Origin of the sequence: Cupriavidus necator (assembly GCF_013141915.1) — a bacterium.
Lineage (GTDB): Bacteria > Pseudomonadota > Gammaproteobacteria > Burkholderiales > Burkholderiaceae > Cupriavidus > Cupriavidus necator_B.
The window spans coordinates 341,128-396,096 of record NZ_SROX01000004.1 but is presented as its reverse complement, the minus strand read 5'-3'; the positions used below and the strand labels follow the sequence as shown (position 1 = coordinate 396,096).

Annotated in this window: 57 protein-coding genes and 2 tRNA genes (2 of these 59 cut by a window edge); 41 read left to right on the top strand and 18 right to left on the bottom strand. The window is 66.2% G+C overall.

What is annotated here, in order from left to right:
* From E5S69_RS11600 to E5S69_RS11475, 26 genes are all read left to right on the top strand, one after another.
* Positions 1 to 485 carry the final stretch of a DUF1376 domain-containing protein gene (locus tag E5S69_RS11600; RefSeq protein ID WP_171514788.1) on the top strand. Its footprint begins 580 nt before the window's first position, so 485 of the gene's 1,065 nt are visible here — the last part of the coding sequence; the start codon falls outside the window, past its left edge; the stop codon is at positions 483 to 485.
* Between the two features lie 24 nt (positions 486 to 509).
* A complete protein-coding gene (locus tag E5S69_RS11595; RefSeq protein ID WP_171514787.1) occupies positions 510 to 1,040 on the top strand; it encodes a hypothetical protein in 531 nt (176 codons plus the stop codon).
* Positions 1,037 to 1,663: a hypothetical protein gene (locus tag E5S69_RS11590; protein WP_236901280.1), complete on the top strand. Its 627-nt coding sequence runs from the start codon at positions 1,037 to 1,039 to the stop codon at positions 1,661 to 1,663. The genes E5S69_RS11595 and E5S69_RS11590 overlap by 4 nt, the downstream gene beginning before the upstream one ends.
* 3 nt (positions 1,664 to 1,666) lie before the next feature.
* Entirely contained in the window at positions 1,667 to 2,056 is a 390-nt protein-coding gene (locus tag E5S69_RS11585; RefSeq protein ID WP_171514786.1) for a Gp49 family protein, read from the top strand.
* Positions 2,057 to 2,060: 4 nt separating this feature from the next.
* Positions 2,061 to 2,279 (top strand): helix-turn-helix domain-containing protein, encoded by a 219-nt coding sequence (locus tag E5S69_RS11580; RefSeq protein WP_171514785.1) that lies wholly within the window; start codon positions 2,061 to 2,063, stop codon positions 2,277 to 2,279.
* 155 nt (positions 2,280 to 2,434) lie between these two features.
* Complete coding sequence (locus tag E5S69_RS11575) at positions 2,435 to 2,647, top strand: hypothetical protein (RefSeq protein WP_171514784.1); 213 nt, start codon at positions 2,435 to 2,437, stop codon at positions 2,645 to 2,647.
* Between the two features lies 1 nt (position 2,648).
* Positions 2,649 to 2,987, top strand: coding sequence for a hypothetical protein (locus E5S69_RS11570; RefSeq protein WP_171514783.1), 339 nt, complete (start codon positions 2,649 to 2,651; stop codon positions 2,985 to 2,987).
* Positions 2,987 to 3,466 (top strand): terminase small subunit, encoded by a 480-nt coding sequence (locus E5S69_RS11565; protein ID WP_171514782.1) that lies wholly within the window; start codon positions 2,987 to 2,989, stop codon positions 3,464 to 3,466. The genes E5S69_RS11570 and E5S69_RS11565 overlap by 1 nt, the downstream gene beginning before the upstream one ends.
* Before the next feature lie 3 nt (positions 3,467 to 3,469).
* Positions 3,470 to 3,610, top strand: coding sequence for a hypothetical protein (locus E5S69_RS11560; protein WP_171514781.1), 141 nt, complete (start codon positions 3,470 to 3,472; stop codon positions 3,608 to 3,610).
* 3 nt (positions 3,611 to 3,613) lie between these two features.
* Positions 3,614 to 3,865: a hypothetical protein gene (locus E5S69_RS11555; protein WP_171514780.1), complete on the top strand. Its 252-nt coding sequence runs from the start codon at positions 3,614 to 3,616 to the stop codon at positions 3,863 to 3,865.
* The gene (locus E5S69_RS11550) at positions 3,862 to 5,358 is read left to right on the top strand and encodes a phage terminase large subunit (RefSeq protein WP_171514779.1); all 1,497 of its coding nucleotides are present in this window, start codon (positions 3,862 to 3,864) and stop codon (positions 5,356 to 5,358) included. The genes E5S69_RS11555 and E5S69_RS11550 overlap by 4 nt, the downstream gene beginning before the upstream one ends.
* 11 nt (positions 5,359 to 5,369) lie before the next feature.
* Positions 5,370 to 5,585, top strand: a complete 216-nt coding sequence (locus E5S69_RS11545; protein WP_171514778.1) for a hypothetical protein — start codon at positions 5,370 to 5,372, stop codon at positions 5,583 to 5,585.
* A 2-nt stretch (positions 5,586 to 5,587) separates the two neighbouring features.
* On the top strand, positions 5,588 to 5,899 hold the full coding sequence (locus E5S69_RS11540; RefSeq protein WP_171514777.1) for a hypothetical protein: 312 nt from the start codon (positions 5,588 to 5,590) through the stop codon (positions 5,897 to 5,899).
* Between the two features lie 2 nt (positions 5,900 to 5,901).
* Positions 5,902 to 7,554, top strand: a complete 1,653-nt coding sequence (locus E5S69_RS11535) for a portal protein (protein WP_171514776.1) — start codon at positions 5,902 to 5,904, stop codon at positions 7,552 to 7,554.
* A 12-nt stretch (positions 7,555 to 7,566) separates the two neighbouring features.
* Entirely contained in the window at positions 7,567 to 7,827 is a 261-nt protein-coding gene (locus E5S69_RS11530; protein WP_171514775.1) for a hypothetical protein, read from the top strand.
* On the top strand, positions 7,824 to 8,759 hold the full coding sequence (locus E5S69_RS11525) for a hypothetical protein (protein ID WP_171514470.1): 936 nt from the start codon (positions 7,824 to 7,826) through the stop codon (positions 8,757 to 8,759). The genes E5S69_RS11530 and E5S69_RS11525 overlap by 4 nt, the downstream gene beginning before the upstream one ends.
* A gap of 334 nt (positions 8,760 to 9,093) precedes the next feature.
* On the top strand, positions 9,094 to 9,984 hold the full coding sequence (locus E5S69_RS11520) for a phage capsid protein (RefSeq protein ID WP_171514774.1): 891 nt from the start codon (positions 9,094 to 9,096) through the stop codon (positions 9,982 to 9,984).
* Positions 9,985 to 10,001: 17 nt separating this feature from the next.
* Complete coding sequence (locus E5S69_RS11515; protein WP_171514773.1) at positions 10,002 to 10,469, top strand: hypothetical protein; 468 nt, start codon at positions 10,002 to 10,004, stop codon at positions 10,467 to 10,469.
* Positions 10,470 to 10,471: 2 nt separating this feature from the next.
* Positions 10,472 to 10,978: a hypothetical protein gene (locus E5S69_RS11510; protein ID WP_171514772.1), complete on the top strand. Its 507-nt coding sequence runs from the start codon at positions 10,472 to 10,474 to the stop codon at positions 10,976 to 10,978.
* An 84-nt stretch (positions 10,979 to 11,062) separates the two neighbouring features.
* On the top strand, positions 11,063 to 11,287 hold the full coding sequence (locus tag E5S69_RS11505; RefSeq protein WP_171514771.1) for a hypothetical protein: 225 nt from the start codon (positions 11,063 to 11,065) through the stop codon (positions 11,285 to 11,287).
* A 12-nt stretch (positions 11,288 to 11,299) separates the two neighbouring features.
* Positions 11,300 to 11,899, top strand: coding sequence for a hypothetical protein (locus E5S69_RS11500; RefSeq protein ID WP_171514770.1), 600 nt, complete (start codon positions 11,300 to 11,302; stop codon positions 11,897 to 11,899).
* Entirely contained in the window at positions 11,896 to 14,508 is a 2,613-nt protein-coding gene (locus E5S69_RS11495) for a hypothetical protein (protein ID WP_171514769.1), read from the top strand. The genes E5S69_RS11500 and E5S69_RS11495 overlap by 4 nt, the downstream gene beginning before the upstream one ends.
* Before the next feature lie 31 nt (positions 14,509 to 14,539).
* On the top strand, positions 14,540 to 14,938 hold the full coding sequence (locus E5S69_RS11490) for a hypothetical protein (protein ID WP_171514768.1): 399 nt from the start codon (positions 14,540 to 14,542) through the stop codon (positions 14,936 to 14,938).
* Positions 14,939 to 15,463 (top strand): hypothetical protein, encoded by a 525-nt coding sequence (locus tag E5S69_RS11485; RefSeq protein WP_171514767.1) that lies wholly within the window; start codon positions 14,939 to 14,941, stop codon positions 15,461 to 15,463. It abuts the gene before it with no gap.
* A gap of 81 nt (positions 15,464 to 15,544) precedes the next feature.
* Positions 15,545 to 17,527: a hypothetical protein gene (locus tag E5S69_RS11480; RefSeq protein ID WP_171514766.1), complete on the top strand. Its 1,983-nt coding sequence runs from the start codon at positions 15,545 to 15,547 to the stop codon at positions 17,525 to 17,527.
* Entirely contained in the window at positions 17,517 to 19,799 is a 2,283-nt protein-coding gene (locus E5S69_RS11475) for a lytic transglycosylase domain-containing protein (RefSeq protein WP_171514765.1), read from the top strand. The genes E5S69_RS11480 and E5S69_RS11475 overlap by 11 nt, the downstream gene beginning before the upstream one ends.
* Here the strand turns inward: E5S69_RS11475 and E5S69_RS11470 are convergent.
* Entirely contained in the window at positions 19,796 to 20,065 is a 270-nt protein-coding gene (locus E5S69_RS11470; RefSeq protein WP_171514764.1) for a hypothetical protein, read from the bottom strand. The two genes, E5S69_RS11475 and E5S69_RS11470, sit on opposite strands and share 4 nt — an antisense overlap.
* Before the next feature lie 162 nt (positions 20,066 to 20,227).
* Here E5S69_RS11470 and E5S69_RS11465 point away from each other — a divergent pair, with 162 nt between their 5' ends.
* The 6 genes from E5S69_RS11465 (at position 20,228) to E5S69_RS11440 (ending at position 27,917) form a co-directional block, all read left to right on the top strand.
* Positions 20,228 to 22,564 (top strand): hypothetical protein, encoded by a 2,337-nt coding sequence (locus E5S69_RS11465; protein WP_171514763.1) that lies wholly within the window; start codon positions 20,228 to 20,230, stop codon positions 22,562 to 22,564.
* Between the two features lie 128 nt (positions 22,565 to 22,692).
* Positions 22,693 to 25,332 carry a hypothetical protein gene (locus E5S69_RS11460; protein WP_171514762.1) on the top strand — a complete coding sequence of 880 codons (2,640 nt, stop codon included), beginning with the start codon at positions 22,693 to 22,695 and terminating at the stop codon, positions 25,330 to 25,332.
* Between the two features lie 15 nt (positions 25,333 to 25,347).
* Positions 25,348 to 26,661: a hypothetical protein gene (locus E5S69_RS11455; protein WP_171514761.1), complete on the top strand. Its 1,314-nt coding sequence runs from the start codon at positions 25,348 to 25,350 to the stop codon at positions 26,659 to 26,661.
* 142 nt (positions 26,662 to 26,803) lie between these two features.
* Positions 26,804 to 27,070 (top strand): hypothetical protein, encoded by a 267-nt coding sequence (locus E5S69_RS11450; protein ID WP_216621290.1) that lies wholly within the window; start codon positions 26,804 to 26,806, stop codon positions 27,068 to 27,070.
* On the top strand, positions 27,070 to 27,549 hold the full coding sequence (locus E5S69_RS11445; protein ID WP_171514759.1) for a glycoside hydrolase family 104 protein: 480 nt from the start codon (positions 27,070 to 27,072) through the stop codon (positions 27,547 to 27,549). Before E5S69_RS11450 ends, E5S69_RS11445 begins: the two co-directional genes overlap by 1 nt.
* Positions 27,546 to 27,917, top strand: a complete 372-nt coding sequence (locus E5S69_RS11440) for a hypothetical protein (protein ID WP_171514758.1) — start codon at positions 27,546 to 27,548, stop codon at positions 27,915 to 27,917. Before E5S69_RS11445 ends, E5S69_RS11440 begins: the two co-directional genes overlap by 4 nt.
* Positions 27,918 to 27,919: 2 nt before the next feature.
* Here E5S69_RS11440 and E5S69_RS11435 read toward each other — a convergent pair whose 3' ends face one another.
* Positions 27,920 to 29,113, bottom strand: a complete 1,194-nt coding sequence (locus tag E5S69_RS11435; RefSeq protein ID WP_171514757.1) for an acyltransferase family protein — start codon at positions 29,111 to 29,113, stop codon at positions 27,920 to 27,922.
* 531 nt (positions 29,114 to 29,644) lie between these two features.
* Between E5S69_RS11435 and E5S69_RS11430 the strand changes: the two genes are divergently transcribed.
* The gene (locus E5S69_RS11430; protein ID WP_171514756.1) at positions 29,645 to 29,839 is read left to right on the top strand and encodes a hypothetical protein; all 195 of its coding nucleotides are present in this window, start codon (positions 29,645 to 29,647) and stop codon (positions 29,837 to 29,839) included.
* Positions 29,840 to 29,854: 15 nt separating this feature from the next.
* Here the strand turns inward: E5S69_RS11430 and E5S69_RS11425 are convergent, their stop codons facing one another.
* The 3 genes from E5S69_RS11425 to E5S69_RS11415 all read right to left on the bottom strand — a co-directional run bounded on the left by E5S69_RS11425 (position 29,855) and on the right by E5S69_RS11415 (position 31,152).
* On the bottom strand, positions 29,855 to 30,079 hold the full coding sequence (locus tag E5S69_RS11425; RefSeq protein WP_171514755.1) for a DUF2188 domain-containing protein: 225 nt from the start codon (positions 30,077 to 30,079) through the stop codon (positions 29,855 to 29,857).
* Positions 30,080 to 30,340: 261 nt separating this feature from the next.
* On the bottom strand, positions 30,341 to 30,847 hold the full coding sequence (locus E5S69_RS11420) for a cupin domain-containing protein (protein WP_171514754.1): 507 nt from the start codon (positions 30,845 to 30,847) through the stop codon (positions 30,341 to 30,343).
* Between the two features lie 44 nt (positions 30,848 to 30,891).
* Positions 30,892 to 31,152, bottom strand: coding sequence for a hypothetical protein (locus tag E5S69_RS11415; RefSeq protein ID WP_171514753.1), 261 nt, complete (start codon positions 31,150 to 31,152; stop codon positions 30,892 to 30,894).
* Between the two features lie 182 nt (positions 31,153 to 31,334).
* On the opposite strand from E5S69_RS11415, the gene E5S69_RS11410 reads away from it, so the two are divergent.
* From E5S69_RS11410 to E5S69_RS11400, 3 genes are all read left to right on the top strand, one after another.
* The gene (locus tag E5S69_RS11410; protein ID WP_171514752.1) at positions 31,335 to 31,721 is read left to right on the top strand and encodes a hypothetical protein; all 387 of its coding nucleotides are present in this window, start codon (positions 31,335 to 31,337) and stop codon (positions 31,719 to 31,721) included.
* 157 nt (positions 31,722 to 31,878) lie between these two features.
* Complete coding sequence (locus E5S69_RS11405) at positions 31,879 to 32,211, top strand: hypothetical protein (protein WP_171514751.1); 333 nt, start codon at positions 31,879 to 31,881, stop codon at positions 32,209 to 32,211.
* A gap of 110 nt (positions 32,212 to 32,321) precedes the next feature.
* Positions 32,322 to 32,669 carry a hypothetical protein gene (locus E5S69_RS11400; protein ID WP_171514750.1) on the top strand — a complete coding sequence of 116 codons (348 nt, stop codon included), beginning with the start codon at positions 32,322 to 32,324 and terminating at the stop codon, positions 32,667 to 32,669.
* 23 nt (positions 32,670 to 32,692) lie between these two features.
* Here the strand turns inward: E5S69_RS11400 and E5S69_RS11395 are convergent, their stop codons facing one another.
* Positions 32,693 to 37,546, bottom strand: a complete 4,854-nt coding sequence (locus tag E5S69_RS11395; protein ID WP_171514749.1) for an NAD-glutamate dehydrogenase — start codon at positions 37,544 to 37,546, stop codon at positions 32,693 to 32,695.
* A gap of 166 nt (positions 37,547 to 37,712) precedes the next feature.
* Complete coding sequence (locus E5S69_RS11390) at positions 37,713 to 38,264, bottom strand: MarR family transcriptional regulator (RefSeq protein WP_171514748.1); 552 nt, start codon at positions 38,262 to 38,264, stop codon at positions 37,713 to 37,715.
* A 393-nt stretch (positions 38,265 to 38,657) separates the two neighbouring features.
* Here E5S69_RS11390 and E5S69_RS11385 point away from each other — a divergent pair, with 393 nt between their 5' ends.
* Entirely contained in the window at positions 38,658 to 40,166 is a 1,509-nt protein-coding gene (locus E5S69_RS11385) for an acetyl-CoA hydrolase/transferase family protein (protein WP_171514747.1), read from the top strand.
* A gap of 66 nt (positions 40,167 to 40,232) precedes the next feature.
* Here E5S69_RS11385 and E5S69_RS11380 read toward each other — a convergent pair whose 3' ends face one another.
* From E5S69_RS11380 to E5S69_RS11370, 3 genes are all read right to left on the bottom strand, one after another.
* A complete protein-coding gene (locus E5S69_RS11380; RefSeq protein ID WP_171514746.1) occupies positions 40,233 to 40,556 on the bottom strand; it encodes a hypothetical protein in 324 nt (107 codons plus the stop codon).
* A 318-nt stretch (positions 40,557 to 40,874) separates the two neighbouring features.
* The gene (locus tag E5S69_RS11375) at positions 40,875 to 41,855 is read right to left on the bottom strand and encodes a Bug family tripartite tricarboxylate transporter substrate binding protein (RefSeq protein ID WP_171514745.1); all 981 of its coding nucleotides are present in this window, start codon (positions 41,853 to 41,855) and stop codon (positions 40,875 to 40,877) included.
* A 357-nt stretch (positions 41,856 to 42,212) separates the two neighbouring features.
* Positions 42,213 to 42,288: transfer RNA gene (locus E5S69_RS11370), tRNA-Lys, on the bottom strand.
* A 148-nt stretch (positions 42,289 to 42,436) separates the two neighbouring features.
* On the opposite strand from E5S69_RS11370, the gene E5S69_RS11365 reads away from it, so the two are divergent.
* Both E5S69_RS11365 and E5S69_RS11360 read left to right on the top strand, forming a co-directional pair.
* On the top strand, positions 42,437 to 43,345 hold the full coding sequence (locus E5S69_RS11365) for a LysR family transcriptional regulator (protein WP_171514744.1): 909 nt from the start codon (positions 42,437 to 42,439) through the stop codon (positions 43,343 to 43,345).
* Positions 43,346 to 43,483: 138 nt separating this feature from the next.
* The gene (locus E5S69_RS11360) at positions 43,484 to 44,872 is read left to right on the top strand and encodes an 8-oxoguanine deaminase (protein ID WP_171514743.1); all 1,389 of its coding nucleotides are present in this window, start codon (positions 43,484 to 43,486) and stop codon (positions 44,870 to 44,872) included.
* 128 nt (positions 44,873 to 45,000) lie between these two features.
* On the opposite strand, the gene E5S69_RS11355 is transcribed toward E5S69_RS11360, so the two are convergent.
* A tRNA-Lys gene (locus E5S69_RS11355) sits at positions 45,001 to 45,076 on the bottom strand.
* A 226-nt stretch (positions 45,077 to 45,302) separates the two neighbouring features.
* On the opposite strand from E5S69_RS11355, the gene E5S69_RS11350 reads away from it, so the two are divergent.
* Positions 45,303 to 45,566, top strand: a complete 264-nt coding sequence (locus E5S69_RS11350) for a DUF1488 domain-containing protein (protein ID WP_018006788.1) — start codon at positions 45,303 to 45,305, stop codon at positions 45,564 to 45,566.
* Between the two features lie 131 nt (positions 45,567 to 45,697).
* On the opposite strand, the gene E5S69_RS11345 is transcribed toward E5S69_RS11350, so the two are convergent.
* The 5 genes from E5S69_RS11345 to folD form a co-directional block, all read right to left on the bottom strand.
* Complete coding sequence (locus E5S69_RS11345) at positions 45,698 to 47,512, bottom strand: SulP family inorganic anion transporter (protein ID WP_171514742.1); 1,815 nt, start codon at positions 47,510 to 47,512, stop codon at positions 45,698 to 45,700.
* Positions 47,513 to 47,531: 19 nt separating this feature from the next.
* Positions 47,532 to 48,050, bottom strand: a complete 519-nt coding sequence (gene hpaR, locus E5S69_RS11340) for a homoprotocatechuate degradation operon regulator HpaR (protein ID WP_171514741.1) — start codon at positions 48,048 to 48,050, stop codon at positions 47,532 to 47,534.
* Between the two features lie 106 nt (positions 48,051 to 48,156).
* Positions 48,157 to 48,987 carry an exodeoxyribonuclease III gene (gene xth / locus E5S69_RS11335; RefSeq protein WP_171514740.1) on the bottom strand — a complete coding sequence of 277 codons (831 nt, stop codon included), beginning with the start codon at positions 48,985 to 48,987 and terminating at the stop codon, positions 48,157 to 48,159.
* Positions 48,984 to 51,068 (bottom strand): M3 family metallopeptidase, encoded by a 2,085-nt coding sequence (locus tag E5S69_RS11330; RefSeq protein WP_171514739.1) that lies wholly within the window; start codon positions 51,066 to 51,068, stop codon positions 48,984 to 48,986. Before E5S69_RS11330 ends, xth begins: the two co-directional genes overlap by 4 nt.
* A 115-nt stretch (positions 51,069 to 51,183) precedes the next feature.
* Positions 51,184 to 52,035, bottom strand: coding sequence for a bifunctional methylenetetrahydrofolate dehydrogenase/methenyltetrahydrofolate cyclohydrolase FolD (gene folD, locus E5S69_RS11325; RefSeq protein ID WP_116387672.1), 852 nt, complete (start codon positions 52,033 to 52,035; stop codon positions 51,184 to 51,186).
* 159 nt (positions 52,036 to 52,194) lie between these two features.
* On the opposite strand from folD, the gene E5S69_RS11320 reads away from it, so the two are divergent.
* A complete protein-coding gene (locus tag E5S69_RS11320; protein WP_171514738.1) occupies positions 52,195 to 52,875 on the top strand; it encodes a hypothetical protein in 681 nt (226 codons plus the stop codon).
* An 88-nt stretch (positions 52,876 to 52,963) separates the two neighbouring features.
* Here E5S69_RS11320 and E5S69_RS11315 read toward each other — a convergent pair whose 3' ends face one another.
* Positions 52,964 to 53,596 carry a response regulator transcription factor gene (locus E5S69_RS11315; RefSeq protein WP_115662376.1) on the bottom strand — a complete coding sequence of 211 codons (633 nt, stop codon included), beginning with the start codon at positions 53,594 to 53,596 and terminating at the stop codon, positions 52,964 to 52,966.
* A 159-nt stretch (positions 53,597 to 53,755) separates the two neighbouring features.
* A protein-coding gene (locus tag E5S69_RS11310) for a PAS domain S-box protein (protein ID WP_171514737.1) crosses the window boundary here: on the bottom strand, positions 53,756 to 54,969 show its 3' end. It continues 1,399 nt past the right edge of the window; 1,214 of the gene's 2,613 nt are visible here — the last part of the coding sequence; its start codon lies off the right edge, out of view; its stop codon occupies positions 53,756 to 53,758.

The window sequence follows — 54,969 nt, the reverse complement described above, 5'->3', positions numbered from 1 at the left end:
TTAAGGGACAGGTAAGGGAAGGGACAGGTAAGGGAGAAGTAAAAAACCAAGAGCAGCAGCATAACAACGTCCCTCAGTCGCGCGCCGCTGAGCCTGAAGGCGAGGCCGAAAGGCACGTCCAGGTCGCTGTCCTGCTCCGCTCGCTGGGTGTCTCGCCCATGACCGGTGCTCACCCGATGGCCATGACCTTCGCCAACACCGGCGCCACGGACGACCAACTGCGTTCTGCGGTCGAGATCGCTCGGGACCGCAAGCCCGCGCCGCAGCCGATCAGCCCGAACTACCTGCAGCCGATTCTGGCCGAGATCCTGAACCCGCCAGCGCCGCGACCGAAACCGCAGGATGCCTGGTGGCGAACGAATGAGGCCATGTGCGCGAAAGCCCGCGAGCTTGGCATTCCCGACGCGCGCCCCGGTGAGGACACGCACGCGTTCAAGGCCCGCATCCAGCAGGCCATCGAAGCGCAATCACGCGTCGCCGCCTGACGCTGGAAAAGGCTGGAGAATCACATGACCCTCGACCGCACCCCGATGAATGCGCCAGACGTCCCGGCGCACCGCCACAAGCCCGGCCAGTGCTCCGCCTACGGCTGCCCGATGTGGGCCGGCATCAAGGTCGGCACCGACTGGGTCTGCGACTGCCACGCCTTCGCCGACATCACTCAGTGGCAGGAGGTCACCGCCAGGCTGAACCAGCGCATCAAGCTCATCCGCGCCACGCACCGGGCGATGAACACTGACCCGTTCAAGGGCTGGGCGCACGCCGCGGCGATGTACATGCCCAAGATCGGCCGGCCCGACCTGGTGCCGATGAAAGTCACGCTGGCCCACCCGTACCGGGACCGCCACACCGGCGAGATGGTCGAGCGCTTCGTCGAGCGGGATGAGGCCGAGCACCTGCCGCTGTGGGCCATGCGCCTGCGCAACACGCTGTTTCGCGAGTGTGTGAACGGCATCCCCCAGGCCCAACAACCCGAGACGCGCGCGGCGGCCACCGGCCCGCAGACTGCCGCGTCGCTGCTGCCGGAGTTCTCGCAATGACCGACCTGTTCGAGACGATCACGGCGGCGGATCGAGCTTTCTGCGAACTCTGCGCCAAGCGGGGGATCGCTGGGTGCCAGTGTGCATCCACGGTCCTTGCGAAGCTGATCGCAGAGTCCGCCGCTCCCGCACCCATCGCGCGCGCACGCGCATTTGCAGCCTGCAACCTCACCGTGCTCGCCCTGGATCTCGGCACTACCACCGGCTGGGCGCTGGCCCCGCGTGGCGGTGCTGTGCGCTCCGGCAGCTTCCGCCTCGATCCGGCCAAGCTCGGCGGCAACGGCCGGCGCTGGATCGCCTTCCGTGAGTGGCTGACCGCGACAGCACGCGAGGCTGGCGGTGTGCAGGCCGTGTACTTCGAGCGGGTGTGCAGCCACACCGGCACGACCGCAGCGCACGTCTACGGCGGCTACATGGCGATGCTCGAAGCCTGGTGCGCGGCCAACAACATCCCGATGCACGGCGTGGCTGTGGCCACCGCGAAGAAGCACTGGACCGGCAACGGCCGTGCCAAGAAGCCCGAGATGATCGCCGAGGCCGAGCGCCGCGGCATCAAGGTCATCGACGACAACCATGCCGACGCTCTGGCGATCCTGAGCTACGGCATTCAACAGGAGCAATGACCCATGAACGACCAAGCCATCGAGCAGGAAATCCAGGCGAAGGGCAAGACCGCGCCGCGCGTCACGCCGGATCGCATCGAGGCAGTCATCGCCAGCGAGCACTATTTCACTGCCAGCCAAGCGCTTGTGGGCGAGACGAGGGGGCCGGAATGGCAGGCCACGCCGAAGGAATTGGACCTGCTGACCTTCTGCGTGCTGGTGCTGCGCAACGGCTTCACGGTGACCGGCGAGTCGGCCTGCGCCAGCCCGGATAACTTCGATGCCGAGATCGGCCGCAAGATCGCGCGCCAGAACGCCGTCAACAAGGTCTGGGCGCTCGAAGGCTACCTGCTGAAGCAGATGCTGCACGAAGCCGCGATCAAGGACGCCTGCTTGATCGCCTGCGAAGGCTGACGCCATGCACGCCCACGGCAGCACCCCGTTCGGTGAACGACTCAAGCAGGCGCGGAGGGAGCGCGGCATGGACTTGGAGACGTTCGCTGACCGCGTGGGTGTTGCCGTGTGCATGGTCACCGGCTACGAGAACAGGGGCAGGGTGCCGAGGCTGGATTCCCTCATCGCCATGGCCCAGGTGTTGGACTGCAGCCTCGACTGGCTGTGTGGGTTGGAGAACTGACATGCCGCTTTTTATGCTTCCGCTGTTTTTCTGGTACGTGATCTTTCGAGGAGTCTGACCATGACCTACCGCATCGCATTCACCATCGGCCTGGTGCTCGGCGCATGCGTCGCCGGCGTAGAGCTGTTTCTCTGGTACGCCTTCTGGAGAGGACTATGACCGCCTACCTCGTCTACGTTGCCGTGGCCGGCGCCTTCGCAATCGGCGTCGGCTTCGGCGTGCTCATCATGTGCCTCATCGCCATGGGCAAGCTGGGCGATGCCCCGCTGCCCGAGGGCTATCTGAACGGCGCCCTCTACGTGGCCAATGACGGAGCTCTCGTGCCGGTCGTGCCCAATTCTGAGAGCCGTCGCCAGTACCAGGACTGACATGCAATGCCTGCTCACCTCAACTTCCCAGTCCGGCCGCACCTGGTCTGGACTGCGCTCATCCGTCGCCCTCGCCGACATGCCGGTGACGACGCGCCACCTCCAGATAGCGCTCTTTTCGGATGAGGCCATGAAAGAGCGCGTGCTGATCGGTCGAGAAGAAGCCGCTGAGTTGCTGAACCTCAGCGTCAACGGACTCATCGGTCGCACGCGCGAGAAGAACTACCGGCCGCGGCCCGTCCGTCAGGGCAGGCGCGTGCTGTACGACCTGGAAGAGGTGATGGAAGTGAAGCGGGTGATGGACTGGCTGCGCGGGCGTGACCTGCCTAGGGGGTCGTGATGCCGAAGATCAAGGACGGTCTCAACGACAAGATGAAGCGCTTCGTGGCCGAGTACCTCGTCGACCAGAACGCGCTGCAGGCCTGCATCCGCGCCGGCTACTCTGCCAACAGCGCGCGCGTGCACAGTAACCGGCTGATGCAGAACCCTCACGTGAAGGCCGCCATCGAGGCCAAGATCGGCAAGGTGCTCAACAAGCTGGAGATCACCGCCGAGCGCGTGCTGCTGGAGCGCGCGCGCCTGGCGTTCCTCGATCCACGCAAGATGTTCAAGCCCGACGGCACGCCGCTGGCGGTGCATGAGATGGACGAGGACACCGCCGCGGCTGTCGCCGGCTTCGAGACTGAGAGCGGACGCATCACGAAGATCAAGCTGGCCGACAAGGGTGCATCGCTCACCGCGCTCGAGAAGCACCTCGGCCTCTACAAGGACGGCGACGGGGATAGCTCGCCGCTGCACATTCACCTACACCTGGACTGACCCATGAAGCTTATCGAGATCGTCGCTGGCATCTACTGGAACATCCGCCAAGCGTGGCGCGAGAAGCGCGTCACCCTAGAAATAAACCTGGGCGAACTGTTGTTCTGGGTTCTGCTCGTCGTCCTGATCCTGAAGAAAGACTGACCCATGCGAATCACCGACATCTTCATCCGCAAGAGCCCCGTGCACGAACGCGCCTGGACGCTGCACGTCGAGATCAACGAATGCCAGTTCACCGGCTACTTCGATGACTTCGGCGGGTTCATCACCGCAGTGACCGAGTGCGCCAAGTTCTTCGCCGTGCGCGCCGGCAAGCTGCGCGTGCGCGACGCCAACCTGACGCGGCCTGTTGTGCCGGGCGATGGCCGCACTGTGCTGCCAGGGGACCGCGCGCAATGAGCCAGGATCTGACCGGCTCGACCGGCAACGAGATCCACTACAAGCCGCCGGGCCCGGTCGGGAAGGCGTTCATCCTGTCCGACGCCTTTGTGGCCGGCATCCGGGGCCCCGTCGGCTCGGGCAAGTCCGTGTGCTGCGTCATGAAGCTGGTGCGCAACCTGCAGAAGCAGAAGCGCCAGCGCGACGGCTGGATTCGCCGGCGCACCGCGATCATCCGCAACACCTACGCCGAGCTGCGCACCACCACGATCAAGACCTGGCACCAGTGGATTCCGCAGAGCTACGGCAACTACCGTGACACCAGCCCGCCGACGCACCACATCGTCGACGCGGCGCAGAAGATCGACTGGGAAGTGATCTTTATCGCGCTGGATCGGCCCGACGACGTGCGCAAGCTGCTGTCGCTGGAGCTGTCAGACGCGTGGGTCAACGAGGCGCGCGAGGTGCCGAAGGCGGTGCTCGACGGGCTGACCGGCCGCGTGAGCCGTTATCCGCGGCGGGAAGAGGGCGGCTGCACCGACCCCCAGATCCTGATGGACACGAACCCGCCGGACACCGATCACTGGTGGTACCGGATGGCGGAAGAGCCGTCGCAGGAGGATCTGGAGACGAATGCGGAGCTGGAGGGCAAGCTGCGCGAGCTGGGTTCGCTTCGGCAGGATCAGAGCCTGTTTGCATGGTTCGCCCAGCCTGGTGGCCGCGCGCCCAACGCCGAGAACACGCACAACCTCGATCCCGGCTACTACCTGAAGGCCTGCGCCGGCAAGAAGCCGGAGTGGATCAAGGTCTATGTCGATGGCCAGTATGGCTTCGTCATGGACGGCAAGGTGGTCTACCCGGAGTACAGCGACACGCTGCACTGCCGCCCGTTCGAGGCGAACCCGCGACTGCTGCTGCACGTCGGCATGGACTTTGGGCTGACGCCGGCTGCCGTGTTCGCCCAGCGCATGCCGAACGGCCAGTGGCGCAAGCGCAGCGAGGTCGTGACCGATCGCGCGGGCATCATCCGCTTCGCCGGCCTCATCAAGAAGCACCTGGCCGAGCAGTATCCGAACTTCAAGATCGGCAGCATCACTGGCGATCCATCCGGCAACGCGTCCCAGGGCGGCGATGAGGAAGAGCGCAATACGTTCCAGCTGCTCGAGGCCCACGGCGTGAAGGCGTTGCCCGCCTACACGAACTCGCCCACGCTGCGAATCGAGGCCGCGCGCGATCCGATGACGCGTCTGATCGACGGCGAGCCCGGTATGCTGATCCACCCGGATTGCACGGTCCTGCGCAAGGGCTACATGGGCGGCTACCACTACAAGCGCATGCAGGTCAGCGGCACCGAGCGCTACCAGGACGTGCCAAATAAAAACATGTATTCGCACGTTTGTGATGCGGACCAGTATCTTATGATCGGTGCAGGTGAAGGTAAGGCGATTGTCAAGCGAGAACCAGTGGCGAATCGCCCTTCGTTTGCGATCACCGACTATCAAACCGACTTTTGAAGGGGCAGATCATGACGGCACTGTTCAGCAAGCCGAGCGTTGCAAAGCCGGCACCACCTCCGCCGGCGCCGCCGCCGCCCACCGTCGACAACGCAGCAGTGCAGGGCGACATCGACGCAGCAGCGCTGCGACAGCGCCGCGGCATGGCCTCGACGATCCTTGCCGGCGGCGAGAAGTCCGCGGCGACCCAACCTCAAACCGGCGCAGCGCGCCTGCTCGGGAGCTGATCATGGCACGACGCGTACAACTCGCACTCGCAAGCAACGCCAGCGCAACGGGCGCCGGTGCCGATTGGCCAGGTGGCCGTGGCCTGCTGATGGTCGATGCGACTTTCGGCGGCGGTAACGTCGCGCTGGAGCAACTGTCGCCGGCTGGCAAGTGGTTGCCGCTCAACGTCGAGGGCACGGCCACGCCGATCTCGTTGACCGCGAACGGCACCGCGAACTTCGCTGCGCCGGCTGGCCAGATCCGCGCTGCCATCACCACGGCCACGGCGGTCAACGCCCACGCCGTCGGCATCCCTGCGAACGAAGGCGGCTGATCATGGACGAGCGCGCCAACGAACTCATCCGCTTGCATGAGCAGATGGCATCCCGGCGAGGCATCTGGGAGGGACACTGGCGTGAGGTCGCCGAGCGCGTGCGCCCCACGCAGAACCTGTTCCAGCAGGAGCGACCAGACGGCGACAAGCGCAACGAGCGCATCTTCGATGCCACCGCGCCTCTGGCCCTGCCGAAGTTCGCCGCCGCGGTCATCAGCTTCACGATGCCGCACACGCAGAAGTACCAGTCCCTGACGACGGGCGACGAGGAACTGGACGACAACCCCGAGGTGAAGCGATACCTGGAGGCGGTGAACGATGCCGTGTTCAAGGCCCGCTACGCTGCCCAGGCCAACTTCATCAGCCAGTCGTCCGAGGTGATCCTCGACGACGGCGCCTTCGGCACCGGCATCCTGTTCATCGACGATGCGCTGGGCAAGGGCATCCGGTACAAGTCGCTGCCGCTGGCCGAGTGCTATGTCTCCGAGGACGAGCACGGCTCGATCAACCGGCTGCACCGGAAGTTCCAGTTCACCGCAGAGCAGGCGGCCAAGAAGTTCGGTACCGACAAGCTGTCCGAGGGCATCCGGCGCGCGCTGGAGAAGGACCCGCTGTGCAAGTTCTGGTTCCTGCACTGCGTTGGTCCGAACGAGGATTACGACGCCAGCCGGCGCGATCACCGCGGCATGGACTTCTCTTCCTGCTACATCGAGTTCGAGACGCGATCGACGGTAGAAGAGGGCGGCTTCCGCCGATTCCCGTTCGCAGTACCGCGCTTCGAGACCAGCCCGCGCGAGGTCTATGGGCGTTCGCCGGCCATGGCGGTGCTGCCGGACATCAAGATGCTCAACGAAATGAGCAAGACCGTGCTGCGCGCTGGCCAGATGGTCGTTGCGCCGCCGATCATGCTCACCGAGGACGCCAGCCTGGCCGCGTTCAACGTGCGCTCCAACGCGCTGAACTATGGCTACGTCGACACGCAAGGCCGCGCCATGGCGATCCCGTTCCAGACGCAGGGCCGCGTCGACATCGGGCTGGACATGATGAACCAGCGCCGCGAGGCCATCAATGACGCCTTCTTCGTCACGCTGTTCCGCATCCTGGTGGAAGAGCCGACGATCACCGCCACCGAGGCGATGCTGCGCGCGCAGGAGAAGGGCCAGCTGCTGGGGCCTCCGATGGGGCGCATCCAGTCTGAAATGCTGGGGCCGACCACCGAGCGCGAGATCGACATCCTGGCTGCCAGCGGGGCGTTGCCGCCGATGCCGCAGGTGCTGCGCGATCGCGGCCGTAACGTCAACGTCAAGTACCAGGGGCCGCTGAACCAAGCGCAGCGCGCCGGCGTAGGCGTCGGCATCCTGAACACGATTCAGGCGGTGGCGCCTCTGGCACAGATTGACCCGGGCGTCATGCTGCGCTTCGACATCGACGGCATGGCGCAGGAGCTTGCAGAGATTAACCTTGTGCCGGCCCGGTTCATTCGCAGCGACGACGAGGTCGCAGCCTTGAAGGGGCAGCAGGAGCAGGCAGCGCAGGTGCAGCAGCTACTGGCTGCAGCGCCGGTGGCGGCGTCCGCGGCCAAGGATTTCGCGCAGGCACAGGCCACCGCAGGCACCAACCAGGTGGCGCCGGCCGTCATCCCCGAGGGAGCGTAGCCCGTGCTCAGCATGCTCGATCGCATCCTGCGGCGCCGGTCGTACTACCGCGCCACGTTCCAGACCGATGCCGGCCGCAAGGTGCTGGCAGACCTGCGACGGTTCGCCCGCTTCGGCGAATCGCCGCTGGTCGTCTCGACCATCCGCCAGCAGGCGGACCCCATTGCCACCGCCGTGCAGATCGGTCGGCAAGAGATGTTCCAGCGCATCATCGCGCACCTGCACATCGACGACGCCCAACTCCTGAAACTCAAAGAGGAAGCTGAAGAATGAACAACGCCGCCGCCGCCTTCTCCGCACCGCCCGCTGCTGCTCCGGCAGCCGCACCCGCTCCGGCCCCTGCTGGCGCGCCTGCACCCGCTGCAGCAGCCCCGGCACCGGCTCCTGCCGCCGCGCCCGCTGCCACGCCGCCCACCGGTGGCGATGCCTGGTACACCGGCTTCCAGAACGAGGAAGTCCGCAACTGGACGCAGGCCAAGGGGTGGAAGGACCCGGCTGCCATGGCAGAGAGCGCCTGGAACCTCGAGAAGCTGATCGGTCATGAGCGTGCCGGCCGCACCGTCGTCATCCCCGGCGACGACGCGCCGGCCGAGGAGGTTTCCGCGTTCCGCGTGAAGATGGGCGTGCCCGAGAAGGCTGACGATTACCTGAGCGTGATCAAGGTGCCGGAAGGGCAGCCTGACACGTTCGCCAAGGAAGCCGCCGCGTGGTTCCACGAAGCCGGCATCCCACCGAAGCAGGCCGCCATGCTGGCCGAGAAGTGGAACGCCTATCAGAACGCCGGCATGCAGCAGCAGACCGAGCAGCAGGCTGCGGAGGCCGATCGCCAGTTCGGCGAGGTCGTGGCGAGCTGGGGCAAGGACGCCGATGCGAACCTCGAGCTCGGCAAGCGCGCCGCATCGCAGTTCATTCCGGCCAAGGATCAGGCCGAGCGCCAGGCGCTGCTGAGCAAAATCGAGAGCGCCGTTGGCACGAAGGTCATGCTGGAGATGTTCGCCAGCATCGGCCGCGGCCTGGGCGAGCACAAGGTTCACACCAGTGGCGAGAGCGGCGGCCTCGGTATGTCCCCGGCCGAAGCGCAGGCGAAGATCAATTCGCTGAAGTCGGACAAGGCATGGACGAGCGCCTATCTGCAGGGCGACCAGGCGAAGAAGGCCGAGATGGAACGCCTGATCAAGATCGCCTACCCGACACCGAGCGCGTGACGCCATGGCAGATACCACAAACGCGTCTCTTACTCCGCAAGGCATCCGCTTAGAATGCCTACGACTGGCCCAGCGACCTGACAAGGACGCAACATGGATTACGCAGCGCGCGGCAGAGTTCGAGCGCTACGTGATCGGGCCGGAAGTGCCACCGGCCGAACCGCCTCCCGATGAGGCGACGGCCGCTCAGCAGACCGACAAGCCTCAGGCAAAGGCCCGGTCCAAGAGCAGCTAGACACTGCCGCCAGGCCCCGCGTAATGGGGCAAGAAGCGGCCCCGAACAGGGCAAGCCCTTCGAAGACGTGAGCAACTTTCACTTATTCAGGAGGGCATCGTGTCCCAGTTCGTCACCACCCATTTCGTCCAGCAGTACACCACCAACGTCCAACTGCTCTCGCAGCAGAAGGGTTCGCGCCTGATCGGCAGCGTCACGCATGGCCAGTACACCGGCAAGCAGGGCGTGCCTGTCGATCAGTTCGCGCCGACCGTGGCCAACAAGCGCACCACGCGCTATCCGGCCCTGACCCCGGCCGACACCCAGGCAGACCGCCGCTGGGTCTTCCCGTCTGACTACGACTGGAACGACCTGATTGACCAGATCGACAAGCTGCGCCTGCTGATCGATCCGCAATCGAGCTACGTCACCAACGGCACTGCGGCCATGAACCGCGCGAAGGACGACGAGATCATTGCGGCCTTCTTCGGTGCAGCGAAGACCGGCGTCGATGGCGCAACCACCACCAGCTTCCCGGCATCGCAGCAGATCTCGGCATCGGAAGGTGCCAGCTCGGCCACCGGCATGAACGTGGAAAAGCTGAAGGCCGGTATCCAGCTGCTGCTGCAGAACGAAGCCTGGGATCCGTCGTCTGGCGAACGCATCAGCTGCGTAATCACCGCCAAGCAGAACCGCAATCTGATGGACGAAGTCCAGATGATCAATGCGGACTACAACGGGGAGCGCGCGGTGGTGAATGACGGCTTCGTGATGTCGTGGGGCAAGGTGGATTTCATCCACTCCGAGCGCCTGCCGGTCAATGGCTCCAGCCAGACCCGCGTGCCGTTCTATGTCAGGGACGGTATGCACCTGGGCAACTGGCAGGACATCAGCGCGGACGTGTCGCAGCGCAAGGACCTGGCCGGCCTGCCGTACCAGGTGTATCTGTACGGGACCTTCGGCGGTACGCGGCTTGAAGAGAAAAAGGTGGTCGAGCTGCCGTGCGCTTAAACAAAGGATAACCAGTCATGGTCACCGTCAGAGAAATCGCTTGGGCCGCAGGATTCTTGGAGGGGGAGGGCTCGTTCACCCAATCCAGAACCTGTCCTGCGGTCACCGCTGCGCAAGTACAGCGCGAGCCGCTGGAAAGGCTCCAAGCGATCTTTGGCGGGACCGTTCGGCTGATCGACAGGGCCAATCGAAAACCAACGGAACAGCCTCATTACCGTTGGGACATGTATGGCTCAAAAGCGATCGCCGTGATGATGACCCTTTGGCTGCTCATGTCTCCCCGGAGAAAGGAGCAGATCGAGAAGGTCATCAACGACTGGAAGGCCAGAAGTAAGCGCGGCTCCCATCACCGCAACATGACTGCCTGCAAAGCGGGACACCCGTATGTCGATGGCAGTTGGACTCGCAAAGGCGCCAACGGGCGCCAATGCAAGGAGTGCATGAACCTTTATCGCGCCAACCACTCGGCGCGGCAGGAGAAATAATCATGGCAGTTGTAACCACCAAGTCCGCAACGATCACCAACCGCGATGCGGTGCCTGCGGTGATCAACGATGGCCGTCTGGAGCGCGGCTCGCTGCGCTCGTCGCACGGCTATGTGACCGCAGTCAACGGCGATTCGATCGGCTCGAAGTACATCCTGGCGTCCGTGCCGTCGACGGCGATGGTGCGCAAGGTGCTGGCTTCCTGTGCGGCGATCACCACCTGCGCGGCCGACATCGGCGTCTATCGCAACACCAAGGACGGCGGCGCCGTCGTGGATGCCGATTTCTTCGCCTCGGCGCAGTCGCTGGCCTCCGCGCTGTCGAACGCTGACGTGACCAACGAGTCCGGCACCTACACGATGGACAAACAAGAGCAGCCGCTGTGGCAGGCAGTTGGCCTGACCACTGATCCCGGCGGCACGCTCGACATCGTGGCCACGCTGACGGCTGCTGCCGGTTCTGGTGGCATCGTCGGCACGTCGGTCGAGTACGTCGACAACGGCACCTGATCCACTGTTCATCAATCTCCCGAGAGGGCGGCATTTCCCGCGAGCTGAAGGGCTCGCGGGCTTTTTTGCAGATAGGAGCAGAACATGGCAACTCGTCGTTATTCGATCAATCCCGAAGACAGCGACCACCAGATCACGGATGCCGTCGGTGCAGCCACGGCGACCAAGAACATCGAACTGACGGTGGATTGGGACACGCTGCGCTCGGCAGGTCTTTCTGAGCCGCAAGCGCGCATGCAGGTGCTGGCTGCACTGGAACGCCTGCACGCCTACATCGAGACCACTGGCAAGTATTCGGTGGCCGGCTAAGGGTGGGCGGCCATGGCTTCGCAAACTGAGATCTGTAACCGCGCACTCACGAAGCTCGGCGCCGCCCGCATCACGGACATCGCCGAGAACAGCAAGAGCGCGCGCGCCATGAACGCGCTGTGGGAAACCGTGCGCAAGGCGGAACTGCGCCGGCGTATCTGGACTTTCGCCGCGGTGCGAACCACCGTGCCGGAGGTCACGCCGCAGCCCGAGTGGGGCTATGGCCACGGCTACCAGACGCCGTCCGACTGCCTGCGGCTGCTCCAGATCGGTCAGACCTTCGCCGTACCGGCCATGACCGACTACCGCGACCAGGACGACAGCGCCTATCAGCTGGAAGGCGGCCTGATTCTCACCGACCAGAACGCGCCGCTGAAGATCCGATACATCCGCGACATCACCGACACCGGCCGCTTCGATGCGCTGTTCGTGGAAGCACTGGCCTCGAAGCTGGCATATGAGGCGGCGGAAGAAATCACGCAGTCCGCCTCCAAGAAGGCGCAAGCCGGCGAGGACTATAAGCAAGCTCTGCGCGATGCGACTGCAACCGGCGCGGTAGAGCGCGCACCGCAGGGATTCCCGGACGATTCCTGGATGCTGATCCGACTATGAGAGCTTCCCCCATCCTCGGCTCATTCAACTCTGGCGAGTTGTCGCCGAGATTGGAAGGGCGCACCGACATCGCGAAGTACGCGGCCGGCGCCAAGACCTGTGAGAACTACATCCCCGTCATTCAGGGCCCGGCTGTGCGCCGCGGTGGCTGGCGCTTCATCGCCCCGATCAAGGACGAGAGCAAACAGGCCTGGCTGGTGCCGTTCCAGTTCAATACTCAGCAGACCTACCAGCTCGAATTCGGCGACCTGTATATCCGCTTCTGGACGAACCACGGCCAGGTGCTGAGCGGCGGAGTGCCGTACGAGATCGCCTCGCCTTACTCGTCTGCCGATCTTGTCGACGCCGACGGCCAATTCGCGCTGGACTTCGTCGAGTCCGCCGACGTGGTGTACATCACGCATCCCGACTTCGCGCCGCGCAAGCTGTCCCGCCTCGCTCCGACGAACTGGGCGCTGGCAGTGATGCAGCCCATCGGTGGCCCGTTCAAGACCGCCAACGTAAGCGGCACCACCGTCTATGCGTCGGCGCAGAGCGGGGTTGTCACCCTGATCGCATCGTCTGGTATCTTCCAGGCAGGACACGTCGGTTCGCTATTCCAGTTGTCGCGCAAGTCGGCCGCGGCCACCACACAGTGGAACCAGCCCGAGCCGATCTCTAACGGCAATCTGCGGATCTCCGACGGAAAGACCTACAAGGCGGTCAGCTCCGACCCGGGCGGCGGCCTGTTGCGCGTCACGGGCCCGAACAAGCCCGTGCACACGGCTGGCGCGCTGTGGGATGGCGGCGACGTGGTGAAGGGCAACTACTACACACCCGCGGGCAGCACCAGCGGCGTTGATGCGCAGGTCGGAGTGCAGTGGGAATATCAGGACCCGGGCTTCGGCGTGGTAATGATCACCGGCTACACGAGCCCAACGCAGGTCACTGGTACCGTCGTGCCGATTAGCACGGCCACGTCACAGGCGCTGCTGCCGGCTGACGCCGTCGGCTCCGGCAATGCTTCGACACAATGGGCCTTTGGCGCCTGGTCGGATGTGGAGGGGTGGCCATCGAACGTGAGCCTGTTCCGCCAGCGTCTGTGCTTTGGGCGGGGGCAGACCACGTGGGAGAGCGTCTCGGGGGATTACGAGAATTTCAGCGCACGCGACCTGAACGGGCTGGTGACTGCCGACATGGCCATCACCTCGACGCTTGTGTCACCGCAGGTGAACAGCATCCAGTGGATGGAACCGTTGAATGGCGCCGTCGAGGCGCTGGTGTGCGGCACCGCGGGCAGCGAATTTGCCGTGAAGTCCCTGACCGAGAACCAGCCATTCGGCCCGGACAACCAGACAGCCGCGCCGGTATCCGCATTCGGCTCGCGCAAGGCAAAACCCGTGCACGTGGGCAATGTGCTGCTGTTCATCCAGCGCGCCGGGACGAAGCTGCGAGACATCGCCTACGACTTCGCGAACAACGGCTACCAGTCATCGGACCAGACGATGATGGCCGAGCATATTCCGCAGCCCAGGCTGAACCAGATCGTGTACCAGCAGGAGCCGTATTCGACGATCTGGGCTGCGCGCTCTGACGGCGAACTGGTGGCCATGACCTACTCGCGCGAGCAATACCCGGAGCCGCCGCACGGTGGCTGGCATCGGCATCCCATCGGCGGTGGCGGCAAGGTCGAAGCGATGTCCGTCATCGGCGCGCCGGACGGCACCCGAGACGAGCTGTGGGCCATCATCCGGTGGACGGTCAACGGCCAGACCCGGCGCTACGTCTGCTTCATGGATATGGAACGCCGGCCGGGCGACGACCCCGAAGACGCCTTCTATCTGGACGCCGGCCTGACGCTGGATAACTCAATCAATACGACGCTGCTGCCTGGCACTGGCGCGACGGAAGCGCATGCAGAAGGGGTGCAATTCGTCGCTGGCGCCAACATCTGGACGGCCGACGACATCGGGCGACAGATCCAGTATCGCTACACCCACACGGTGCTCGATGTCTCCGGCAAAGAGGTGACAGAATTTGTCACTGCCAAGGCCATGATCACCGGCATCGACAGCGCGCAGATTGCCGTTTGCCGCATCGACGCCGCGTTTCCATCTCTCAATCAGATCCCGGCCAACGGCTGGCGGATGACGGTCACTACCATTAGCGGGCTCGATCACTTGGAGGGCAAGACGGTTGATCTGCTGGTCAACGGCGCCACGCATCCGCCCCGCGTCGTGAGCGCAGGACAGGTCACGCTTCAGAACGCTGGCTCCAAGGTGCATGTCGGCCTGGCATGCCCGGCGCGACTGCAGACCATGCGCATGAACGCCGGCGCGGCCGACGGCACCAGTCAGGGCAAGACTGCACGCATTAACCAGCTGGTGGTGCGCGTGCTTGAGACGCTGGGCCTGCGCTATGGCAGCACCTTCGCAAACATGGACGAAGGGCAGTTCCGCACCGCGCTGAATGCCATGGACAATCCGCCGCCGCTTTTCACCGGCGACATGCTGTTCGACTTCGCCGACGACTACGACACGAACCCTTGGGTATGCCTGGAGCAGCCTTACCCGCTGCCGTCGACCATCGTGGCGATCCTGCCGCAGAACGTTACCTACGACCGGGGCTGACATGAAGATTCGGCAATATGCCGCGGCTGACATGCGCGAATTGCTGGTGCAACCGGCCCAGGCTGCCATGCGCCCGATTCTGCTGTCGGGTGGATATCCCGAGGCGCTGGAAGCGGTCGAGTCCTACACCGGCCTGATCGACGGCCGCGTGGTGGCTTGCGCAGGATTCTGCCCGCTGTGGGAGGGGAACGTGCGCGCGTGGGCGGTAATCGCGGCTGACATCGGCGGCGCCGGCATGTTCGCGCTGACTCGCGCGGTCCGCCGTGCGATGGAGGCTTGCACCGCCAGACGGATCGAGGTCGAGGTGGACAGCTATTTCCCGCAGGCGCACCGCTGGGTACAACTGCTTGGCGGCTTTGAATGGGAAGGGCGCATGCGCGCCTACACGCCCGATGGGCGGGACTGTGACCGATACGCAAGGGTGAGATAAATGGCAGATCCGATCACATGGCTGGCAGTGGGCTCGGCGGTGCTGGGGGCAACCGGCGCGGTCTCGTCGGCGAACGCCCAGGCAGCCAGCGCACAATCAGCGCAGAACGCCGCGGAATATAACGCCGCAGCGAGTGCGCAGCGCGCGACGGTGGCCTTTCAGCAGGGGAATGCCAACGAGGAAGCGCAGCGCCGCCAGGCAGCGCTACAGCTCGGCAAACAGCGGGCGGCGACAGCGCAATCTGGTGTCGATTTAGCGTCCGGCTCCGCGCTTGACCTGTACCAGCAGTCTGCGACGAATGCCGAACTGGATGCGTTGAACATCCGCTACGGAGCCCAACTACAGGCGCAGGGCTACCAGCAGCAGTCCACCCTGGACTCGCTGTCAGCTCAGCAGGCCGGCAACAATGCGCGCTCGGCGATGACTGCCGGATACCTGAACGCCGGGGCATCTGCGCTGTCGGCGTACGGCACCTATACCAACCAGAAGACCCAACTCGCCTTGGCGCAGAAGGGGCTGAAATAACCTAATGACGCCATGCAAATCCCGGTCTATCAGCAGCAGGTGAATGTGAGCGGCGGAGCGCCGCTCCCTCGCGCGGACGGCATGGCCGTCTCATCGGCCGCCGGCCAGGCGCTCAGCAACATCGGGCAGGGCGTGCAGCAGGTTGGGCAGGCGATGAATAATGAGGCAGCGGCGACGACCCGGCTGTTGCGCGAGCAGGAAGAGCAGGATGCTAAGGCATGGGCAGGCAACGCCCTCTCCGATGCACAGCTGCAGTGGCAGCAGACGCTGACCGAGCGCAAGCTGCAGGCCACCGGCGGTGCGTCCGGATTCACGCCGCAGCTGCTGGGCGACTTCGACAAGTACAGCGAGCAGACGCTAGAAGCCGCTCCCACGCCGGCCTCGAAGCGCTACCTGCAGCAACACCTGACCGCGCTGCGCACGCAGATCGGCGGTCAGGCGGTCACATTCGAGGCAGGCGCCCGGGTAAGCGAGCGCGTGAAAAACGTGGCCGGCTCGATCGACAACTGGTCGAACGTGGTCTACACCGATCCGAGCCAGGCGCAGGTGGCGCTGGCGTCGATCGAGCAGACGATGCCGGAGGTCGGTCCGGAGATGCGCGACAAGCTCATGCGCACCGCGGGCGAGACGATCCCGTACTACGCGGCATCCGGCGTGCTCGAGCGCGCCGGCAAGACTGGCGACCTGGTCGGCGTGCGCGCCGAGCGCGCCAGGCTGGAAGGACCGGAAGGCGAGGTGATGGATCCGGCCAAGCGCTCCGCCCTGATCACGCGCGCCTATGGCTACGAGAACGGCATCGTGGCGTCGCAGGAGCGGGCACAGGCCAAGGCAGAACGCGACGCGCAGGCGCGCGAGGCGGCCGGCACCGAAATCTTCAACAAGGCCTTCGACCTGAACGAGAAGGGCGTCTACTTCTCGCAGGACTTCATTGCCGAGGCGTCGACGACGGTCACCGGCACCACGGCGGAAGCGCCGTTCCGGGCGCTGCTGAAGTCCAACATGGAGGGCGCCCGCTTCGCCTCGATGTCGCTGCCGCAGCAGCAGGCCGAACTGGAGCGCATGCGCGCCGCCAGCGCCACGCCCGAGATCGGTGTCAACCCGACCGAGCAGGCGGTGTACGAGCAGCGCAAGCGCATCAATCAGGCGTCGATGCAGGCATACAAGGAAAACCCGTGGCAGGCGGCGCAGGAACGTAGCGTGATCTCCGACGTGCCGCGCACCCCGATCACGGACATTCCGACCGCCCAGCGCGCCATTACCGAGCGCATGGCCATGATCCGCCCGGTGGAGGCAGCCGCCGACCGCAAGATCAGCCCGCTGGAGCCCGAGCAGGCGCAGCAGCTGGGCCAGATCATCCGCAACCTGCCGCCGGAACAACAGGCCTCCGCGCTGGCCAGCATCGGCTCGACGGTGGGCGACGCCGACCGGGTGTCCGACCTGGCGCGCCAGATGAGCGACAAGGACCAGACGCTGGGCGTAGCCATGGCCTATGCCAACTCCCGCACCTCGTTCGGCCGCTTCACCTCCGAGCTGGTGCTTCGCGGCGAGCGCGCCATTCGCGACGGCGTGGTCAAGATCGACAACGCCAGGGAAACCGGCTGGAAGGCAGAGATTGCCAAGGAAATCGGCGACGCCACGCAGAACCAGCGCGTGCGCGAACAGTGGATCAATGCCGCCTACCTGATCCAGGCTGGTATCGCCGCGGATGGCGGAAGCACCGATATCAAGCAGGCCGTGAACCTCGCCACCGGCGGCATCATCACGAAGAACGGCAGCAAGATCCCGCTCCCCTATGGCACCAGCGAGAGCGCTTTCAACGACCGGCTGAACGCCGTCAAGCCGGCAGACCTTGTCGCGCAGACACGTGACAGCCTGGTGTATGTGGGGCGTCAGCCGGTTCCGCTCGACCAGTTTGTGACCCAGTTGCCGCGCGCGACGCTGGTGCATGCAGGGCAGGGGAAGTACGCGGTGAACGCCGGCGGCAGCCTGGTGAAGACGGGCCCGGGCGGGCGGCCGCTGATCATCGACCTGAGCCAGAACCCGGGAGCCGCCAATGCTCGATAGCCTGTACCAGGACAGCACCGACCAGGTTCTAGACGACAGGGTCAAGCGTCCGGCGCCTCCACCGACACCCCCATCCGGCTTCAACTTCTGGCGCACGACCGGGGCCCTGCCGCGCGGCGTGGCCGCTGGCGCCACGGAATCGATCGCCTTCGGCGCTGACGTGACCGGGGCATTCGGCGATGTGCAGGCCGCCTACGGCGCCCAGGCCGACCCCTCGCTGCTGCTGGCGCCGGATGAGATGAAGAAGCGCCGCGACGCCGGCGAGGAAGCGCGTCAGCGCGTGGCCAGCGGCGAGGCGTTCAGCACCGATGTGGGCACCGGCCTGCGAACCACCGCGCGCGACATGATGCCTGACCCGGCGACTGCCAACGTGGTCGAGAACGTCCTGGCCGGCGTCGGCCGGTTCGGCGCCAAGGCAATCGGCTACTCTCTGCTGGGCGGCCCGGTGGTGGGCGCCGCGCTGACGGGTGCGGACGAGGCCATGACAGAGGCGGACCGGCTGAAGGCGCAGGGCGTCGACATTGCCACCCGAACGCAGGTCGGCGCGGTGGCTGGCCTGGCTGGCGCCGCCGGCGTGGCGCTGCCGGTGGCCGGCCGGACGATCGCGCAGACCGCTGCGCTGGTGGTGGCCGGCGGCCCGGCGTCCTTTGTGGCTCAGCAGGCCGCCAGCCGCGCCATCCTCGAGAACGCCGACTACAGCAAGATCAGCGAGCAGTACGACCCCCTCGACCCCGTTGGCCTGGCCGTGTCGACGCTGGTGCCAGCCGGCTTCGGCGTGTGGGCGGCGCGGGGCATGCGCGGCGCCAAACCTTCGCCGGCTGGTGCCGACGCCGCCGCGGCGCGCGCGCTGGTGGACATGGGCGGTAACGAGCGCAAGGCGCTGCCCTACAACGATTCCCGGCTGGATGCCTACGCCGTGACGGCGGCGCAGCGCGAGGGCGTGCCGCCGGAACTGATGATTGCCCTGAAGAACGCAGGCGAGAGGTCCGGCTCGACAGCGGTGTCGCCAAAGGGGGCGCGCGGTGTTGCCCAGTTCATGCCGGATAACTTGCAGAAGTACGGTGTGAAGGACCCAACCGACCCGGTGCAGTCGCTGGATGGCATGGCCAAGTACCTGCGCGACACCATGAAGCAGTACAACGGTGACATCCGTGCGGTGATCGCCGACTACAACGGCGGGCCAAAGCAGGCGCGCGCGGTGCTGGAAGGCCGCACGCCGCCAGCCACCGAGACAGCTAAGTATCTGGCCCGGGTCGAGGAATACATGGCCCAGCGAGGTGGTGAAGCCGCCGGCCGTGCCGCGGCGAACGACCCAGACGCCCAGGCCGCCGCCCGCACCCAGCTTATCCGCGACACCGTCGACAGCTGGAACCTGAAGGACCCGACCGACATTGCCGCGGCGCAGGACCACCTTGCCGCCATCGTCAAGGCATTCGACCAGCTCGGCGCCGGCACGCGCGTCGACGTGAGCGACACCATCCACTGGGACACGCTGCAGCAGACCCGTATGCTCGACGACATGGTCGGCCGGCTGGAATCCGCGCGCGCTGACCTGCTTCCAGAAGCGGGCCAGGCCGCCGAGCCGGGCGCCGTGCGGCAGCTGCGCACTGAACTCGACCAGCTGCGCCGCTCGATGCCCGACACCAGCGACGACGCGATCCGCGCGCGTGCCAAGGAACCGCAGGGGGGCGAGGATCGGCTTTCCTACAAGCAGGCCCAGGCAGCCGCCCGCAAGGAAATTGCCGCGCTGGCTGACGAGCACGCCGCCCGGATCGATCGGTCGGAGCAGCAGATGGAGGCTAACCGCGGCGCCGAGCAGGCGCGCCAGGCGCTGCAGCAGGTCGACCAGCAGATTGCCGGCATCCGCCAGACGCGCGCCGCGCTGGATGCGCCGCCGAGCCCGGTCAAGCCGACGGCGCTGGCGGCTGGCGAGGCTGCGCGGACGAGTTCTGCGCCTGTCGCCGCAAAGTCGTCCACCCCGGAACCCAGCACTGGCGCGGCTTCCAAGTCAGAACCGCAAAAGGGACCGCAAAATATTCCAGAGAATATTCCGGCTTCTGACCCGGCTACGTCTGCCGCCATGGCCAGCGTCGACGCACAGGCCGCCCAGATCGCCAAGATGGCGCCGGATATGCTGGTGCAACTGGAGGGGATGGAGAAGCCGATGCGGCTGGCTGATGCGCTCGCGGCGGTGAAGCGGGAGGCGGAGGCTGAGGCAACCGATGCGCCGCTGTTGCAGGTGGCGGCAGAGTGCGCGCTGATGAACCTCTAACCCGCGAGGCGGGAGAGCAGCGCGAGAACGGCGGCGGGGATGCAGATCAGCGCCATCACGAACAGGTATGAGCGCAGCGCGCGGCAGGCATTCAGCGCAGCGCGGCGCCACGGGTGGCCGGCGTCCATCGAGAAAATCGTCACGGGCACGATAGCGACCATCCAGCCTACCGCCAGCGGCAGCAGCCACCAGGTCCGCGGCGGCAGGCTCTCGGCTAACTGGCCAAGTGCCAGCGCGCCGCCGATGATCCAGATCAGGAGAACCATATGGCAATGAATCCCAGGTGTGTCGCAGCCGTTCAGCAAGTCGCTGGCCGAACCCTATCACAATCCGAGCTGCAGAAAATCGAGGACCGGCTGTCAGCCAACATGCGCCAGATCGCGCGGCGCGATACCGCTCGTTGGCAAGGCCTGTCGCAGGATGCTCGTATGCTCGAAGCTGCACAGGAGGGGATGCAGCAGATCCAGCAGGAAGCCGCGTTGAAAGTGACGCGTGCGAATCTTCAGGTCGTCAGGACCGCCGCGATGGAGAACCGGGTAACCGACCTGATGGCGCGCTTCGGCGACAACCGTACGAAGTCCTTCATGCGCGAGATGGACTTGACCTCGCAATACATCGAGGGCATCAAGCGCGAGAACATGGCTTCGCTGATGGACCTGCTGGACGCCGCGGAGAGCCGGCAAGGCGTCGGCCCGCTGCGGCGCGGCCTGATGTTCCTGTTCGACGCCGAGAACCCGGGCATGACCCGCGACCTGGCCGTCGAGATCATCGCAAACGCCAACGGCTCTACCGGGAACCAGCTGGCGCAGAAGGGCGCGCGCGCGTGGCTGGATGCGATCGAGCGCATGCGCCAGCGCTTCAATGCCGCCGGCGGCGACGTTGGCAAGCTCGACTATGGCTACCTGCCGCAGCCGCATGACAGCGTGAAGGTGCGCGGGGACGGCAGCACCGCGGCGCGCGACAAGTGGGCGCAGGACACGCTGCCGCTGCTCGACCGCAGCCAGTACGTGCGCGAGGACGGCACGCGCATGAACGACGCCGAGGTGCTGGACTTCCTGCGCGAGTCGTGGGAAACGATTGCCACCGAGGGCCTGAACAAGACCGCCCCGGGCAGCCGGCCCGCGCCTGGGAGCGCCTCGCGCGCGAACGCTGGTAGCCAGACGCGCCAGATCCACTACAAGGACGGCGCCGCCTATCTGAACTACATGGCCGAGTACGGTGCCGGCAGCATGTTCGACGCCATGGTCGGGCACGTGGGCCGGCTCTCGCGCGACATCGGCCTGGTCGAGCGCTATGGTCCCAACCCGAACCAGCAGTTCCGCCTGCAGAGCGATCTTGCAGTGCGCGCCGACGGCGAGCGCGCCTGGTACAAGGCCGGGCCGCAGGGCCTGTGGAATGTCCTGTCCGGCGTGGCCGCGTCACCCAAGCACGGCAATCTCGCGCAGGTCGCGCAGCACGTGCGCAACGTCGAGGTGTTCGGCAAGCTCGGCGGCGCACTGGTGACCAGCCTGACCGACATCCCTTCCTTCTTTGTCACCACCGGCTTCAATAACCTCAGCTACTGGGAGGCGCTGCGCAACATCCCCCGTCAGTTCGACAGCAACACCCGCGACTTTCTGAGCATGCACGGCGTGATCGCCGAGTCCATGGCGTCCGACCTGGCGCGCTGGAGCGGCGACAACCTCGGGCACAGCTGGTCGGGCCGGCTGGCCAACAGCACGATGAAGCTGTCGCTGCTGAACGCCTGGACGGATACCCTGCGTCGTGCCTTCTCCATGACCATGATGAACGGCATGGCCAAGCTGTCGAAGACCGACTGGAAGGCACTGACCGAATACGACCGCTGGCGCATGGAGAACAAGGGCATCACCGAAGCCGACTGGGACGTCATCCGCCAGGCGCAGCTGACCCAGCACAACGGCATGGACTTCCTGACGCCGGAATCCATCCGCGCCGCGGGCGATCCGCGCTCCGACGAGGTCGTGGCCAAGGTGCTGGGCCTGATCACCGACGAGTCGGAATATGCGGTGCTCAACCCGGATCTGCAGACCAAGGCGCTCGCGTCATGGGGCGGCAAGCAGCGCGGCACGCTGGACGGCGAACTCGCGCGCTCGGTCATGCAGTTCAAGTCGTTCCCCATCGCCATGATCTCGCGGCACTGGGGCCGCGTCATGGACACGCCGGGCGGCATGCAGGGTGCGCCGTTGATGGCCAATCGCGTGGTCTACGGCGCCGGCATGCTGATGGTCACCGGCACGATCCTGGGAGCGATCGTCACGCAGACGAAGGAACTGCTGAACGGCAAGGACCCGATCGACATGTCGAAGCCGAAATTCTGGTTCAAGGCCTTCACGCAGGGCGGGGGCGCCGGCTTCCTCGGCGACGTGCTGTTGCGCGATTCGTCCAGCGACATGAGCCCGCAGCAGGGGCTGTTCGAGCTGCTCGGCCCAAGCTTTGGCAGCCTGGCGCAGTTCTACGAACTGACGAAGGGGAACATCGACGAGGCGGTCGCCGGAAAGGACACGCACGTCGGCGCCGAAGCGCTGCGCTTTGCGAAAGGGCACTCGCCTTACCTGAACCTCTGGTATGCCAAGTCCGCGATCGATCATGCGGGCCTGCATGCGATGCAGGAAAGCCTGTCGCCTGGATATCTCGCGCGCATGAAACAGCGTGCGCAGAACGACTGGGATCAAAGCTACTGGTGGAACCCTGGCACCGGGCTTCCCGGCAGGGCGCCAGACTTCAGCGCGGCATTCAGTCGGTGAATCTCGTGCTGGTTTCTCGTATGTGCCGTCATGGCAAAAGGGCTATCTTCTGCGCATACAGAAGCGGGTAGGCCATGACCTGCCGCGCGTGAATATGCCGCCCCTCGGAGATCCACTCCGAGGGCACCATGACGGTAACCACCACCACTTCGCAAGCACCGTACGTCGGTGACGGCACCACCGTCGCCTTCCCCTTCCCGTATTACTTCCTGCTGGGCACCGACATCGAGGTCTATGTCAACGGTGCCATTGTCCCCACCGGCTACACCGTGACGGGCGCCGGCGTCGAATCAGGCGGCACCGTGACATTCTCTGTCGCGCCATCCATCGGTGCGCAGATCGTGCTGCTGCGCAGTCCCGATACGCTGCAGACGACCGACCTGCCGCCGAATGATCCGTTCCCGTCGGAGGCCGTCGAGCGGGCGCTGGACAAGCTGACGATGCTTTGCCAGAACTTCTCCGCGCGGCTCGGCAAGGCGCTGATTCTGCCGCTCTACGAGAACGTATCGGGTGCGCTGGCCAATGCCGCCACCAGGGCGATGAAGGCGCTGGCCTTCGATGTAAATGGGAATGTCACCTATCTTCCGATCCCGCCAACCGTTGGTGCCGGAAACCTGACCGACGAGCTTGGTATCGGCGGCACGCCAGGGTTCAAGGCGGGTGTGGACTATACGGCTGGCATTTCTACAACGCTGACTCTGTCGCAGGACTACGGCTCACGGTCGAACATCCTGGTGTTCTTCGATGGCACGTTTCAGGCGCCAGACCAGTACACGCTAAACGGCACCACACTGACCTTCAATGCGCCGATCCCTGCCGGCCCGAGCGCCGTCTATGTGCGCGGTGGTACGACGCTGTCTCTGACGATCCCCGCCGATGGCACGGTCGGTGATGACCAGCTTGCATGGGGCAACTCCCTCACGCGCGTGGTCACCACACTGACGGCGCTGAAGGCGCTCGACACGTCGAAATACCTGAATGTCTACATGCTGGGTCGCAGCACGCCTGGCGATGGCGCACAGGGCGAATGGCGCTTCGACCCGTCGAGCGTGGCCACGCCGAACGATGGCACGGTCGTGCAGCCCAACACCGGTACCGGCCGCTGGTTGCGTCAGTTCAGCGGTGACACGCTGAAGGCCTGCTGGTTCGGCGCAGGCATGGGCGCAGCCGACGACACGGCTGCCATCACCGCGGCACTTGCTGCGACGCCGACCGGTGGCACGCTGGACTTCGAGGGGCGGCAATACAACCTGATCCCGTCGACGAACGTCGCCTACAAAGACAAGTTCAACGTCACGCGCAAGACCGCGGTGCAGATCACCGGCCGCAGCAAGTTGGCGCTGCTGTTCCGCGAGGGCAGCAAGATCGTGGTCAACGGCACCGACGCCGAGCGGGTGGCGTTCTTTCTGAAGTCGTGCTCTGGCATCACCATCGCGGCACCGAATTTCCCGAACGTCAGCGGCAATACGTCGATCGCTGGTGGCACCTATCTCGACAGCGAGAACTACTTCCCCTTCGCCTTCGAGGGTAACGACGGGATCTACATCCATCGGCCGAACTTTGAGGCCTGCCGCTCTGCGCTGATGGCCGATGCGTTCAACGGCCTGCAGAACAAGAACATCGTGGTGGACAGGCAACGGTCGTACCAGATCTGCAACTACTCCATCATCGTGCGCAACGGTGACAACATCCAGATGCTGAATGCTCGCCTCGAGCAGACCGGCCGCAGCTGGAACACCTCGAACGAGGATGTCGCGTTCTCCGACAACTCGACCAATTGCAAGGCCGTCAACTGCGATGCGATCAACCCTATCGGCCGCGTCTCGCGCTTCACCAGCGTGAACAATGCCGGGCCCACTGTGTTCGAGAACAACCGCCTCAACGGTGGCGGCATTTGCTACGAGATAAACCAGGGCTCGAAGGTGCAGATGATTGGTGGCTATTCGAACAACCAGGTGGAGCGGGTGAGTTCCCACATCCTGTTCACGTCGGACCTGTTCTACGGCAACGACAACTGCAGCGTTGTCGGTATGCACTTCTACGGCGGAGGGCCAGTCATTTCCGACTACTACGTCAGCGGCTGGAGCGGTGCGGACATTCCTGGGCTTGTCTTCAAGGACTGCGTTGCCGTCGACGCATATGGCCCGCAGATGGCGACCACGCGTGTCGGTGTTGTATTCGAAGGAAACCGCTTCGATCTGAACGACAGCGGCATCCTTGTCCGCCCCGGCGGCAAGGGCACGGTGTTCGCCAACAACACGGTCAAGAACGGCTACGTGCGCGTGGACGGCGACAACTTCAAGGCCACCGGCAACGACATGACCGGCAAGGTAGGCGCGCCCATCGCGTTCGCATGGGACGTGCAAGGCTGCATCGGTTTCGTCGAGCGCGACAACACCTACACGGCAAACAGCTACACGCAGTTCTACAACCACGCGCCTGGCGCGCGTTTTGGTGCGCGGTATCTGGAAGTCGGTATCAACGCCAATCCGCAGTTCTCGTTGGCGTCGTTCGTCACCGGCGTACTGGGCGACTTCTTCAAGAACGACGCCCCGGTGGACGGCTCGCCGGAAGGGTGGGTGTGCACTTCTGCCGGCTCTCCTGGCGTCTGGAAAGAGCGTGGGCAGAACGGCTTTCGCAGCACGCTCGGCGCACCTACTGTCAACGCAATCTACGTTGGCGAAGAGCTGCTCGATTCGACCAACAACCGTTGGTACAAGTCCAAGAACACCGGCACTGGTGCTTCTGACTGGGTTGCACTGAACTAATCCATGGGGAAAACGATGAAGCGATTCCTTGCCGCGCTCGCACTGCTGCCGGCCCTTGCACTGGCGGCGACCACGGTACCGCCGTCCCTGATCAATCCCGCCGGATCGACCACCGGGCAAGCCATCCTGTCGACCGGGCCTTCTGGCGCGCCGGTGTGGGGTGCAGTGTCGCTCGGCTCGATCACCGGCACCCTGCCGATCGCGAACGGCGGCACCGGTGCGACGAGCGCTGCGAATGCGCTGTCGAATCTGGGGGGCGCTGCGCTGACGGGGGCGACGTTCACGGGGGATGTGACGGTTTCGAATGCCTCTGGCGGTCGTTCGTTAATCATTAATGCCATCGTCGGGCAACGCTCCACGTTGCGCCTTAGGAAAGCTGGCCTTGATCGTTGGTGGTTTAGCTCCAATGGAGTTGCAGAGAGCGGTAGCAATGCGGGTTCAAATCTGGAAATCGCCGCATATGATGATTCTGGCACCCTCCTTTCCACGCCTCTAACCATCACCCGATCCACCGGCATCACGACCTTCAGCGCCCGCCCGGTTTTCGGCAGTGCCACCCCCTGGGACAGCGCCAACCTCGCCAACCCGGCCAGCACCACCGGCAACCTCGGCCAGTTCGCCTCGACCACCTCGGCGCAGCTCGCCACCGTGATCTCCAACGAGACCGGCTCCGGCGCGCTGGTGTTCGGCACGTCTCCCACGCTGACCACGCCGGTAATTTCCAGCATCACCAACACCGGCACGCTGACGCTGCCCACCAGCACCGACACGCTGGTCGGCCGCGCCACCACCGACACGCTGACGAACAAGACGATCAGCGGCGCGACGATGTCCGGCACTTTCGCTGGCGCGCACACCTACAGCGGGGCGGTGACCTTCTCCAGCACAATTACCCCGTCGTCGACCACAGGCATCGTTGGCACCACCACGAACGACAGCGCCAATGCCGGCAGCGTGGGTGAATACGTCACAGCCACGGCGGGCCCGACAGCGCTGACCAGTGGCGTGAACACGAACATCACCTCTATCAGCCTGACGGCCGGCGATTGGGATGTGACAGGGACGGTGTTCTTTGCGACTGGCGTTGGCGACACCATGACCAGCGGCAACGTATCGGTCAGCAGCACGTCGGCCACGCACCCGGCGATCCCGCTCTACAACAACCTGGGCAACCTGAACCTGACGTCCAGCCTCGGCCTCACCGGCATCGCGCCGGTGCAGCGGTTCTCGCTGTCAGCCACCACCACGGTCTATCTCGTCGCTGGCGTCGCGCATAGCGGCGGCACGCTCAACGCGACCGGCATGATCCGCGCTCGCCGCGTCCGATAACTATTTCTCGAAACGACTGGGGTCCAACATGGCTGAACCAATCAGCAGTGGAGTTGCAATGGCAACAGGCGGAAAGACAGCGATCGGGCTGGCTGGCGGCACGGCCATCGGGGCCGGCCTCGCAGCCCTGGTCGTAATGTGCATGACCACCCCCCGCAGCCCAAGAGAGTGGGCCGTAGGCCTGACCTCGACGGTCGTGGGCTCAGTCTGCGGCGGCGCCGCGGTGGTGCAGCACTTCGGCCTGCATGCGTGGGCGACTGACTATGTCGGCATGGTGGCGCTGATTGGCATTGTGTTCGCCTGCGGACTGCCCGCATGGGCGGTGGTTCGCTGGGTGTTCAACTACATCGCCAAGAAGCAGACGGCCGGCATCGACGAGGTGGTCGACGACGTGAAGCAGAGGCTGTAATGGCGCGTATCAGCCCTGACGAAGCTGGCGGGAAGAACGTCTGCGCCTTCCTCGACGTGCTGGCCTGGTCGGAATTCACGTCCCGCATCGCTGGATCGGATGACGGCTACAACGTGATCGTCGGCGGCACGCTGTTCTCCGACTACTCGGACCATCCCCGCGAGAAGGTGTGGATCCCGAAGTGGAAGGTGATCAGCACGGCCGCCGGCCGGTACCAGCTGCTGGCCCGGTACTACAACGCCTACAAGCGCCTGCTCCGGCTGCCCGACTTCACGCCGATCAGCCAGGACAAGATCGCCATCCAGATGATTCGGGAGCAGCGCGCGCTGCAGGACATCAAGGTCGGCCGCTTCGACGACGCCGTGGCGAAGTGCCGGAACATCTGGGCCAGCCTGCCCGGCGCTGGCTACGGCCAGTACGAGCACAAGTTGGACGACCTGCGCGAGCAGTTCGTGAAAGCCGGGGGCACGCTGGTATGAGCATCCTCGACCCGCGCCTCTGGCTGGCATTCCTGATCGTGCTGGGCGTGGCGGCAGGCGGCGGCTACCTGAAGGGCAGGTCGGACGGCAAGGCGGTGGAGCGGGCCGCCGCGCAGAAGGACATTCAGGCGTGGCACGACAACGCCGACGCCGCCTACAGCCTGTACCTCGAAGCGCGGGACAAGAAGCAGATCGAGTACCGCACCATCACCAAGACCGTGGAGGCCGCCAAGCATGCGACGCCTGACATTCCTGACTGCCGCACTGGTGATGACTGGATGCGCATCTACCGCGACAACGCCGCGGTTGCCAACGGCACAGCCGTGCCCGCCCGTGCTCGAAGCGCCGACGGGGCTGACGCTCGCTGATCTCAGGCAGTTCGCTCTTGACCTGCAGCGTCAGGGCGGCGAGTGCCGGGACCGGCATCAGGCGCTGATCGACGCAATCTCTTCGCCAGGAAAGGGTGCTCGATGAAGCGGTAGGTGAACGCAGACACAACCGCCACCAGCGCGACGCCTACGGCGAGCTGGGCCAGATACACACCGTAGCTCACCCCGTTCGGGTACACCTTCATCAGCAGCCGCGACACCACGAACAGCACCGGCAGGTGCAGCAGGTACACGCTGTAGCTGATTTCTCCCAGATACCGCAGCGCCGGCACGGCGACGAACGCCGGCCGTCCCATGACCGCGGCGAGGAACCCTGCCGTCACGATCCCGTAGCGCTCCCAGCCGTACAGCGGCAGCGGCAGGTAGATTGCCAGTACCAGCGACACCGCCAGCAGCAGGCCGCCCAGCCACGCCGGCATGCGCAGATCCCGGTTATGCAGGTACGCGCCGGCCAGCCCGGTCAGGAAGTAGGGCCACATCACCGAATCAGACGTGGCGAAATCCAGCACCATGAAGCCGAGGGCGATCGCCAGCGCAATGCTCGCTCGCACGCGTCCCGTCACTAGATAGGCCAGGAACGGGAAGAAGAAATAAAACCGCCACTCATAGGCAAGCGTCCAGATCACCGTGTTCAGCGGCGTCGTGTCGAACGCGCCGATCTTGGCCGGGCTGCCGAGGAAGCCGAAGGCGAAGATCGAGGCGAGGTCCAGGCCAGTCTTTGGCACCGTCCAGTCAAGCGATGCGCCGGCAATGCGGATCGACAGCGCTGCCACGATGGCGGCCACGAACAGATAGAGCGGGGCCAGCCGGCGGATGCGCGCGCCGTAGAAGTCGGCCCAGTCGATCTGCCCGCGCTTCTGTATGGCCCGGTCGAAGAACAGGAAGCCGGTGATGCAGAAGAAGATCTGCACGCCGAGCGAGCCCATATTCCCGTAGACGTGGCCCATCACGCCGAACTGGGTGACAGGCATGCCGGCATTGCCGAGAGCGAAGGGCGCGTGGTTGGCTACCACCGCGAATGCAGCCAGGCCGCGGAGCCCGTCGATAGTCTTGTAGCGGTTCTGCGGGCCGCTGAGGTGGGGCAGGAAGTTGATACGCGCCAGCGCCCAGCAGACAGCCATGCCAACCAGCACGATGCCCAGCGCGATGCCCCATGATTGTTCTTCGTATGTCATGTGTCGCTTCTGTTACATGCAGCGGGCATTGTAGCGCGACGAACTTGCGTAGCCATTTTGTGGTCCAGAAGGCCTAAGCGTAGGCAAACTGGTAAGCCCGGTAGACGATGCGGTAAGCGGGCGGAATCGGAAGATTGTCGCAACCTCCTCCCGCAAAGCCAGTGTCTACGGGCAATTGCGGGGGTTCGAATCCCCCTATCCGCAGCCTGGCGGCACCCAAGTAGGGGCATCCAATTCATCCAAACACCGCGCGCCAATCGCCCGGAAACCCGCATGGCGCCGTGCCTAATCTTTGAGCGCGAATTTGGATGCGCCGCCAGCCAGCCCTTGTCAGCACTGGGCGCGCGGGGAATTTTCTATCCTGCATGGGGTGCAGGTGGTCGGAGGTTCAAATCCTCTCGCCCCGACCAGACAAAGAAACCCGCTTGGTGAATTGCCAAGCGGGTTTTTTTATTTTCATGCGCGCTTTTGCATGCTGCCGCGCGTCGCTGTTTTTCGATTCAGCCCGTTGCACCTATAGTGGTGGCTACAGTGGATTTCACCCACGACAGGACATCGCGTCCTGTCATCGCGACGGAGGCGGCAATGACGGACAAGGGCAACGGGATCGTCGGCACCACATGCATCGCCTTGGCAGTAGCCGGCCTGGCACTGACCGCATCGCTGGTGCTTGCCTATTACGCGACGCGTGCGCGCGTGGAGGGGCCGCCCACCAGCGGTGCCTGACGCGCCGTGGTCAGGTCAGCCCGGGATATCGCGAGGATCATTGCCAAAGCTGTTGCGCATCCGGATGCGGCCGTCGCGGCCGTGGACGAGCAGTTCTGCATGGAGCTGCCGGGCTTTCTCGGTGCCCGCGGCGATCGCGTCTTCTTGCGTCGCATACAGCTGGCGCCCGCCGGCGCCGTCTTCGGATTCAATGGCCCAGCCGTTGTCGAGCGGTACGACGTGGATGTTCTTGGCAGGCATGGCGCACCTCCGTGGTGGAAGATGCCCCAGTCTCCACGCTGCTTACGGCGGCCGGTATCGGTGACCGTCTGACAACTCTGGTGTCTTTTGAGGCGCAGTCCGCGGTATTGGCAATGTGACCGGCGCGGGCCGGAAATCTGAAAAGGCGCCGGGATACGGGGATGCTCCGGGCATGGCCCCCACGCAGGTGCACGTAGACTGGGCTGGCTGTACTCACCAGCCCGCCCGCACCCCGCCGCGGCGGGCTGTTTTTTTGCGGCGCTATCGGAGCAGCCTCTGCAACCGCGTGTCATGTCCGCGCACGAGGCCGGCAAGCGTCGCGGCGGTTGCCAGTTCGAATTCGCTGAACTGGAAGGCGGGCGACACGGTGCAGCCGACCAGCGTAAAGTCCACGTCGTCGCCGGCGTCCACGCGTTCGGCGGCAAACCATTGGCCAGCCGGCACCAACGCCTGGAAGGCCGCGCCGGGATGTTGCAGTGGATCGCCCAGGCGCTGGGTGACGAGGGTGCCATTGACGATCCGGTGCACGTCCACCGGGGAGCCCACGTGGTAGTGCCACAGCTCGTCGGAGCGGATGCGATGCCAGGCGGAATAGTCGTTGCCGCAAAGCATGTAGTGGATCGCGGTGCAGGCTTCGCGCGTGCGCCCGTCCGGGCATGCGACGCGTTCCGTGCTGCGATAGGTTTCCCGGTAGTAGCCGCCTTCCGGGTGCGGCTGCAAGTCGAGTGCGAGGATCAGTTGGCGGGCGGTCGGGCTCAGGTCTGGCATGGGGGCATGGCGCGCGGCGCATTGGCGGCATCGGAAGACGTAGCTTAAAGCAGGGCGAAGCGCGCCTGCGCCGGACCGACCAGCGCCGGGCGGCTTACCGGATAGCGGTGGCGCATGCCCTGCACCTCGAACGACAGGAAGTCCGGCGTCCAGCGCAGCGATTGCAGCTGGCGTGGCTCGATGCCGTCGACCAGGATGGCGCCGGCGTTCACGCAAACACTGCCGCAGCGCAAGCGCACGGATTCGGTATCGTCGCCGAAGTAATAGGCTTCAAGCAGGATGGAATCGGACTGGTACAAGGGCATGGCAGTGTCCTGATACTGTATGGATGTACAGTATAGCCGCGGCATGCCGTTCGGTCATCCTCCCGATTCTCAATTTCGGCGCGCCGGCCAGTACCTGAGCGCAGCCTGGTATAACCTGAAACCGATAACCGGCGCCCATGACGCTGTCTTGCCGTGAATGCCGGGTCGCCACAGGAGATGCCATGGCCGGGTGCGGAAGCAAAGCCTGCTGGTTCGGACTGGGTGTGCTGCTTGGCGCGGGCGCGGGCTGCGCAATGGCGTGGTCCGCACGCACCGCTGCCGCTCAGCGCGAACCGCATCAGTCCGACGCGCCGCTGCTGCCGGCCGATGTTACCTCGGACCAGGTGCTCACCGACGCCGCCACCGACGTGGTGGAATACCGCGGCTTCGTTATCCACGTGTTCTGCCATGCGCTCGGCATGGGGCGGTTCAAGGCGCTGTGCGATATCTGGGAATCGGGCGCCGTGGTACTGGAGGGCGGGGCGCCGCCGACCACCCATGCCACCGCGGACCAGGCGCGCTCCGCGGCGATTGCGTGGGCCCAGCAATGGGTGCAGCGCAATGGTTGACGGTCCGGGCCGTGCCGGCCCGGCCGGGGAATCTGCGGCAGATCGCCCGCTGGCCGCTGACTGGCCTGATAATCGCGCCTGCGCACGCGCGCCACCGTTTCGGTGACGGGCCGCGCGCGTGCCGGCAAACGCTTGGCACAATCCTCCAGGAGAATTCATGTTTGTTTGTGGGAACCAGGCTTGCGGCGCTCGCTGGGAGCAAGACGAAGTGCAGATCCGCGATGAAGGCCAGGGACTCGTGTTCCGTTGCCCGCAGTGCGGGGCCCGCAACCACGTCGAGGCGCGCACGGCGGCGGATGGCAGCACCAGGTATCGCCAGGTGCCCGCCAAGGCAGCTGCGAAGGTGCCTGCGAAGGTAGCGGATAAGGTGGCGCAGAAGGTGGAGCAGAAGGTGGCGCAGAAGGCACCGGCGAAGCGGCCAGGCACATCGCATGAGAAGCCACCGGCCCGGGGCCGCGCGAAGACTGGCGCCAAGCCCTCGCAGCGGTAATCGGAACGGCGCGCGGCACTGGCGGCAGGCCGTTGTTACCCCACCTGTGTGGGGTCAAATTCACATCGTTGGCGGCTTAAGCTAGTTTAGGCAGGACCGTTAAACACAGCATGGACTTTGCCGACCTTCCCCACGACCCCGCTTCCAATGCCGAACGCATGGGCTGGGCCAACGCTTCGCCCGAAGTTATCGCGAAGGTGTTGAACTCGGCGCTGGCGGCGCAGGACCTGTCCGGGTTTGCCGCGCTGCTGTCGGACATTGCACGCGACCGCGGCCTGAAGGGCGAGCGCTCGGCGCACCAGTCGATCTATGACATGCCGTACGCCAGCCTGTTGCCGAGGCAGAAGCACCTGCTGTCCGATGCCTTCGAGCTCCTGATCCTGCTCGGCCTCGAGCTGCGTCCGCGCGGCGCCGACGCCGACTCGGACGCGGACATCGGCGCAGACACCGACGAGTAGGCCGCAGGCCGAACGGCGCGCGGCTAGCTTCGCTCCAGCATGCCGATCTCGCGCACCGCGACCGACAGCATGGACAGGCCCGCGGCGCCTGAAGCGCGCTGGTCGGCCAGCATGCGCGTGAAGCGTTCGAGCGCGCCGTGGCGGCTGGCGCGCCAGCCGTCGATCATCGCGTCCGGCGCGGCCTGCTCGCCCGCCTGCGACAGCACGCTGACCGTCAGCGCGCGCTTGAGCCGCCCCAGGTCTTCCAGCGTGGTGGTGCGTGCCAGCAGGTCCCAATGGGTGTCCGAGGGCAGCGCCAGCGCGCGTTCGCGCAGCCAGCTGAAGCTCAGGTGGCTGTCCAGCGCGAAGTAAACCCCCGCCACCAGGTCCAGGCTGCGCTCGCACGCCGCGGCCACTTCAGCAATGTCGAGCGCAGCAGCGGAAATCTCGCTGCCAGCCACGCGCATGGCCAGCGTCTCGGCCACCCCCGCCTCGGTCAGCGCACGCGTGTGCTCTGCCAACACGGCGGCATCCGCTTGCGGCAAGAGTTGCGGCAGGCGGGGCACCAGCCACTGTGCCGCCTGCGCAAAGCGCGCCAGGTCATCGGTAGCGCGGTTGCCGCTGCGCAGATAGCGGATGAACCACAGGCATGCGCGCTCCAGCAGCAGAGCCACGGAGCCGAACATGCGCGCCTGCTCGGCGTCGGCCACGCGGTTGTCGAGTGCGTCGATTTCCTGCCATAGCGCTGTCAGCCCGAATACGTCGCGCGCGATCAGGCAGGCGCGCACGATATCGGCGGGTCGCGCATCGGTTTCTTCCATGATCCGGTGCACGAAGGTTGCGCCGATGCGGTTGACCAGCATATTGGTCAGGTGCGTGGACAGGATCTCGCGCCGCAGCGGATGGCGTTGCATGGCCTCGCCGTAGCGCTGGCGCAGCGGCACCGGGAAGTAATCGGAAAGCAGGCCGGAAACGAGCGCGTCTTCCGGCACGTCGGAGCCCAGCAGTTCGTCGTACAGCCACATCTTGCTGTAGGCCAGCAGCACCGCGCGCTCGGGCGAGGTCAGCCCTTCGCCGGCCAGCTTGCGTTCGGCAATGTCCTCGTCCGACGGCAGGAATTCCAGCGCGCGGTTCAGTCGCCCGGCGCGTTCCAGCCAGCGCACCAGGCGCGCCTCGCCGTCGAGCAGCGCGCCGCTGCTGCGGCCGGCGACCGATAGCGCCTGGGTCTGGTAGTAGTTGTCCTGCAGCACCAGCAGGCCGACTTCGTCCGTCATCTCGGCCAGCAGCTTGTTGCGCTGCTTCTCGGTCATCTCGCCATCGGCGACCACCAGTCCGAGCAGGATCTTGATGTTGACTTCATGGTCCGAGCAGTCCACGCCGGCCGAATTGTCGATGGCATCGGTGTTGATGCGGCCGCCCTTGCGCGCGAACTCGATGCGGCCCAGCTGGGTGAAACCCAGGTTGCCGCCTTCACCGACCACCTTGCAGCGCAGTTCGCTGCCATTGACGCGCACCGCGTCGTTGGTGCGGTCCCCGGCCTGCAGGTGGGTTTCCTGGCTGGACTTGACGTAGGTGCCGATGCCGCCGTTGTAGAGCAGGTCCACCGGCGCCATCAGGATGGCGTGGATCAACTCGGCCGGCGACAGCGTGGTGGCCGTGGTGCCGAGCACCGCCTGCACCTGCGGCGACAGCGGGATGGTCTTGGCCGTGCGTGGATAGATGCCGCCGCCGCTGGAAATCAGCGTGGCGTCGTAGTCGGCCCAGCTCGAGCGCGGCAGCCCGAACAGCCGCGCGCGTTCCTGCAGGCTGCGGGCCGGGTCCGGATCGGGATCGAGGAAGATGTGGCGGTGGTCGAATGCGGCCACCAGCCGGATATGCGGCGACAGCAGCATGCCGTTGCCGAATACGTCGCCGGACATGTCGCCGATGCCGGCCACGGTGAAGTCCGTGGCCTGGATGTCGACGCCCATCTCGCGGAAATGCCGCTTGACCGATTCCCACGCGCCGCGCGCGGTAATGCCCATTTTCTTGTGGTCATAGCCGACCGAGCCGCCGGACGCAAAGGCATCGCCCAGCCAGAACCCGTACTCGGCCGAGATCGCATTGGCAAAGTCCGAGAACGTCGCCGTGCCCTTGTCGGCGGCAACCACCAGGTAGGGATCGTTGTCGTCGTGGCGCACCACCTGCGGCGGCGGCACCAGCTCGCCGGCGACGAGGTTGTCGGTCAGGTCCAGCAGTCCGCGCAGGAAGGTCTGGTAGCAGGCAACGCCCTCGCGCAGGAAGGCATCGCGGTCGCTTGGCGGCGGCGGGCGCTTGACCACGAAGCCGCCCTTGGAGCCGACCGGCACGATCACCGTGTTCTTGACCATCTGGGCCTTCATCAGGCCCAGCACTTCGGTGCGGAAGTCCTCGCGCCGGTCCGACCAGCGCAGCCCGCCGCGCGCCACGCGCCCGCCGCGCAGGTGCACCCCTTCCACGCGTGGCGAGTAGACCCAGATCTCGAACATCGGGCGCGGTTCCGGCAGGCCCGGCACCAGCGCGGGATGGAACTTGAACGACAGGTACGGACGTGGCTGGCCGTCCTCGCCGCGGTGGAAATAATTGGTGCGCACGGTGGCGTTGATCACGCCAAGGAAGAGCCGCAAGATGCGGTCTTCGTCGAGGTTGGGCACTTTGTCCAGCGCCGTGCCGATGTCGGCCAGCAGCTTGTCGCAGCGCGCCTGGCGCGCGGTGTCGGCGGCCACCTCGCTGTAGGTGTCGAAGCGTGCCACGAACAGCGCCACCAGCATCGCGGCAATGCCGGCGTTGCCGGTCAGCGCGCGTTCGATATAGGCGTCGCTGAAGGTGGATCCCACCTGCCGCAGATAGCGTGCGTAGGCGCGCAGGATGGTCACGTCGCGCGCGGCCAGCTCGGCGCGCAGCACCAGGCGGTTGAGGTCGTCGTTCTCGATCTCGCCGTGCCAGGCGCGCGCGAAGGCATCCTCGAACAGCGCCTTGACGCGCGCGATGTCGAACTCCGCCGCGCCGCCGCTGTCGGCGATTTCGAGCCCGAAGTCGTGCACCCATACCGGTGCGCCGCTGTCGGGCTCGATCAGGTAGGGGCGCTCTTCATCGACACGCACGCCCAGGTGCTCCAGCATCGGCAGGCTCAGCGACAGCGCGATCGGTTCGCCGGCGCGGTACACCTTGAAGCGGAACGCGCCGGGCGCGGCTTCGATCGGCTGGTACAGGTTCATCGCCATGCCGTTGCCGCGCAGCGCGTGCTCCATCAGCTCGATGTCGCGCACCGCGGTGCGCGCCGGATAGTCTTCGCGATAGCCCGCCGGGAACGAGCCGCCATAGCGCTGCAGCAGCCGGTTGCCTTGTTCTTCGCCGTGGCTTTCGTGCAGCGCTTCGGCGAGGTCGTCCTGCCAGCGGCGGCTGGCATGCACGATGCGCGCTTCCAGTTCCTGCGTGTCGACCTTCGGCATGGTGCCGGGCTCGCCGCGCACGGTCAGCTGGATGCGCGCCAGCGGCGACTCCGACAGCAGCGGCGTGAACTCGCAACTGGTGCCATGGAATGCAGCGGTCAGCAGCTTCTGGATCTTCTGGCGCAGGTCGGTGTTGTACTTGTCGCGCGGCACGAACACCAGGCACGAGACAAAGCGGTCGAAGCGGTCGCGCCGCACGAACAGCCGCGTGCGCTGGTGTTCCTGCAGCCGCAGGATGCCGGTGGTGATGTCGAACAGCTCATCCTCGGTGGCCTGGAACAGTTCATCGCGCGGATACTGCTCCAGGATGGTGAGCAGCGACTTGTACAGATGGCCCTTGGCGAGGAAGCCGGCGCGCGCCAGGATGTTGGCGCACTTGCGCCGCACCAGCGGGATCTCGGCGATCGGCGCCATGTAGGCGGTCGAGGTGTAGAGGCCGACGAAGCGCCGTTCGCCGAACAGCTGCCCGTTTTCGTCAAGCAGCTTGACCCCGACGTAGTCGAGATAGCCGGGACGGTGCACGGTGGCGCGCGAATTGGCCTTGGTCAGGAAAATCGGCGAGCTGCCCTCGATGATCGCGGTGGCCGCGGCGGGCAGCAGGGTCAGGTCTTCGGCGTCGGGCTCGCGCAGGCTTTCGCGCAGGATGCCGGCGCCGGAGCCCGCCACGCCGCGCAGGAAGTAGCGCCCGTCGCGCGCCACCAGTTGGTAGTCGCGTTGTCCCAGGAACGAGAAATGGTCGTCCATCATCCATTCCAGGAAGGCGCGCGCCTCGACGCTTTCCGGCGCGCCCGCGTCCGGCGACCGCGCCATGGCATCGATGGTGGTGCGTGTGATGTCGCACATCTTCGGCCAGTCTGCCACCGCCGCGCGCACGTCGACCAGCACCTGCGAGATGCCGTTGCGCAAGGCGTCGAGACGCGAGGCTTCGCCGGTGCGGTCGATCTCGAAATGGATGAAGGATTCCAGGCGCGAATTGTCGCCGGCCTCGCCGGCGCCGGCCGGGGCGATACGCTCGATGCCGGCGCCCCCGCGCCAGACCCGGAATACTGGATGGATCGCCGAGTGCAGCGCCAGGCCTTGCCGATTGATCTCCATCGTCACGGAATCGACCAGGAATGGCATGTCGTCGTTGACGATCTCCACCACGGTGTGATCAGAGTGCCAGCCGTGCTCTTCCAGGTTGGGGTTGTAGACGCGGATGCGGGCGCTGCCGGGGTTGAACTTCTGCGCCGTCTGCCAGTGCGCCATGACGGCGCCGTACAGGTCAGCCACTTCGCGTCGCAGCAGGTCTTCGGCGTCGGCCTGGTCGTAGTAGTGCAGCAGGAAGGGCTCGACCACGCTGAACATCGCCGCCGGCAGCCGCCCGCGCGCGAAGGAGACCAGTTGGTCCAGCAGGTGCGCGACCTTGTCTTCGTTCTCCTGCGGCATGTTCCCCTCCTCGCGGTGTCGATGGGTGCCGCGGCATGTGCCGGGGCATGCTCATACTTTAGGAAAAATCCGAGTCCCCGGCGCAACAATGTGGCGGGTACTGGCGGCGAGGGAAGGGCGGCTGGCCGGTCCTGGCGGCATGCCGCGGGACCGGCGCGGGCTTCGTTCAGAAGCGCGTGGCCAGGCTGGGGCAGGAGGCTGGGCGGTGGGCGACTGGCGGCAGGCCGGGGCAGGGGAGTGGCTGGGTGTGCCGTTCCTGCCGGGCGGTCTCGGCGACCGACCTGACCTGGCGCGAGGTGTGGCTGATCAAGGTGGATTCCATGCGGTCCAGCAAGCTGACCAGCGCGGCGCGCTCCTGGGGGTTGAACGCCGCGACCGAGACGCTGTGCAGTGCGCTCAGGGCCTGCGCGGTACGTTGCATCCGCATGGTGGCGCCTTCCGCAACGCGGGGCGCCATGGTCGCGGTGTACTCGATCCAGCCGTCGCGGCGCAGCTCATCGAGCATGGCCTCGGATTGCGCGGCATCGATCGGCATCGGACCGCCCAGCGATAGGCCGCGCTTGAAGGCACCCTGGCGGATGGCCCGCAGCAGCAGCCACTGGGAATAGGTAAGGCCCGAGGCTTGCAAGGTCTGCTCCAACGCACCTTGCCAGGCGGTGACTGCGTCAATCAGGGCAAGGACAACCGGCTCGCTGGGTTCGAGGGGTCTTGGCTGCATGAATGGCGTCTCCTTTTGTGGTTTGCCGCCACCGCAATGCACAGGCACCAGCAAGGGGTGCGAGGGGCCGGAGCTTGGGCCGGCCCGGGCGGCACGGACGCCGCAGCCTCTCTGGCGGGCTGGGTCGACCGAAGGGCGAGACTAACAGAATCTTTTGCCGGTTTTGTGACAACTGCGGGAATGTCCTTAGGCGCGGCGCGGCCCCGGTGGTGCGGGCTGCGCCTGCGGCCGCCGGCCGGCCATGAAAAAGGCGACTGGCGTCGATGACTTTAAACCATCGCTGGAATAACCGCGGCTGGCTACACTGCCTGCCGGAGACCCCGCCCACAAGCCGCCAGGCCAGTACGGGGCGAACGGCGCAGGCACCGGCCGGCCGTCAGACCGGAGATCAAGATGGACAAGGAACGCATTCGCCTGGCCAGGCTACATGACAAGGTAGTCTCGGCCGACGAAGCCGCCGCGCTGATCCGCGACGGCATGACGGTAGGCATGAGCGGATTCACGCGCGCTGGCGACTGCAAGGAAGTGCCATTCGCGCTGGCGCGGCGCGCCGCCACCGAACCGCTGCGCATCACCCTGATGACCGGGGCCTCGCTCGGCAACGACATCGACCGGGTGCTGGCGGAGGCCGACGTGATCGCGCGCCGCCTGCCGTTCCAGTCCGATGCCACGCTGCGCCGCAAGATCAATGCGGGCGAAGTGATGTTTATCGACCAGCATCTGTCCGAGACCGTGGAGCAACTGCGCTCCGGCCAGATCGCGCCGGTGGACATCGCGGTGGTAGAGGCGGTGGCCATCACCGAGCAGGGCGGCATCATCCCCAGCACCTCGGTGGGCAATTCGGCCAGCTTCGCCATGCTGGCGCGCCAGGTGATCGTCGAGATCAACCTGAACATGCCGCTGGAGCTGGAAGGGCTGCACGACATCTATTTCCCGGTGCAGCGTCCGTACCGCCAGCCGATTCCACTGATCGCGCCGGCGCAGCGCATCGGCCTGCCGTATATCCCGGTCGATCCCGAGAAGATCGCGGCCATTGTCTTCACCGCCAAGGACGACAGCCCGTCCAACGCGCTGCCGCCGGATGCCGACACCCGCCAGATCGCCGGCCATCTCAATGAATTCCTGCTGCGCGAAGTCCGTGCCGGGCGCTTGTCGCCGTCGCTGCAGCCGCTGCAGGCCGGCATCGGCACCATTGCCAATGCGGTGCTGCACGGGATGGTCGAATCGCCGTTCTGCGACCTGCAGATGTACTCCGAAGTGCTGCAGGACAGCACCATCGAGCTGCTGGACGCGGGACGCCTTGCCTTTGCCTCGGCTTCGTCGGTGACGCTGACGCGCGAGGTGTACCGGCGCTTCCTGTCGAACCTGGACCGCTACCGTTCGCGGCTGCTGCTGCGGCCGCAGGAAATCAGCAACCACCCGGAAATACTGCGCCGGCTGGGGCTGATCACCATCAACACGGCGCTCGAGTGCGACATCTACGGCAACGTCAACTCGACCCATGTCGGCGGGACGCACATGATGAACGGCATCGGCGGCTCGGGTGACTTCGCCCGCAATGCGCACTTGTCGGTGTTCGTGACCAAGTCGGTTGCCAAGGGCGGCGCTATCTCCAGCATCGTGCCGATGGTGGCGCACGTCGACCATACCGAGCACGACGTTGACATCATCGTCACCGAGCACGGCCTGGCCGACCTGCGGGGCTTGGCGCCGCGCGAACGCGCACGCACGGTCATTGCCAATTGTGCCGACCCGCAATACCGCGACCTGCTGGGCGATTATTTCCGGCGCGCCTGCGGGCTCGGCGGCCAGACCCCGCACCGGGTGGAAGAGGCGCTGTCCTGGCATGCCGCCTTCCGCGACCGCGGCACCATGCAGCCGGCGCCGGCGCTGGCCGCCTGAGGCCAGGCGACCCTGGAAACAAGACAGCCCGCGCGGGCGGGCTGTCTGGCTGGGCGAGGGTTGGCGTTACTGCGCCTTAGTCCCTTGGCTGGCGGGCGCCTTGGCGCCGTCGGTGTACGGATCGAACTTGCCGGACTTGGCGCCATCGGTGTTCGGATCGAACTTCTTGCCAGAGTTGGTCAGCTCCGACTTGGTCGATTGTTTTGCGCCGTCCGTGTACGGGTCGAATTTGCCAGACTTGGCCGGATTTTGATTCGGGCCGCCTTTCTTGGTGTGGCTGCCGCCGTAGAGATCGCCGCCGTCGGTGTAGTTCTTCTGCGCATGCACTTGCGTCGCGCCAAGCGCGGCCAGCGCTGCAACGATCAGGGTCGGAACGGACTTCTTCAGCATCTTGCTATCCTCGCGAATGACGGTCGCGCAGCGCCTGCGCGAAACCGGTTTGGGGCCGGACGTTGGCCGGTCGACTGCCGGCGCGTGCTGCGGAGCACCCGGTAAATGTACCGAGGCGGCGCGTGTCCGCAAAGTGAAAGTTTCTTCTACACGTATTGAACGTTACCGCCGGAGCGGGCGTGCTGTGCAGGATCAAGTGTCGCGCGAACAAGAAGAATCCCAGTGGCGCGCGGTGCATTGACAGGCACCCCCAAAAAAAACCGGCTGCCGTGGCAGCCGGTTTCTGAGTCCGGAGGCGGTCGGCGCCGCCCCACGGCCTTATTCCAGCGTGATGTTCTGGTCGCGCGCGATCTTCTTGCGCAGGTCCAGTTCGCGCTTGATCTGCGCGGCGTATTGCGCCGGGGTGTTGCCATCGGTGTAGGCCCCGCTGTCAGCCAGGCGGCGCTTGACGTTGGGATCCTGCAGCGCCTTGACTGCGGCGTCATGCACGCGCGTGATGATCGCCGCCGGCGTACCGGCCGGGGCCACCAGGCCGTACCAGGCCATGTTGTTCATGTCTTTCATGCCGGCCTCGGCAAAGGTCGGCACGTCGGGCAGGCCCTCGACGCGCTTGGGCGCCGCTACCGCCAGCGCGCGCAGCTTGCCGGCCTGGATATGCGGCATCGACGACGGCAGGTTGTCAAACTGCGCGTTGACCTGGCCGGCCAGGGTGTCGTTCAGCGCCGGACCCGAGCCCCGGTAGGGGATGTGGACCATGTCGGTCTTGGTGATGTCCTTGAACAGTTCGCCGTCCAGGTGCGAGATGCTGCCCTTGCCGGCCGAAGCGTAGCTGTACTTGCCCGGGTTGGCCTTCAGCATCGCCACGAATTCCTTCAAGGTCTTGGCCGGCACCTTCGGATTCACCGTCAGTACGTTGGGCACGTTGACCAGGTTGGTGATCGGCGCGAAGTCCTTGAGCGGGTCGTACGGATTCTTCGGGTTGGTGGCCGGGTTGGTCGCCATGGTGCTGACCGTGGCGATGCCGAGCGTGTAGCCGTCCGGCGCGGACTTGGCCAGCGCGTCGGCGCCGATGGCACCGCCGCCGCCGCCGCGGTTTTCCACCACCACCGGCTGCCCCAGTTCACGGCCCAGGCCGTCGGACACCGCGCGCGCCACGATATCGGTGGTGCCGCCGGCCGCGAACGGCACGATCAGGCGGATCGGCTTGGCGGGGTAGGACTGGGCCTGTGCCAGGCCGGCGTAGGCCAGGCCGAGGGCCACGATGCAGGCGGCTGCGCCGGCGTTAAGGACTGCTTTCAAGGAGGGCCTCCATTCTTCTTTCACTGATTCGCCAGCCGGGCAGCAGGCGTGTGCGGGGATCGCCATGGATCCGGTGTCCCGCGCTGTCAGGGCTTCCCGGGCTGGAATGACCGGGCCGTGCCGGGATCGCGGTACGGCCGGCACCTTGCGATAGTTCCGCGATACGGAACTATGTTCCACAACGTGCGCGGAAGCGATTCAACCGGGAAAGCGCGTGCAGGGGAATTGGTGAGAACCCGCGTATCAAGAATCAGGCTCCGCTGCCGAACGCGCGCGTGAAGGCCACGTGAGGACCTTGTGACGGAAAACAGAAAAGCAAAAAGCCGGAAGCAAGGCTTCCGGCTTTTTTAAATTCGCTGGTGGGGCGTGAGTGACTCGAACACTCGACCTACGGATTAAGAGTCCGCTGCTCTACCAACTGAGCTAACGCCCCAACGAAGAAAAAGATTGTAGCAAGGTATCGGATGCGGCGCAATAGCTTTTGCCGCATTTTTACGATGCCGCTAGCACTGGCCGCTACAATGCCAGGCCGCCGCCAAGCGCGTTCGCGCCGACACCGAATTCACTTGTTTGCCAGAACCATGCACGCCAGAGTCCTACGCTATCTCGACGAGGTCGTCCGCCGCGGTTCCATCCGCAAGGCGGCCGAGCATCTGCACGTGGCGCCGACCGCGGTCAATCGGCAGATCCTGGACCTGGAGGCGGAACTGGGCGCCCCGCTGTTCGAACGCATCCACAAGCGCCTGCGGCTGACGCCGCTGGGCGAGATGGTGCTGGCCCATGTCCGCCAGACCCTGAGCGAGCACGACGCGCTGCGCGAGCGTATCGAAGACTTCAAGGGCGCGCGCCGGGGCGAGGTCACGGTCGCGGTGACGGCGGGCCTGGCGGGCTCGCTGATGCCGTCGCTGGTGCATGACTTCCGCGAACGTTATGCGGGCATCGTGGTGCGCGTCAATGATCTGCCGGTGGCCGATATCGTGACGGCGGTGGAGCAGGGCGATGCCGATCTTGGGCTGGGCTATGACTTGCCCGAACTGCCGGCGTTGCGCGCACTGGCCAGCAGCGACTGGCAGATCGGCGCGGTGGTGCCGCCGGACCACGCGCTGGCGGCGCGACCATCGGCGCTGCTGAGCGAGTGTGTCGGCTATCCGTTGATCCTGCCGGCGCCATCGTTGTCGATCCGCGCCATCCTGGATGCGGCGTTTGCGCGCAATGCGATCGAAGTCTCGCCGGTGGCGGAGTCGACCTCGACCGTGCTGATCCGGCAACTGGTGCTGCTGGGAACCGGCATTGCGCTGCTGAACCCGCTCGATGTGATGGAGGAGCGCGCGCGCCAGGCGCTGGTGTATGTGCCGCTGCGCGACCGTCACCTGCAGGGCCAGACGCTGACGCTGGTGGCGCGCGCGGGCGGCCAGCTCAGCGCCGCCGCCGGGCTGATGGCCGAGCGCATCGGCGACGCGCTGGCGCGGCTGTTCGCGCAGGCGCGCTGAGCCGGCGCCGGTGGGTGTCCACTTTTTGTGGACAGCCTGCTCGGAATTCTATGCTTGGGATGCGGCAGCGCGCCGCCGTAGACTGGCGGCGATCGGTTCCGACCGTCATCTCATCCGCTACCCAGAAGGAATTCCGCCATGACCCTGATTGCCCTCCATGCCGATGTCCTGGTGACCATGGACGCCCAGCGCCGCGAGATCCGCGACGGAGCGCTGGTCGCCGAAGGCCCCGCCGTGCAATGGGTCGGCCCCAGCGCGGAACTGCCACCGCAATACCGGCGCATGGCCGACGACGGCAGCGCGCAGGTGCTCGACATGCGCGGCCGCGTGGTCACGCCTGGCCTGGTCAATACGCATCACCACATGTACCAGAGCCTGACGCGCGCGGTGCCCGCGGCCCAGGATGCCGAGCTGTTCTCGTGGCTGACCAACCTGTACATGCTGTGGTCGCACCTGACGCCGGAAATGATCGCGGTGTCGACCAAGACCGCGATGGCCGAGCTGATGCTGTCGGGCTGCACCACCACCAGCGACCATCTCTACCTGTTCCCCAACGGATCGCGCCTCGATGATTCGATTGCCGCGGCGCAAGAGATGGGCATGCGCTTCCATGCCGCGCGCGGCTCGATGAGCGTGGGCCGCAGCAAGGGCGGCCTGCCGCCGGACGTGGTGGTCGAAGAAGAAGCTGCCATCCTGCGCGACAGCCAGCGGCTGGTCGAGCAGTACCACGACAGTGCGCGCCATGCGATGTTGCGCGTGGTGCTGGCGCCATGCTCGCCGTTCTCGGTGTCGCGCGACCTGATGCGCGAATCGGCGGTGATGGCGCGGCACTACGGCGTGTCGCTGCACACGCACCTGGCCGAGAACGACAACGACATCGCCTATTCGCGCGAAAAGTTCGGGATGACGCCAGCGCAGTATGCCGAGGACCTGGGCTGGGTCGGCCACGACGTGTGGCATGCGCACTGCGTCAAGCTCGATACGGAAGGCATCGCGCTGTTCGCGCGCACCGGCACGGGCGTGGCGCATTGCCCGTGCTCTAACATGCGGCTGGCATCGGGCATTGCGCCGGTGCGTGCCATGCGCGATGCGGGCGTGCCGGTGGGCCTGGGCGTCGACGGCAGCGCATCGAACGACGGCGCGCATATGCTGGGCGAGGCGCGCCAGGCGCTGCTGCTGCAGCGGGTCGGCTACGGGCCGGCCGCGATGAGCGCGCGCGAGGCGCTGGAAATCGCCACGCTGGGCGGCGCACGCGTGCTCAACCGCGACGATATCGGTGCGCTGGCGCCGGGCATGTCGGCGGACTTCGTCGCCTTCGACATGTCGACCGTCGGGTTTGCCGGCGCCGGCCATGACCCGGTGGCGGCATTGGTGTTCTGCACGCCCGCCAATGTCGCCACCAGCGTGATCAACGGCAGGGAAGTGGTGCGTGACGGCGAGCTGCTGACGGCCGACCTGCCCGATGTGCTGCTGCGACATCGCGCGCTGGCCCGCACGCTGTTCGAACGTGCCAGCCTCGGCGCCTGACGAAGCATCGCTGCGGCACAGGCCGGTGCGCCGTGCCGCGGCGGATGCGTGCATGCCGCGCAGCGCAAAAGCGGATGCAAAAAGCAAAAGGCCGGAAGCATTGCTGCTGCCGGCCTTTTTGTATTCGGTGGTGGGGCGTGAGTGACTCGAACACTCGACCTACGGATTAAGAGTCCGCTGCTCTACCAACTGAGCTAACGCCCCAACGAAGAACGAGATTTTAGCATGATTTCCGCCGCTGTCAATTGCCTGACGCAATTGCCATGGCAAGCTGCCGCAGCGTGCCCCGCGTGCGAAGGGGGCGGCCGACGGAACCGAACGGCAGTCGCGGCGGTCTTCCGGATGAACCCATTCGCATGGGTTGTACCCATCCGATTTTGCCGGAGCCATGTTAGGATGTTTCTCCACTTGCATATGGAGGGCTGCACCGATGGATATCAAATTCCAAGAGCAAGAGCGCTACGACATCAATAACGAAGGCTTGTTGTTCCAGGCACTTGTCAATGGCGAGAAGGTGACTTGCGTGGTGACACGCGAAGCACTGTGGGAAGGTTTCAGCGCCGACCAGGTGCTGTCACTCGAAGAAGCATTCCGCGCCGGCCGCGAAACCATCGAACGCGCCGCCGTGGTGCTGATCGAGCAGGGCGCGCCGCAGCCTATCGTCGTCAAGCGCGCCCACGTGGCGCCGATCTGATGCGGATGGATGCCCCGGCCCGCCTCAGGCAAGCCGCGGGCGCCCATCTGTTGTCAGCGACCAGAGCGTAGGCCGTCCGGCCTTGCTTGCCTAGCCGGCGCCGCCGGCGCAGGCAGATCCCAGTTTCTTTTTTAGTTTTTTGCAGCCGTTCCTGCTGCGGAGCGCGCGTGCGCGGGCGCGGCCGCGCCGCCCGGCCGCGACGTGCATTCCTCGAAGATTCGCACCGAGCAACGGGCGCAGATCTCCGGCGATAGCTGTCCGATGATGGTGTGAAGTGCCTGCCGCTTGGTCGGGAAGATGTGGTCGGCGCCGAGCTTGTCGGCAAAGCCGGTCTGCGCCCAGGTCTGCAGCACCTGCGTACGTGGACGGTGGAAGTAGAGGTCGCCGCCCAGCGCGCGGCGCTCGCTCAGCTCGTATTCCCACATTTCCGCGCCGGCGAGGTCGATGAAGTTCATGCTCTTGGTCATCGCCAGCAGGTGGGTCTGACCGGCATTGACCGTGCGCAGCCAATGGAGGCGGTCGGTCACGTATTGCACGGCGCCGAAATAGATCGCGCCTTCCATGCGCAGCAGCTTGAGCTGCGGGCATTCCGGCTGCGGACGGCGAAGCTCGTCCAGCGGCGTAAAGCGCCGGCCGGGGTCGTCGGCGTCCGGCACCAGGCTGCGCACGGCGGGCCGCGCGGTGCGGTACAGGTAGGCCACCAGCGACAGCACGGTGCCGAGCAGCACCGCCATTTCCAGCCGGATCACCAGCGTGGCGGCAAAGGTGCCGATGGCGATCGCGAACTCGGTGCGGCTGAGCGTGAAGATGCGGCGCAGCCGCGCGAGGTCGAGCAGGCCCCACGCCACCAGCAGCAGCATTGCCGCGATCGCCGCCATCGGGATCTGCGCCAGCAGCGGGGCACTGACGGCCACCAGCGCCACCAGCCACAGCGCCGAGAACACGCTCGCCAGCGGCGTGCGCGCGCCAGCCTCGAAGTTTGGCACCGAGCGGTTGAGCGAGCCGCAGGAGATATAGCCTGAGAAAAAGCCGCCCGCGATATTCGACAGCCCCTGGCCGATAAACTCGCGGTTGGCATCGATATGCTGGCCCGAGCGCAACGCCACCGCCTTGGCGATCGAGATCGACTGGCCCAGCGCGACGATGGTCAGCGCCGCGGCGATGCCCAGCAGGTCGGGCAGCTTGCGCCAGTCCACGTCGGGCGCCTGGAAGTGCGGCAGCGCCGACGGAATCGGCCCGACCACGTTGACGTGATGGCCGCCAGCCTGGTTCAGCAGCAATGCCACGCCATAGCCGGCGAGCAGGCCCAGCAGCATGAAGGGAAGGCGCCGCCACAGCCGCTTGCACAGCAGCGTCACCGCCAGCGTGACCGCGCCTACCATGGCCGCGTCCCAGTTGATGCTGGCGGCATGCTCGAACAGGTGGCGCAGCACGCCGAAGGCGCTGGTGCCGGTCGGCACCGACAGCCCGAACAGGTCCTTCAGTGCGTACAGGCCGATCAGCGTCGCGGCACCGCAGGTGAACCCAAGCAGCACCGACGGCGAAATAAAGTTGGCCAGCGAGCCCAGCCGCAGCGTGCCCACCGCCAGCTGCATCACGCCCACCACGATGGTGACCGCCAGCGCCAGGCCGATATAGGCCGGACTGCCCGCAAACGCAAGCGGGCTCAGCATCGCGAACAGCGCCAGCGAGTTGGCGTTGGTCGGCCCTGACATGACATGCCAGCTGGAACCGAACAGCGCCGCCACGATGCACGGCACCACCGCGCTGTAGATGCCGTATTGCGGCGGCAGGCCAGCGAGCGTGGCGAACGCCACCCCCTGCGGCAGCACCAGCACCGCCCCGAGCAGTCCTGCCACCAGGTCGGCGCGCAGCGTGGTCGAATCGACGCGCTGGCTCCATGGGAACAGGCGTGGCAGCAGGGAGCCGGGGGACAGTGCGGGCATCGGCAGAGAACAGGACGGGCTAGCCGGCTGCGCCGCCAGGTCCGGACGACGGCAGGGCAGCGGAGGCGGGCGAAGTGGATGGCGGCGCCGCCGGCTGCGCGGCAAGGCTGGCCAGCATGGCGTCAAGCGCGCGATAGACCTCGGCCAGCCGCTCGGCCCCCAGCTGCTGCGCAAGCTGCTGATAGCGGGCGTCGATCAGAGGTTCCATCGCGGCGATGATGTCGTGCGCGGCGGCGGTCAGGGTGACCAGCTGGCGGCGCTGGTCGGTGGCGGAGCGGGTGCGCTCCACCAGCCCGGCGTCTTCCATGCCCGCCAGCATGCGGGTCAGGCTGGGGCTCAGGATCAGGCAGGCCTCGGCCAGCTGGTTGGGCTCCATCGGGCCGCGCTCGTTGAGCGTGCGCAGCACGCGCCATTGCTGCTCGGTCACGCCGAACTGCCGCAGGATCGGCCGGAAGCCGGCCAGCAACGCTTCGCGCGCTTGCAGCAGCAGGTGAGGGAGATTGCGATGGCGAAACATGGCCTGGCTGGAAGGGCTCATGTCCGCAGTGTAGCGGGCATGGCACCTTGGGGCGAGCGGGGCTTGCCCGGGCTTGCCTGAACCGGCGCCACGCGCCAGCAAGGCCGCGCGCGCATGCCCGGGCGTGTCAGCCGCAATGCAGCGTCGCCACCACCGGTGTGTGGTCGGACGGCTGCTCCCACGTGCGCGGTACCCGGTCGATCACGCAGGCACTGCACTGCTCGGTCAGCGCGGGCGACAGCAGGATATGGTCGATGCGCAGCCCGGCATTGCGCCGGAACGCGAGCATGCGGTAGTCCCACCACGAGAATGCCTTCTCCGGCTGTTCGAACTTGCGAAACGCATCGGCCAAGCCCAGTTCGAGCAGCGCGGCAAAGGCGGCGCGCTCGGGCGGCGAGACCAGGTTCTGGCCTTCCCACTTGGCCGGATCGTGCACGTCGCGGTCTTCCGGCGCGATATTGAAGTCGCCCAGCAGCGCCAGCCGCGGGTGCCGTGCCATTTCCTCGCGCAGCCACGCGTTCATGGCATCCAGCCATTGCAGCTTGTAGGCGAACTTGTCCGAGTCGGGCGACTGCCCGTTCGGGAAGTAGGCGCAGACCAGGCGCAGGTCGCCATAGGTTGCGGCGATCACGCGCTGCTGCGCATCCTCGAAACCGGGGATGTTGCGCACCACGTCGACGGGGCCTGGCATGCTCGCGTCGCGGGCCAGGATGGCGACGCCGTTGTAGGTCTTCTGGCCGGTGTAGACGCTGTGGAAACCGGCGTTTTCCAGTTCGGCCAGCGGGTACTTGTCGTCCGGCAGCTTCAGTTCCTGCAGGCACAGCGCGTCGATCGGCGCGCCGGCCTGGTCCTGCTCGGCCAGCCACTGCAGCACCTGCGGCAGCCGTACCTTGAGCGAATTGACGTTCCAGCTGGCGATGCGCAGCGGGCCCTGGCCCGGCAGTCCCAGCGCGCTCATGCCGCCATCCCGCCATGACGCAGCAGCGCGTCGATCTGCGGCGCACGGCCGCGGAAGGCGACGAACGAGTCCATCGCCGGGCGGCTGCCGCCGACCGACAGGATCTCGCGCTGGTAGCGCGCGCCGGTTTCACTGTCCAGCACCGTGCCCGACAACTGCGCAGCCTCTTCGAACGCCGCGTAGACGTCGGCCGACAGCACTTCCGCCCACTTGTAGCTGTAGTACCCGGCCGCATAGCCGCCGGCAAAGATATGGCTGAAGGTGTTCGGCCAGCGCGACAGCGGATGCTGCGGCACCACGTGCACGCGGTCGTTGATCTGGCGCGACAGGTCCAGCACGGAGGTGGCGCCGGCCGGATCGAAATCGGTATGCAGGTGCATGTCGAACGACGAGAACACGATCTGACGCAGCGTCATCATGCCGTTCTGGAAATTCTTGGCCGCCAGCATGCGATCGAACAGCGCGCGCGGCAGCGGCTCGCCGGTGTCGACGTGCCGGGTCATGCCGGTCAGCACCTCGTATTCCCAGCAGAAGTTCTCCATGAACTGCGACGGCAGTTCCACCGCATCCCACTCGACGCCGTTGATGCCCGATACGCCCAGCTCGCCCACCTGCGTCAGCATGTGGTGCAGCCCGTGGCCAAACTCGTGGAACAGGGTGATGACCTCATCGTGCGTGAACAGCGCGGGCTTGCCGCCCACCGGCGCCGAGAAGTTGCAGGTCAGGTAGGCCACCGGCGTCTGCACGCCGCCTTGCTCGAGCACCTTGCGGCCGCGGGCATCGTCCATCCACGCGCCGCCGCGCTTGCCTTCGCGCGCGTACAGGTCGATGTAGAACTGGGCCAGCAGCGTGCCATCGGCGGTGCTGACGCGGAAAAAGCGCGCGTCCGGATGCCAGGTCTGCGCGGGCTCGGGCTCGATGCGTACCGAGAACAGCTTCTGCACCACGCCAAACAGGCCCTCGAGCACCTTGGCCTCCGGGAAATACTGCTTGACCTCGTGTTCGGAGAAGGCATAGCGCTGCTGGCGCAGCTTCTCCGAGGCGTAGGCCACGTCCCACGGTGCCAGTTCCGGCAGGCCCAGCTCGGCCGCGGCGAACGCCTTCAGCTCGGCCCAGTCTTGCTCGGCGTATGGGCGCGCCTTGACTGCCAGTTCGTCGAGGAACTTGAGCACCTCGGCCGGTGACTCGGCCATTTTCGGCACCAGCGAGACTTCGCCATAGCACTGGTAGCCGAGCATCCGCGCCTCTTCGCGGCGCAGCGCCAGCTGCTCGCGCATATTCGCGGTGTTGTCCCAGTCGGCCTGGCCCTGGCCATGCTGCGGGCCGAGCTCGGAGGCGCGCGTGACGTTGGCCTCGTACAGGGTCTGGCGCAGCGCGCGGTCGTCAGCGTACTGCAGCACGGGGAAGTAGGAGGGGAAGTGCAGTGTGAACTTCCAGCCGGGCTTGCCATCTTTTTCCGCGGCGTGGCGGGCGGCTTCGCGGGCATCGTCGGGCAGGCCGGACAGGCGCGCTTCGTCTTCGATGATCAGCGTGTACGCGTTGGTGGCGTCCAGCACGTGGTCGGAGAAGGCTTTGGATAGCTGCGCCTGCTGCTCCTGGATCTCGGCGAAGCGGGGCTTCTTGTCCTCGGGCAGTTCGGCGCCGCCCAGGCGGAAGCCACGCAGTTCGTTCTCGATCAGCTGGTGGCGCGCCGCGCTCATGCCGGCGAACTCGGGGCTGGCCGCGAGCGCCTTGTACTTGTCGTACAGCGCCAGGCTCTGCCCCAGCGAGGACCAGAACTCGGTCATGCGCGGCAGGTTCTCGGCATGCGCCTGGCGCAGCTCGGGCGTATCGGCGACGGCGCTCAGGTGGCTGACCACGCCCCAGGCGCGGCCCAGCGGTTCGGTGGCGGCTTCCAGCGCCTGCACGGCGTTGGCCCAGTCGGCCGGCGTGGCGGGATCTTCGGCGCGGGCGACGGCCTGTTGCGCGCGCTCCAGCAGCACGTCGAGCGCGGGGCTGATGTGTTCCGGCCGGATCTCGGCAAAGCGGGGCAGGTCGGAAAAGTCCAGCAGCGGATTGGTAGCGGTGGCGGCGTGGTCCATGGCGTGTTCTCGGTTGGCTGGCTCGGTCAGGCAATATTCCCGCAGATGGGGCCGGGGCGGCGGATTTTCCAGTGCCCCGGGTGGCGCATGGTGCGCGGGCGGCAAGGCGTGGGGGTTAGCCCGCAGCGCGCTCGGCGGCTTCCAGCGTATTGATCAGCAGCATGGTGATGGTCATCGGGCCCACGCCGCCGGGTACCGGCGTGATGTAGCCGGCGACTTCGCGCACGCCGGCGAAGTCGACATCGCCGCACAGCTTGCCGTGGTCGTCGCGGTTCATGCCGACATCGATCACCACCGCGCCGGGCTTGACCATGTCGGCGGTGATCAGGTTGCGCTTGCCGACCGCGGCCACGACCACGTCGGCGTCGCGGGTGTGGGCGCCGATATCGCGCGTCTTGCTGTTGCAGATGGTGACGGTGGCGCCGGCCTGCAGCAGCAGCATCGCCATCGGCTTGCCGACGATATTGGAGGCGCCCACCACCACCGCGCGCGCGCCGCGCAGCGGATACTGGATCGATTCCAGCATTTTCATGCAGCCATAGGGCGTGCACGGGCGGAACAGAGGGGCGCCGGTCATCAACGCGCCGGCATTGGCGACGTGGAAGCCGTCGACGTCCTTTTCCGGCGCGATCGCTTCCAGCACCTTGTGGCTGTCGATGTGCTTGGGCAGCGGCAGCTGCACCAGGATGCCGTGGATGCGGGGATCGCGGTTGAGTTCGTCGATGCGGGCCAGCAGGTCGGCCTCGGACAGGTCGGCCGGATAGCGGTCCAGCGACGAATGGAAGCCGTTGTCCTCGCAGGCCTTGACCTTGTTGCGCACGTAGACCTGGCTGGCCGGGTCTTCGCCCACCAGGACCACGGCCAGGCCGGGCTGGTGGCCGCGTTCGGTCAGGCGGGCGGCGCGCTGGGCGGCTTCGGAGCGGATTTGCTTGGCAAGGGCGTTGCCGTCGATCAGTTGGGCGGGCATGGAGGCAGGGCGGGGTGATGGCGAGAAGGTGGCGGCGCCGGCCTGCGCAGGCGCGCGGCAGGGGCCAAAGGCGGAATTATAAAGGCTGCGCGAGGCCTGTCGCACGGAGCTTGACCGCCGCCAGCCCTCATGCCGCCCGGCACTGGTAGCATCGGCCGCATGCCTACCGCGCTTGCCTCGACGCTGTCCGATCCGCTGCTGGTGCTGCTGTCCGTGGCCGGAGTGCTGTGGGCGCTGACGCGCCGGCCCTGGCGGCTGCTGCGCCGCGATGCGCTGCAGCATGCCTGGCTGGGTGCGATGGTGCTGGTGGCGCTGCTGTGGACGGTGCGGGCGACGCTGGCCGGCGGAGTCGTGATCCAGCTGTTCGGCGCCACACTGATGGTGACGTTGTTCGGGCTGCCGCTTGCGCTGTTGTCGCTGTTTGTCGCCGACGTGGTTTCGCTGCTGGGGCTGGAGTACCTGGCCGGTCACGGCTGGAGCCAATTCGACTGGGCCGCGCTATGGGTGCGCTATGTCTGGCTGGCGCTGCTGCCGGCGCTGATCTCGGCCGGCCTGCATACGGCAATGCGGCGCCTGCTGCCGCACCACCCGTTCGTCTTCATCCTGGGGCACGGGTATTTCACCGCGGGCCTGGCCGCGCTGGCAGCTGGCGCGGCGCAGGCGGGCTGGCGCTACCTGACGATGCCGGGACTGCCGCTGAGCCTGTCCGACACGCTGCTGGGGGCCGTTATCCTGGCCTTTGGCGAGGCGTTCCTGACCGGCATGCTGGTGGCGGTCTTTGTGATCTATCGGCCGCAATGGGTGGTGACGTTCCGGGACGAGGATTACCTGGTCCGCTGAGCCCTATGGGGTCAGCGGAGCAAGGGCAAGCAGCGGCACTCCAGTGCGGCCCCAGGCCGCACCCGGGAAGGGAACAGGCGCCCGCTGCTCAGCTGTTGCGCGACAGCGCCAGGCGCAGCAGGTCGGCGACGGTGTTGACGTTGAGCTTTTCCATGATGTTGGCGCGGTGCGCCTCCACGGTCTTGATGGAAATGCCCAGGTCGTCGGCGATCTGCTTGTTCAGGCGGCCGGCCACGATGCGCTCCAGCACCTGCTGCTCGCGCGTGGTCAGCTTGCCCAGGAGGTCCTTGGCGGCGCGCTGCTCGCGGGCGGTGGAGTGGTCGGTGCGGGCCTTCTGCAGCATGCGCTCGACCAGCGCGCGCAACTCGGACTCGTCAAAGGGCTTCTCGATGAAGTCGATCGCGCCGCGCTTCATCGTCGACACCGCCATCGGCACGTCGCCGTGGCCGGTAATGAAGACGATGGGGATGTCGATCTGCTCGGCGATCATGCGCTCCTGCAGTTCCGGGCCGCTCATGCCGGGCATGCGCACGTCGAGGATCAGGCAGGACACCTGGCTGGCGTCGTAGGCGGCGAGGAACTGCTCGGCACTGGTGAAGCTGCGCACCTGATAGCCATTGCCCTCCAGCAGCCAGGTCAGCGAGTCGCGCATGGCTTCATCGTCGTCCACGATGAATACGGTCTCGCCGCGGTGGGGCGTGGGGTTTGGCGTTGCGGTCATGTAGTCTCCTCGGGACAACCATTCATTGCTGCGAAGTGTAACCGGCAGCGGCCCTCTGTGGCGAGACAGGCCCCCCACGTCGGAGGGGAAGCGGCGCAGCGGGTGCCAGCACCGGATGATGCGCGCGGGTGCGCGGAGCCCGCCGGGCGCGGGCGCTTGTTATTCGGCCAGCGTTTCGACCAGCGCCGACTGCAGCGGCAGCATGATCTTGAAGGTACAGCCGATGCCGTCGACATTGTTCTCGACCCACAGCCGGCCCTGGTGCGACTCGATGATCGAGCGGCAGATGTTCAGCCCCATGCCCATGCCGTCGGACTTGGTGCTGAAGAAAGGCTCGAACAGCCGCTCCTTGGTGGCCTCGTCGACGCCCGGGCCCTGGTCGATCACGTCGATATGGACGTTGTCGCCGATCTCGCCCGCCTCGACCCGCGCGTGCAGCCGCACCACGCCGCCGGCCCGCATCGCGGGCAGGCCGGCCATGGCCTCGACCGCGTTCTTGAGCAGGTTCACCAGCACCTGCTCGATCAGCACCGGGTCGACATAGACCGTCAGCGGCGGCGTCGGCAGGCGCGTCAGGATGGTGACGCGGCGGCGCGTGGCCTCCAGGTCGGCCAGGCCCACCGCGTCGGCGACGATGTCGTGCAGCGCGGCCTCGCGCCGCTGCGGCTGGCTGCGCTTCACGAAGCCGCGGATGCGGCTGATGATGGTGCCGGCGCGCACCGCCTGCGCCGAGGTCTTCTCCAGCACCGGGATCAGGTCCTCGGGCGTGCTGCGGCCGGAATGCAGCCGCGCCACCGCGCCCATGCAGTAGTTGTTGATCGCCGCCAGCGGCTGGTTCAGCTCATGCGCCAGCGACGACGCCATCTCGCCCATGGTGGTCAGGCGGCTGGTGAACTGCAGGCGTTCTTCATGCTGGCGCGCCATTTCCTCGGCGGCCTTGCGCACGGTGATGTCGGTGGCGATCTGCATCTGCGCCAGGTGGCCGTCGACCCACTGGATATAGCGGCGGCGCACTTCGAACCATTTCTGCATGTCGGGCACGAACACCTCGCGCGCATCCGATGCGTACGGCATCAGTTCCGATGCCGGCAGGCCGGCATAGGCATCGACATAGTCGGTGTTGTCGCTGGAGACCTGGTCCTTGTCGAGTTCGTCGCCGGCCAGCTTCAGGTGACCCTCGGCCTCCCAGCCGAACAGCTGGCGGTAGTAGCGGTTGGCGAACAGCAACTCAGCCTTGTCGGTGGCCAGCACCGACACCGCGGCGTCCAGGCTTTCCAGCACGGTGGTGAAGCGGTCGTGCGCGGCGGCCAGTTCCTCGCGCGCGCGCTTGGGCTCGGTGATGTCCGTCATCGAGCTCATCCAGCCCGTGTGGC

Bases quoted from the DNA above. Each gene is read 5' to 3' on its own strand.
- E5S69_RS11595 (WP_171514787.1), top strand. From the start codon at position 510: ATGACCCTCGACCGCACCCCGATGAATGCGCCAGACGTCCCGGCGCAC.
- E5S69_RS11590 (WP_236901280.1), top strand. From the start codon at position 1,037: ATGACCGACCTGTTCGAGACGATCACGGCGGCGGATCGAGCTTTCTGC.
- E5S69_RS11585 (WP_171514786.1), top strand. From the start codon at position 1,667: ATGAACGACCAAGCCATCGAGCAGGAAATCCAGGCGAAGGGCAAGACC.
- E5S69_RS11580 (WP_171514785.1), top strand. From the start codon at position 2,061: ATGCACGCCCACGGCAGCACCCCGTTCGGTGAACGACTCAAGCAGGCG.
- E5S69_RS11575 (WP_171514784.1), top strand. From the start codon at position 2,435: ATGACCGCCTACCTCGTCTACGTTGCCGTGGCCGGCGCCTTCGCAATC.
- E5S69_RS11570 (WP_171514783.1), top strand. From the start codon at position 2,649: ATGCAATGCCTGCTCACCTCAACTTCCCAGTCCGGCCGCACCTGGTCT.
- E5S69_RS11565 (WP_171514782.1), top strand. From the start codon at position 2,987: ATGCCGAAGATCAAGGACGGTCTCAACGACAAGATGAAGCGCTTCGTG.
- E5S69_RS11560 (WP_171514781.1), top strand. From the start codon at position 3,470: ATGAAGCTTATCGAGATCGTCGCTGGCATCTACTGGAACATCCGCCAA.
- E5S69_RS11555 (WP_171514780.1), top strand. From the start codon at position 3,614: ATGCGAATCACCGACATCTTCATCCGCAAGAGCCCCGTGCACGAACGC.
- E5S69_RS11550 (WP_171514779.1), top strand. From the start codon at position 3,862: ATGAGCCAGGATCTGACCGGCTCGACCGGCAACGAGATCCACTACAAG.
- E5S69_RS11545 (WP_171514778.1), top strand. From the start codon at position 5,370: ATGACGGCACTGTTCAGCAAGCCGAGCGTTGCAAAGCCGGCACCACCT.
- E5S69_RS11540 (WP_171514777.1), top strand. From the start codon at position 5,588: ATGGCACGACGCGTACAACTCGCACTCGCAAGCAACGCCAGCGCAACG.
- E5S69_RS11535 (WP_171514776.1), top strand. From the start codon at position 5,902: ATGGACGAGCGCGCCAACGAACTCATCCGCTTGCATGAGCAGATGGCA.
- E5S69_RS11530 (WP_171514775.1), top strand. From the start codon at position 7,567: ATGCTCGATCGCATCCTGCGGCGCCGGTCGTACTACCGCGCCACGTTC.
- E5S69_RS11525 (WP_171514470.1), top strand. From the start codon at position 7,824: ATGAACAACGCCGCCGCCGCCTTCTCCGCACCGCCCGCTGCTGCTCCG.
- E5S69_RS11515 (WP_171514773.1), top strand. From the start codon at position 10,002: ATGGTCACCGTCAGAGAAATCGCTTGGGCCGCAGGATTCTTGGAGGGG.
- E5S69_RS11510 (WP_171514772.1), top strand. From the start codon at position 10,472: ATGGCAGTTGTAACCACCAAGTCCGCAACGATCACCAACCGCGATGCG.
- E5S69_RS11505 (WP_171514771.1), top strand. From the start codon at position 11,063: ATGGCAACTCGTCGTTATTCGATCAATCCCGAAGACAGCGACCACCAG.
- E5S69_RS11500 (WP_171514770.1), top strand. From the start codon at position 11,300: ATGGCTTCGCAAACTGAGATCTGTAACCGCGCACTCACGAAGCTCGGC.
- E5S69_RS11495 (WP_171514769.1), top strand. From the start codon at position 11,896: ATGAGAGCTTCCCCCATCCTCGGCTCATTCAACTCTGGCGAGTTGTCG.
- E5S69_RS11490 (WP_171514768.1), top strand. From the start codon at position 14,540: ATGCGCGAATTGCTGGTGCAACCGGCCCAGGCTGCCATGCGCCCGATT.
- E5S69_RS11485 (WP_171514767.1), top strand. From the start codon at position 14,939: ATGGCAGATCCGATCACATGGCTGGCAGTGGGCTCGGCGGTGCTGGGG.
- E5S69_RS11480 (WP_171514766.1), top strand. From the start codon at position 15,545: ATGGCCGTCTCATCGGCCGCCGGCCAGGCGCTCAGCAACATCGGGCAG.
- E5S69_RS11475 (WP_171514765.1), top strand. From the start codon at position 17,517: ATGCTCGATAGCCTGTACCAGGACAGCACCGACCAGGTTCTAGACGAC.
- E5S69_RS11470 (WP_171514764.1), bottom strand. From the start codon at position 20,065: ATGGTTCTCCTGATCTGGATCATCGGCGGCGCGCTGGCACTTGGCCAG.
- E5S69_RS11465 (WP_171514763.1), top strand. From the start codon at position 20,228: ATGCTCGAAGCTGCACAGGAGGGGATGCAGCAGATCCAGCAGGAAGCC.
- E5S69_RS11460 (WP_171514762.1), top strand. From the start codon at position 22,693: ATGACGGTAACCACCACCACTTCGCAAGCACCGTACGTCGGTGACGGC.
- E5S69_RS11455 (WP_171514761.1), top strand. From the start codon at position 25,348: ATGAAGCGATTCCTTGCCGCGCTCGCACTGCTGCCGGCCCTTGCACTG.
- E5S69_RS11450 (WP_216621290.1), top strand. From the start codon at position 26,804: ATGACCACCCCCCGCAGCCCAAGAGAGTGGGCCGTAGGCCTGACCTCG.
- E5S69_RS11445 (WP_171514759.1), top strand. From the start codon at position 27,070: ATGGCGCGTATCAGCCCTGACGAAGCTGGCGGGAAGAACGTCTGCGCC.
- E5S69_RS11440 (WP_171514758.1), top strand. From the start codon at position 27,546: ATGAGCATCCTCGACCCGCGCCTCTGGCTGGCATTCCTGATCGTGCTG.
- E5S69_RS11435 (WP_171514757.1), bottom strand. From the start codon at position 29,113: ATGACATACGAAGAACAATCATGGGGCATCGCGCTGGGCATCGTGCTG.
- E5S69_RS11425 (WP_171514755.1), bottom strand. From the start codon at position 30,079: ATGCCTGCCAAGAACATCCACGTCGTACCGCTCGACAACGGCTGGGCC.
- E5S69_RS11420 (WP_171514754.1), bottom strand. From the start codon at position 30,847: ATGCCAGACCTGAGCCCGACCGCCCGCCAACTGATCCTCGCACTCGAC.
- E5S69_RS11415 (WP_171514753.1), bottom strand. From the start codon at position 31,152: ATGCCCTTGTACCAGTCCGATTCCATCCTGCTTGAAGCCTATTACTTC.
- E5S69_RS11410 (WP_171514752.1), top strand. From the start codon at position 31,335: ATGGCCGGGTGCGGAAGCAAAGCCTGCTGGTTCGGACTGGGTGTGCTG.
- E5S69_RS11405 (WP_171514751.1), top strand. From the start codon at position 31,879: ATGTTTGTTTGTGGGAACCAGGCTTGCGGCGCTCGCTGGGAGCAAGAC.
- E5S69_RS11400 (WP_171514750.1), top strand. From the start codon at position 32,322: ATGGACTTTGCCGACCTTCCCCACGACCCCGCTTCCAATGCCGAACGC.
- E5S69_RS11395 (WP_171514749.1), bottom strand. From the start codon at position 37,546: ATGCCGCAGGAGAACGAAGACAAGGTCGCGCACCTGCTGGACCAACTG.
- E5S69_RS11390 (WP_171514748.1), bottom strand. From the start codon at position 38,264: ATGCAGCCAAGACCCCTCGAACCCAGCGAGCCGGTTGTCCTTGCCCTG.
- E5S69_RS11385 (WP_171514747.1), top strand. From the start codon at position 38,658: ATGGACAAGGAACGCATTCGCCTGGCCAGGCTACATGACAAGGTAGTC.
- E5S69_RS11380 (WP_171514746.1), bottom strand. From the start codon at position 40,556: ATGCTGAAGAAGTCCGTTCCGACCCTGATCGTTGCAGCGCTGGCCGCG.
- E5S69_RS11365 (WP_171514744.1), top strand. From the start codon at position 42,437: ATGCACGCCAGAGTCCTACGCTATCTCGACGAGGTCGTCCGCCGCGGT.
- E5S69_RS11360 (WP_171514743.1), top strand. From the start codon at position 43,484: ATGACCCTGATTGCCCTCCATGCCGATGTCCTGGTGACCATGGACGCC.
- E5S69_RS11350 (WP_018006788.1), top strand. From the start codon at position 45,303: ATGGATATCAAATTCCAAGAGCAAGAGCGCTACGACATCAATAACGAA.
- E5S69_RS11345 (WP_171514742.1), bottom strand. From the start codon at position 47,512: ATGCCCGCACTGTCCCCCGGCTCCCTGCTGCCACGCCTGTTCCCATGG.
- hpaR (WP_171514741.1), bottom strand. From the start codon at position 48,050: ATGAGCCCTTCCAGCCAGGCCATGTTTCGCCATCGCAATCTCCCTCAC.
- xth (WP_171514740.1), bottom strand. From the start codon at position 48,987: ATGAGCGCGCTGGGACTGCCGGGCCAGGGCCCGCTGCGCATCGCCAGC.
- E5S69_RS11330 (WP_171514739.1), bottom strand. From the start codon at position 51,068: ATGGACCACGCCGCCACCGCTACCAATCCGCTGCTGGACTTTTCCGAC.
- folD (WP_116387672.1), bottom strand. From the start codon at position 52,035: ATGCCCGCCCAACTGATCGACGGCAACGCCCTTGCCAAGCAAATCCGC.
- E5S69_RS11320 (WP_171514738.1), top strand. From the start codon at position 52,195: ATGCCTACCGCGCTTGCCTCGACGCTGTCCGATCCGCTGCTGGTGCTG.
- E5S69_RS11315 (WP_115662376.1), bottom strand. From the start codon at position 53,596: ATGACCGCAACGCCAAACCCCACGCCCCACCGCGGCGAGACCGTATTC.